Raw genomic sequence first — 57,671 nt, forward strand, 5'->3', positions numbered from 1 at the left:
TCTGGCGCGAAATCGGTCCCTCAAAAGGTGCGAGGCGCGGACGCGCCAGCCGCTGCGGGCGGACACCACCGCCCCGTCCCCTCCCCGCCGCGGGCGCCTGCGGCACGCCCACGGTGCGCGGAGCTCGCCCGCCGCACGCGTCTGCGGCCCGCCGTCCCTGCGTAGCTGCGCAGCTGCAGCGGCACCCCCTAGCGGGGGCGAGCGACACCCGCCCCCGGCCAGCCCCCACCCACGGTGACCCCCAAACCCCCTGTAGCCCCACCCCTACCTCGGCAGATACCGTCATCACATGCCCGACTACCTCGACGACCTGCGTCTCGCCCACGTCCTCGCGGACGCCGCCGACGCCGCGACGATGGACCGGTTCAAGGCCCTCGACCTCAAGGTGGAGACCAAACCGGACATGACGCCGGTGAGCGAAGCGGACAAGGCCGCGGAGGAGCTCATCCGCGGCCACCTCGCCCGCGCCCGCCCCAGAGACGCCGTGCTCGGCGAGGAGTACGGGGTGGAGGGGACGGGGCCCCGGCGCTGGGTCGTCGACCCGATCGACGGGACGAAGAACTACGTGCGAGGCGTCCCCGTGTGGGCCACGCTCATCGCCCTGATGGAAGCCGGTGAGGGCGGCTACCAGCCCGTCGTCGGCGTCGTCTCCGCCCCCGCCCTCGGCCGCCGCTGGTGGGCCGCGAAGGGCAACGGCGCCTTCAGCGGCCGCAGTCTGACCTCCGCCTCCCGGCTGCACGTCTCCCGTGTCTCCAAGCTGACGGACGCGTCGTTCGCGTACTCCTCGCTGAGCGGATGGGAGGAGCAGGGCCGGCTGGACGGCTTCCTCGACCTGACGCGTGAGGTGTGGCGCACGCGGGCGTACGGGGACTTCTGGCCGTACATGATGGTCGCCGAGGGGTCGGTGGACATGTGTGCGGAGCCGGAGCTGTCGCTGTGGGACATGGCCGCCAACGCGATCGTGGTCACCGAGGCCGGCGGTACGTTCACCGGGCTCGACGGACGGCCGGGGCCGCACAGCGGCAACGCGGCGGCGTCGAACGGGCTGCTGCACGACGAGTTGCTGGGGTATCTCAACCAGCGCTACTGAGCACCGAGAGGTGAGCGCGTGCGCCCAGCACGGGCCGCACGCGCCCTCTTGTTGACCCCCGCTTTGCCTGCCACCCTGAGAGTCCCCCCACTTGTGAATTTGTGAAACCGTGAACAAGCGGATCCGGCGTCCGCGACACCGCACGGTTTCCGGTAGGAGGTGGCTCCATCCCATGCTCGTCCGTGACGCCATGAGCACGGTGGTCCTCACCATCGGCCCCGACCACACCCTCCGCCAGGCCGCCGCCCTGATGTCCGCCCGCCGCGTGGGCGCGGCCGTGGTCCTCGACCCCGACGGCATCGGCATCGGCATCCTCACCGAACGAGACGTCCTCAACTCCGTCGGTCTGGGACAGGACCCGGACTCCGAGCGCGCCCACGCCCACACCACCACCGACGTCGTCTTCGCCGCCCCGGCCTGGACCCTGGAGGAGGCCGCGCAGGCCATGGCCCACGGCGGTTTCCGTCATCTGATCGTCTGCGAGAACGGTGAGCCCGTCGGCATCGTCTCGGTGCGCGACATCATCAAGTGCTGGGCACCGGTACGGCAGCAGGTGCCCGCATGACCGCGCCATGAGAACGGGCCGGGGCTCCTCGGTGAGGAGTCCCGGCCCGTCTCCGGCAAACGGTCCAGCGCTGGAGATCAGCCGCGCAGGGCCTGGACCGCGGCCTCCAGCCGCTTGCCGAAGTCCTCGTCCGCCTGACGGAAGTTGTTGATCGCCCGCTCGGCGATCTCGTCGCGCGTGACGCCCGAGATGGCGTTCGCCAGGTTCTTCACCAGGCGCTCCTTCTCGTCCTCCGACATCAGCCGGTAGAGGTTGCCAGCCTGCACGAAGTCGTCGTCCTCGGCGTGGACCGGCGTGACCGTCTCGCCGGTGACACCGGTCACCGGGATCGGCTGCCACAGCGGACGGTCCGTCTGGAACGGGCCGCCGAAGCTGTTCGGCTCGTAGTTCTTCGCGCCCTTGTGCCGGCCGTCGTAGAGGTAGCCGTCACGCGCGTGGGTGCGCGCCTCGGTGGCGTGCGGGCGGTTCACCGGCAGGTGGTCGGCATTGATGCCGACGCGGTAGCGGTGGGCGTCGCCGTAGGCGAAGAGGCGGCCCTGGAGCATCTTGTCCGGGGACGGGCCGATGCCCGGCACGAAGTGGGCGGGGCTGAAGATCGACTGCTCGACCTCGGCGAAGATGTTCTCCGGGTTGCGGTTCAGCTCCAGCTTGCCGAACTCGATCAGCGGGTAGTCCGCGTGCGGCCAGACCTTCGTCAGGTCGAACGGGTTGAAGCGGTACGTCGCCGCGTCCGCCACCGGCATGATCTGGACGTAGGCCGTCCAGGACGGGTACTCGCCGCGCTCGATGGCCTCGCGCAGGTCCCGCTGGTGGGAGTCCGGGTCCTTGCCCGCGAGGATCTCCGCCTCCTCGGCGGTGAGGTTCTTGATGCCCTGGTCGGTCTTGAAGTGGTATTTGACCCAGAAGGCCTCGCCGGCCTCGTTGTTCCACTGGAAGGTGTGCGAGCCGAAGCCGTCCATGTGGCGGTAGGAGGCGGGGATGCCGCGGTCACCGAACAGCCAGGTCACCTGGTGGGTGGACTCCGGGGAGAGGCCCCAGAAGTCGAAGACGTTGTCCGCCTCCTGGGAGCCGGTGTACGGGTCGCGCTTCTGGGTGTGGATGAAGTCCGGGAACTTGATCGCGTCCCGGATGAAGAACACCGGGGTGTTGTTGCCGACGAGGTCGTAGTTGCCCTCCTCGGTGTAGAACTTCACCGCGAAACCGCGCGGGTCGCGCACGGCGTCCGCCGCGCCCAGGTTGCCGGCCACGGTCGAGAAGCGCAGGAAGACCTCGGTCTGCTTGCCGACCTCGGAGAGGAACTTGGCCCGCGTGTACTTCGTGACATCGGCGGTGACCGTGAACGTGCCGTAGGCACCGGCGCCGCGGGCGTGCACCACACGCTCCGGGATGCGCTCACGGTTGAAGTGGGCCAGCTTCTCCAGGAGCAGCTGGTCCTGGACGAGCACCGGGCCGCCGACGCCCGCGGTCTCGCTGTTCTGGTTGTCGGCTACCGGGGCACCGGCCTCCGTGGTGAGCGGTCCCTGCGTCACGTGCGCCTCCTGCGTCATTACTGACCAATCCTGTCCCTTGGCTAAAGCCGGTCTCGATCCTACGATAGACAATGTCTAAGTCAAGTAAGGCTCCAACTTCACACCTGTTCGGGACCTGGTCCCCCTGCTGTTAAGGTGGTCTCATGAGTGACCTTCTGGAACGGCTCCGCGGACGTGGCTGGCGGATGACCGCGCAGCGCCGTGTCGTGGCCGAGGTCCTCGACGGCGAACACGTCCACCTGACGGCCGACGAGGTGCACGCAAGAGCTGTCGCCAAGCTGCCCGAGATCTCCCGGGCGACCGTCTACAACACCCTGGGCGAGCTGGTCTCGCTCGGTGAGGTGCTGGAGGTCGCCACGGACAAGCGGGCCAAGCGCTACGACCCCAACGCGCACCGGCCGCACCACCACCTGGTGTGCGCCCGCTGCGGCGCGATCCGCGACGTCCACCCGACGGGCAATCCGCTGGCCGACCTCCCCGACACGGAGCGTTTCGGCTTCACCGTCTCGGACGTCGAGGTGACGTACCGCGGCCTCTGCCCCAACTGCGCGACCGCATAGGGCACATACGCATACGCGAAAGCCCCGGCACGAGTGGTGCCGGGGCTTCGGGCTGCGCACACGCCACTGGGCTGCGCGCACGCGCGTGCGGTGGGACGCGAACACGCCGAGGGCCGGAACCCTTTCGGATTCCGGCCCTCGGACTTCAGTAGCGGGGACAGGATTTGAACCTGCGACCTCTGGGTTATGAGCCCAGCGAGCTACCGAGCTGCTCCACCCCGCGTCGGTGAATGCAACGTTACGTCAAGGACGCGGACAGAAGCAAATCGCTTTTCCGTGAGGCAGGCGGGCAGGTCTCGGCCGACCGCCGCTCAGGCACTGCGCGGCGTCACGCCGAGAGCTCCTGGCGCAGGGCGTCGCGCAGCCGGGTGGCGCGTTCCGTGACGGCCGGGGGGCCGAGCGCCGCAGCGCGGTCGGCCCAGCGCTGCCCCTCGGCGAGTTCGCCTCGTCGCGCGTAGACCAGGGCCAGGCGCAGTGCGGCACGGCCGTGCCCGGCGTCCGCCGCACGGGTCCACCACACGGCCGCCTCGGGCTCGCTGCCCTCACGGGCCAGCAGCAGGCCGAGGTTGAAGGCGCCGTTGCGGGAGCCGGCCTCGGCCGCCTCGCGGTACCAGCGGGCCGCCTCCACGACGTCGCCGCGGGCCGCGGCCAGCATGCCGACGCGCACCTGGGCCCGGCGGTGCCCCTGGGAGGCGGCGCGCTCGTACCACTCCTCGCACTCGCTGCGCCGGTGCACCGGCTCGCCGAGTTCGTGTGCGGGCCGGGGCGGCCTGCGGGCGTCAAGCACCGCCGCCAGACGGTACGCCGCCTCGGCGCTGCCGCCGCCCGCCGCGCAGCGCAGGAACCGCTCGGCCTCCGCCTCGTCGCCGGCGCGCAGCCGGGCCATGCCGACCTGCAGCGCGGCCTCGGTGTGCCCGGCGGCAGCGGCCCGCTCGTACCAGCGCAGCGCGGCCCGGTCCTCGCCCCGGCCCGCGTGCAGGATGCCGAGGTTGAACGCGGCGTCCACACTGCCCGCCTCCGCGGCCTTGGAGAACCAGGGCTCCGCGCCCGTCTCGTCCCCGGCCCGCAGCAGCAGGATCGCCAGCGCGTTGGCCGCCTCGCGGTGACCGGCGTAGGCGGCCCGGCGGTACCACTGCTCCGCCTGCGTGGTGCGGCCCTGTTCGGCGCAGAGCAGCCCGAGGTTGTACGCGCCGTTGACGTCGCCCGCGTCCATCGCGGCCCGGTACCAGCGTTCGGCGGTCTGGGTCTCGCCCCGCTCGGCGTGCAGCGCGCCCAGCGCGTTGGCCGCGTTGCCGTCACCGTCCTGGGCGGCGCGCAGCCACCACACGGCGGCGTTGTCGGTGTCGCCGGCGTCCCGCAGCAGGAACCCGAGCGCGCAGGCGGCCCGCGCCTCGCCGTCCTTGGCGGACGTCAGATACCAGCGCCCGGCCTCCTTGAGCTCGCCGCGCTTCTCGAGGATCGTCCCGAGGTGCAGGGCGGCCCGGCGGTGACCGCGTGCGGCGGCCTGCCGGTACCACTGCTCGGCCTCCTCCAGCAGCCGGACACCGTTGTCGTCGCCGGGCTTGCGTGCGGCCTTGCGGTCCAGTGCCCGCGCCAGGCGGTACGCCGCCTCGCGGTGACCGCGTTCGGCCGCGGCCCGCATCCAGCGCTCGGTGCCGGCCTCGTCGCCGCGGTGCTCGAGCAGGTCGGCGAGCGCGTAGGCGCCCAGGGTGTGGCCCTGTTCGGCGGACTGGCGCAGCCAGTACTCGGCGGCGGGTTCGTCACCGCGCTCGCGGTGGTGACGGCCCAGCGCGTGCGCCGCCGCGGCACTGCCGGCGACGGCGGCGATGCGCCACCATCCGGCGGCCTCGTCGGCGTAGCCCCGCTGATGCAGCAGGACGCCCAGGTTGTTGGCGGCGGCGCGGTCACCGGCGGCGGTGGCGGTACGCAGATGGGGTTCGGCTCCGTCGAGGTCGCCGCGGCGCAGCAGCATGGCGCCGAGGATGCTCATCGCCTCGACGTCGCCGGCCTCGGCGGCGAGCCGCTGGCGCAGCTCCTCGGCCGCCTCGTCGTCGGCTTCCCCCACCACCACGGGGGGCTCCTGCCCGTCCTCCTGGTGGGGAGGCTGCTCAAATCGCCCTGTCTCGAACAGAGTTGCCTTGTCCCCCATAACGTCCATCGTCGCACCACCTGCAACCTGGGTACACCTGGTATACCGCAGCCAGTGAGGTCACTTCAGCGTTTTGTCGACATGCCCACAGAGAGATAAGTCAAACACAGATCGCTCAACTCCCGTCGTCGGCGCGGCCGTAACCGACCCGGGCACATGCGTTCGCCCATGCCAAAGGCCCGGATTCCTTGTGGAATCCGGGCCTTGGTGTCGCCGACTTCGCGACTTCAGTAGCGGGGACAGGATTTGAACCTGCGACCTCTGGGTTATGAGCCCAGCGAGCTACCGAGCTGCTCCACCCCGCGCCGTTGTGTTTGTAACCGTATCACGGCGCGGGACGGGCGTTGACCAGCCGCTTTGCTAGCTGCTCGGACTGGGTTTCGGACTGGGGCTGTTCTCCCCGCCGCCCGAACCGCCCCGGCCCTCCGCGGCCTGGGCCTCCTCGGCCCTGCGCAACGCGTCCTCGAGGTCCTTCTGCGCCTGGCCGTAGGCCTCCCAGTCGTTCTTCTTCAGGGCTTCCTGGCCGGCCTCGAAGGCCTCCTGGGCGTCGTCGAGCGCCTCGCGGACGGTGGGGTTGTCGGACGTCGGCGGTGGCGTGGTGCCCTCGTCCTCGCCGGTGCCCTCGTCCTCACCCGGTGGTGGCTCGGTGGGCGTGCCCTCGGCGCCGAAGACCTTGTCCAGGGCCTGCTCGAGGGTGTCCTCGAAGGCCGTCTGGCCTCCGTAGGTCACCAGCACCTTCCGCAGCAGCGGGTACTTCAGTCCACCACCGCGTACGTAGACCGGCTCCACGTACAGCAGTCCCCCGTCGAGCGGGACGGCCAGCAGGTTGCCGTACTCGACCTCGGAGTCGCCGCCTCTGAGCAGCCTGATCGACTCGGCGATGTCCTGTTCGGAGTTGAACTGGCTCTGGACCTGTTTGGGTCCGGCGGCCGTCGTGCTCGTCGGCAGTTTCAGCACTCTGATCTTGCCGTAGTCGTCGGTGCCCGCCTCGGCGTTGACCGACATGAACGCGCTGAGGTTGTCACGGCCGTTCGGGGTGAACGTCGTGGTGAGCGAGAAGACCTGTTCCTGCTGGTCCGGCATCTTCATGCTCAGGTAGTAGGGAGGCACCGCGTCGCCCGTCTTGTTGGTCGGGTCGTCCGGCACCTGCCACACCTCGCTGCCCGAGAGGAACGTCGTGGCGTCCTTCACGTGGTAGCGGGTGAGCAGCTCGCGCTGCACCTTGAACAGGTCCTGCGGGTAGCGCAGATGGGCCATCAGCTCGTTCGAGATCTCGCTCTTCGGCTCCACCGTGTCCGGGAAGGCCTTCATCCAGGTCTTCAGGACGGGGTCCTGGGTGTCCCACTGGTAGAGCTTGACCTCGCCGGTGTACGCGTCGACGGTCGCCTTCACCGAGTTGCGGATGTAGTTGACCTGGTTCTGCTGGGCCACCACCGCGCGCTGGTCGTTGGTGGCGGTCAGCGAGTCGGCCGTGGTGTCGCCGAGGGTGGTCCGCGACGAGTACGGGTAGCCGTTGGTGGTCGTGTAGGCATCGACGATCCACTGGATCTTGCCGTTCACGACCGCCGGGTAGGCGTCGCCGTCGATGGTCAGCCACGGGGCGATCGCCTCGACACGCTCCTTGGGCGTGCGGTTGTACAGGATCCGCGAACCCTCGCCGATCGCGCCGGAGTACAGGATCTGCGGCTCGCTGAACGCGACCGCGTAGGCGGCACGGTTGAGCGGGTTGGCGAGGTTGACGCCACTGTCCGCCTGGTAGCTGTACGTCTTCTCACCGCTGTCGTCGGAGTAGTCGATCTCCTTCTGGGGACCGCCGACGATCGAGTACGTGGTCGTCCGCTCGCCGTAGTAGACGCGCTGCTCGTACGTGCCCAGGTCGCCCTTGGAGGGCAGGTCCGACTCGGTGAACTCCGGACGGCCGCCGGCGTCGGCGCTGGTGCCCTCGGCGGCCACCACGCCGTAGCCGTGGGTGTAGCGGAAGTGGTCGTTGATCCAGTTCCGCTTCGGGATGCCGTTGAGGTTCAGCTCGCGCAGACCGATGACGGTGTCCTGGTCCTTGCCGTCCTTGGTGTAGCGGTCGACGTCCAGGTTGGTCGGGAACGCGTAGTAGTTCCTGATCTGCTGGAGCTGCTGGAACGTCGGCGAGACGATGTTCGGGTCCATGATGCGGATGCTCGCCGTGTTGCCGACGTCGTCGCGCAGCTTCGTCTTGTCCTCGGTCTGGCTGGTGCCCGGGTAGTCGGTGACCTTGGAGTCGTCGATGCCGTAGGCCTCACGCGTGGCCTTGAGGTTCTTCTCGACGTACGGGGCTTCCTTGGCCTGCTCGTTCGGCTGGACCTGGAACTTCTGGACGATCGCCGGGTACAGGCCGCCGATCAGGATGGCGGAGAGCACCATCAGGCCGAAGCCGATCACGGGCAGCTGCCAGGTGCGCCGCCACAGGGTGGCGAAGAACAGCAGCGCGCAGATCACGGCGATGCAGAACAGGATCGTCTTGGCCGGCAGATAGGCGTTGGCGTCGACGTACCTCAGGCCGGTCCAGCTGTCGGTGGCCTTGAAGTCGCTGGACTTGACGGCCAGGCCGTACCGGTCGAGCCAGTAGGCGACGGCCTTCAGCGCGACGAAGATGCCGATGAGGACCGACAGATGGCCGGTGGCCGCGGCCGTGGCCCGTGCTCCCGGGCTGGTGATGCGCAGGCCGCCGTACAGATAGTGGGTGAGCGCGGCGGCGATCACCGACAGGATGGCGGCGGCGAATCCGAAGCCGAGCAGGAAGCGGTACCAGGGCAGGTCGAAGGCGTAGAAGGAGACGTCCAGCTTGAACTGGGGGTCCTTCTGGCCGAAGGGCACGCCGTTGACCCACATCAGCCATGTGCGCCACTGGCTCGACGCGGAGGCGCCGGCGATCAGGCCCACCAGCGCGGTGATGCCGAGCAGCAGCCACTTCTTGTACGGGGCGATGCCCATGCGGTACCGGTCGAGGTTCTGCTGCTCCATCGACATGGCGCTCAGCGGCGGGCGCAGCCGGTGGGCCAGCCAGATGTTGAAGCCGACCGCGACGGCCATCAGCAGACCGAAGACGAAGAAGAGTCCGATCTTGGTCCACAGGGTCGTCGTGAACACCGACGAGTAGTTGACCGAGCGGTACCACAGCCAGTCGGTCCAGAACCCCGCGAACATGGTGAACACCATGCCGAGGACGGCCAGGACGCCCAGTGTCATGAGCAGGGTCCGGACCCGCCGGGACGGGCGGCCCACTCTGATCCGTGGCCCCGTCGGGCCTCCGCCGCGGTCCGGCATCTGGAAAGCCAAGGTAGGCACCTCGAAGTTCGCTGTTGATTCGTCAGGCCCGCGTGTTCGTGGACCGTGAGTGGCCCCCTGTGATCGTGGGCCCACACCTATGCAACTTACTCACCCTTTACTCGGTTCCCGATTCCGGCCAGGAACGAGAGAGGATTGTGACCATGTCCAACACACCCATGGCGGCCAGCCCGCTCACCCGGGCCGTGCTCGAGATCGACGAGTACGTCTCCGGCCTCGGCTGGGACCGCCCCGCACGTCTCTTCGCCCTCGTCGACACCGCACGGCTCCGTGCCGAGCAGCCCTCGCTCGCGGACCGGCTCGGTCTGGGCGAGGAGCAGGAGACGGCCGCTCTCACCCCGATCGAGCAGGACGAAATTCCAACGGGCAAGCCGCTCGACGAGTTCCTGGGCACGATCGCCTGGCCCGACGCGGTGACCGGCTGCGCCCTGACCGTGGAGCGGCTGATGCTTCCGCCGTCCGCGGAGGCCCAGGTTCCGAAGGATCTGGACGAGGCCGCGCTGACGAAGTGGGTGGCGCAGCACCCCGAGCGTCAGGAGGTCCGGATGACGGTCGCGGTGCTGCGTGACGGCAGCCGGGAGTCGGCGCTGCGGCTGCGGGAGAAGGACTCGCCCACCGAGGTCCTCACCGGATCCGAGCTGGTGCCGGGCCTCGCGGACGCTTTGGCGGCGACGTTCGAGGACTAGGGCCTGTCGTTTGGATCACGCCGCAGACGCGGGGTCTGGCACGCGCATCTGCCGCGTTGTCGTCGGTCGCCGAAGCACCGCTTCGACTCCTTCCTCCGCCTTGCAGCTGCACGCACCAGACCCCGCTCACCGGCGCTGATCAGGCACCGCCCCTTCCCTGCGACGTGATCCAAACGACAGGCCCTAGCGGTCCTCGGAAGGGTGGCCGCTCCGGTCAGGACGCATCAGGAGGCGTCAGAGGGCGTCAGGACGCCGTGCACGACGGCAGGTCGTCGGTGTCGCCGGAGCGGATGTCCTTCAGGGCGCCGAGGGCGTCGTCGATGGTGTTCACCTTCACGAGGGTGAGGCCCTCGGGGGTGTCCTTGGCCGCGGCCGCGCAGTTGTCGGCGGGCGTCAGGAAGTACTCGGCCCCCTTGCCGCGTGCCCCGACGGTCTTCATCTCGATGCCGCCGATCGGCCCGACCTTGCCGTTGTCGTCGATCGTGCCGGTGCCGGCCACGAACGCGCCGCCGGTGAGGTCGCCCGGGGTGAGCTTGTCGTAGATGCCGAGCGCGAACATCAGACCGGCGCTCGGGCCGCCGACGTCGGCGAGCTTGATGTCGATGGTGAACGGGAAGGTGTGGTCGGTCCCGGCGGAGATGCCGACGATGGCGCGCTTCTCACCGGCGTCGTCGGAGGTCTTCGTGGTGATCGTGATCTTCTCGGTCCTCGTCGCCGTCCGGTTCTCCTTCTCGGCGGCGGCCTGCTCCTCGGCGGGCACGATCGTGAAGACGACGTTCTCCCCGGGCTTGTGCTCGGTCACCAGGTCGGCGACGTCGGCCGGCTCCTTGACCGCCTTGCCGTCGACGGCCTTGATCACGTCACCGGCGTGCAGCTTGCCCTCGGCCGGGGATCCCTTCACGACCGTCGAGACGACCACCCACGACTTCACGGGGACGTCGAGTTCCTTCAGCGCCGCGACCTTGGCGCTCTCCTGGGACTGGCTGAACTCCTCGGCGTTCTCCTGGGTCGACTCCTCCTCCGTCTTCCCGTCGGGGTAGAGGGTGTCGTGCGGCACGATCTTGTTGTCGTGCGCCAGCCAGCCGTAGACCGCCTCGACGAGGTTCATCCGGTAGTCGGCGCTGGTGACCCGCACCGTGGTCATGTTGAGGTGGCCGTCGGCCGGATAGGTCTTGCGCCCGGAGATCTGCAGCACCGGCTCGCCGTCGTGCTCACCGAGGGTGTTCACCGTGGGACCCGGGGACATCTCCGCGTACGGCACGGGGATGAACACTCCCGCGCACAGGAGCGCGATCAGCATCAGGGTGGAGGCGAGCATCGTCGCAGTGCGGCGTGGCATGCCTCGACAGTACGGGACGGTTCTGTCGGCGCACCGTCAGGGCCGCCGGCGGTCAGGTGCCGGTGCGGGACTTCTCCATGGCCTCGCGGAAACGGGCGTATCCATCCAGTTCGGGACCGTCGCTGCGTATCTTGCGGGTCCTGAGGGCCCAGCTTCCCCACAGGCCCGCGACGACAGCAGCCACCAGCGGAATCAGCAACCAGGCGAGCGCCGCCATACCGACCTCCCAACCCCATGAGCGTCCGCGACTGACTGATCAGCAGATTAACCATTCGCAGTGACAACGCTCACGTCGGGGGGCCGGTTACGCAACCGGAAACAACACCGAGGGACGCCTGCCTCAGCAGGCTCCGACCCGCCGTCCCGTCACCCGACCACCCCTCAACGACGGCGCTAGGCGCCGACCCATTCCTCGGTGCCGTCCGAGAAGGTCTGGTGCTTCCAGATGGGCACCTCGTGCTTGAGGTCGTCGATGAGCTTGCGGCAGGCCTCGAACGCCTCGCCCCGGTGCGGGCACGAGACGGCGACGACCACCGCGAGGTCCCCGACTCCCAGGTCGCCCACGCGGTGCACGGCCGCCAGCGCCCGCACGGGGTACTCGGCGGCGACCCTCTCGGCGATGCGCCGCATCTCGGCCTCGGCACTGGGGTGGCACGAATACCCCAGCTTGTCGACGTCGGTGCCCCCGTCGTGGTTGCGCACGGTCCCCACGAACAGCGCCGTCCCGCCGGCCGCCTCGTCGCCGACGGCCTGGAAGACCTCGTCCAGGGACAGGGGCGTGTCCCGGATGCCGATCAGCTTGACCGGATCCTGTGCGGCCTGCTCGCCGGGGTGATCGTGCGTGGTTGCCATGCCCCCATCGTGCCGCACGCCACCGACAACGCGGAATTGCGGTTTCGCCCGGCACGCGCGCGTGGTGGTTCGGAGCCTTCTACAAGTGGCGTGGCTTCGCCTGGGTCAGATCCTCCGCCGGGCCTTGCGCGCCCGCCGCACCACCGCCGCCGCACCCAGCAGCGCCACCGTCGCGCCCGCGGCGCCCGCCGCCGTCGCGTCCTTGCGGCCCAGGCGCCGGCCGGCGACCGTGTGCCGTCCGGAGACCTCCTCCAGCAGCTCCGCGAGCACTTCCTCGTTGGTGTACGCGGGCCGCCACCCGGCGTCGTGCAGCCGGCTGCCGCTCACCACCCAGGGGTACATCGTGTACGCCAGGTCCCCGGCCGGCGACGGCGTGAGCCCGATCCGGTGCAGCCGGGCCGCCGCGCCCAGCGCCACCGCCGACGGCAGCTCCATCCGCCGGATGCCGCTGAGCTCCTCGACCTCCTCCTGTTCGAGCCAGCCGTCGCAGCCGACGGCCAGCTCACCGTCGGCCTTCTCCAGCACCGCGTACTCCAGCGCGCTGCACAGGTCCTCGACGTGGCAGAACTGCCAGGCGGGCCGCGAACCGGCCACCACAAGGAGCCGCGGCGACTCGAAATACCTGGTCAGCGCGGTGTCGGTGCCGCCCACGAGGACGGCGGGGCGCAGCACCGTGACATTGAGCCCGGGGTGCGCGCGGGGCGCCCGGCGCGCGAGGCGCTCGATCTCCAGGAGGTCGCCGACGCCGGTGGCCTCCGCCGTGGCCCGCAGCTCCGCGTCCTCCGACAACGGCAGCTCGTTGTCCGGCAGGGCGCCGTAGACCATCGCCGAGGTGCACAGCACCACGCGGTGCACACCGGCCGCCGCGGCGGCGGTCAGGACGGTCTGCGTCCCCCGGACGTTGTAAGCCGTCCGCGCGGCGGCGTCGGTCTCCAGGTCGAGGTCGAGGGCCAGATGGACCACCACGTCCGCCCCGCGCAGCTTGTCGGCGATCGCCGGATCACGGACGTCCAGGATGTGCCACTGCGCCTCGGCGCACTCGCCGCGCCGCTCGTCGATGGCGATGACCTGCTTGATCTCCTCGGAGGCCGCCAGCCGCTCGGTGAGCAGCGCGCCGACACCGGACGCGGCGCCGGTGACCGCGACGACGGGCCCGCGGGCCGCGGGACTGGTTGACTGGTTTCGCGCTGCGCGAACCTGCGGATCTGGGGAACTCACCGGGCGTCTCCAGCGGTTGTCTTCAGTACGGGCGCATGTGACGCGTACGTACCAGGTGGCATCCATCCTGCCGCAGGCCTTCTGTCGGCGAAGCACCGAGGCCCGAACCGCCTCAGGTGTCTACGCTGGGTGGTGTTGTCGGGCAGCCGTGCCGCCGGAAAGAACCGGCGGCCCTACCAGCCGAGGAATCCCGTGAGTGACACCCCATTCGGATTCGGCCTTCCGCCGGAGGAGCCGGACGACGGCGACGAGGGCAAGAAGAAGGACCCGCAGAGCGGCGGTGGTCAGGGCCCGGCCAACCCGTTCGGTTTCGGCATGCCCGGAGCCGGAGGCTTTGGCGGCCCGGGCGCGGACAATCCGTTCGCCGCGATGTTCGGGTCGCTGAACCCCACCGACCTGGGCGCCGCGTTCCAGCAGCTCGGCCAGATGCTCTCCTACGAGGGCGGGCCGGTGAACTGGGACATGGCCAAGCAGATCGCCCGCCAGACCGTCTCCCAGGGCACGGCCGACGGCACCAAGGACGCGAGCGTCGGGCCCGCCGACCGCAAGGCCGTCGAGGAGGCGGTCCGCCTGGCCGACCTGTGGCTGGACGACGCCACCTCCCTGCCGTCCGGCGCGCACTCCTCCGTGGCGTGGAGCCGCGCGGAGTGGGTCGAGGCGACGCTGCCGGCCTGGCGCGAGCTGGTCGACCCGGTCGCCGAGCGCGTCGGCAACGCCATGGGCGACGTCCTGCCGGAGGAGATGCAGGCCATGGCGGGCCCGCTGATCGGCATGATGCGCTCCATGGGCGGCGCCATGTTCGGCACGCAGATCGGGCAGGCCGTGGGTGTGCTCGCCGGTGAGGTCGTCGGCTCGTCCGACATCGGCCTGCCGCTCGGCCCGGCCGGCAAGGCCGCGCTGCTGCCGGTGAACATCGAGACGTTCGGCAAGGACCTGGGCGTCCCGCGGGACGAGGTGCGGCTGTACCTCGCGCTGCGCGAGGCCGCGCATCAGCGTCTCTTCGCGCACGTGCCGTGGCTGCGCTCGCATCTGTTCGGCGCGGTCGACGGGTACGCGCGCGGGATCAAGGTCGACACCGCGAAGCTCGAGGACGTGGTCGGCCAGTTCGACCCGCAGAATCCGGAGCAGCTGCAGGAGGCGCTTCAGCAGGGCATGTTCCAGCCGGAGGACACGCCCGAGCAGAAGGCCGCCCTGGCCCGCCTGGAGACGGCCCTGGCGCTCGTCGAGGGCTGGGTGGACGCCGTGGTGCACGCGGCGGCCAAGCCCCGGCTGTCGTCCGCCGACGCGCTCCGCGAGACGCTGCGCCGCCGCCGCGCCTCGGGCGGCCCCGCCGAGCAGACGTTCGCCACGCTGATCGGCCTGGAGCTGCGTCCGCGCCGTCTGCGCGACGCCTCACGCCTGTGGGCCTCGCTCACCGACGCACGCGGTGTCGACGGCCGGGACGCCCTGTGGGCCCACCCGGACATGCTGCCCAACGCCACCGACCTGGACGACCCGGACGGCTTCGTGCACCGCGAGCAGATCGACTTCTCCGAGCTGGACAAGATGCTCGGCGAGGCGGCGGGCGGCTCCGCCGGGAAGCCGAATCTGAAGAAGGACGAGGACACCGAGGGCGACGACCCGAAGAAGGACAACGGCACCGAGTGAGCCTCCACGACGACGCGGTCCTCGTGCTGAAGCAGTACGAGGACCAGCCCGAGCTGCGCGATGCCTACCTGGATCATCTGGCGGCCCACCCGGACGGCATGTGGAAGGCCTGCGAGGCCGGGCACGTCACCGCGAGCGCCCTGGTGATCGACCCTTCGCACGGGCGCGTGCTGCTGACCCTGCACAAGAAGCTGCGCATGTGGCTCCAGATGGGCGGCCACTGCGAGCCGCAGGACGCCTCCCTGTCGGCCGCGGCGCTGCGCGAGGCCACCGAGGAGTCGGGCATCGCGGGACTGCGCCTGCTGCCGGGCGGCCCGGTGAGGCTCGACCGGCACCCGATCCCGCCGCCGTGCCACTGCCACTTCGACGTCCAGTACGCGGTGCTCGCACCACCGGACGCGGCCCACGCGGTGAGCGACGAGTCCCTCGACGTCCGCTGGTTCCCGTACGACGAGGTGGCGGAGGTGGCGGACGAGTCCGTCGTACGGCTGCTGGAGGCGACGCGCGCGAGGCTGTGAAGGGGTAAGGGGCGACCACCCTGGTGGTCGCCCCTTACCGATGCGCACGGTGCGTCAACTCCAGACGTTGCCCTGGTTCTGCCCCCGCGCCCCCTGCTGTCCCACGCCGTACTGCGCGGCGAGGCCCGAGCCGATCTGGGCGTTCTGCGGGGGCAGCAGCTCGCTGGGCTGGACGAGCGCGAAGCCGCTGCCCATGAAGCTGAGCTCCCAGCCCTCACCGGTGTTGCCGCGCCGCCGCCACACACCCGAGGAGTGCGTCTGCGCCTGCATCTGCACGCGCAGGCCGGTCGACCACGCGACGATCGCATCGGCGTCGCAGTTGACGTACTTGTCCGGCGTCACCTGCATCAGCAGGGGCATGCCGGAGGTCATCAGGGCGACCTTGCCGCGGCCGGTGATGTTGAGCTGGTACTTCCCCGAGCCGGAGATGCCGTACAGGCTGTCGACGGCGATGACCTCGTGGTGCAGCGAGGAGTCCATCGCGAGCACATAGCTGCTGTCGACCGTCAGCCCGTCCTGGTCCACCTCCATGACGTGGATGTGCTGGGCGAGATTGGCGAGGTAGACCGTGCCCTGCCCGTGGCAGCGCATCAGGTCGAGTCCCTCACCGGTGTGCGCACGCGCGCGTGACTGCTGGTTGCTCTGGAACTCGGCGTCGAACTCGACGAGGCCCTGGTAGGCGACCATCGTGCCCTTGCGGGCCAGGATGTCGTCGTGGCCCTCCAGGGCGACCCGGAGCATCTGCTTGTTCTGCAGGCTCCAGCGCTCCTGGGTCTGCTGGTCGTTGTAGGCGAAAAGCGGGCTCTGCATGATGTGGTTGCTCCCCCTCAGCCCCGGACCCGGAGACGGTCGGTGCTGTCCTCACTGGGCTGGACGACGACGATGCCCTGACCGGAGAAGGCCATCTGGTAGGCCTCGCCGCTGCCGCGGCCGATCAGCGACTGGGCGCGGAAGCTGCGCTTGCCCTTCACCTTGAGGTTCGGGGACCAGGCGACCAGGGCGTCCGGGTCGACGTAGGTCTCGTCGTCACCGCCTCCGCAGTCGACGACGATCGGCTTGCCGCGCGAGGTCAGCGCGACCCAGCCCTGCCCGGAGATCTTGGTGTTCCACAGGCCCTGTCCGGCGAACTTCGCCAGGCCCTTGACCCGCTCCACGCCCCACGTCAGGTGGGCGTCGAAGGCGAGCAGGTTGGTGGCGTTGACGGAGATGCCGTCGCCGTTGAGGTTGATCACCACGACGTTGGCGCCGTAGTCGGCCAGGTAGAGCAGACCGTCACCGGAGCACTTCATCAGGGGCGCGCCCTCGCCGGTGAGCCAGTCCTTGGCGATCTGGCGGACGGCCGGCGGGTTGGGCTCGTACTGGACGAAGCCCTCGTACGCGACCATGGATCCCACGCGCGCGAGGAGGTCGTTCCCCGTCTGCATGGCCACCTTCAGCATGTGGTTGCCGTGGTTCTCCATGCGCGCGGTGACGGGGGCGGGGGCGAAGCCCGCGAGTGGCTGGTTCATGACGGGCTCCTTAGATCTCGTACGGCTGGACGACGATGAAGTTGCCGGGGGCGCCCCGGAACTGGAGGTTGACGCTCTCACCGGTGTCGCCGGGGTAGGAGTTGCGGCGCATGCGCACCTGGCTGGAGACGACCACCTGGGAGGCGGCCGACCAGGCGACGACGGCGTTGCAGTCGGCGAAGGTGGTGGGCGTGACGGGCAGCACGACGGGCACGCCGTGGGTCTTCACGACGATGGTGCCGGTGCCCTGGAACTGCATGGTGAACAGCGCACCGCCGGGGATGCCGTGCCCCTCGATGCGGCGGACCTCGTACTGCAGGCCCTCGTCGAAGGCGAGGACGTTCTCGGCGGAGACGCACACGGCGTCGCCCTGGAGCTCGATGGGGTGCAGCATCGTGGAGTTCTCGGCGAAGAACACCTGGCCCTGGCCGGTGCAGCGCATCAGCTGCATCTCCTGGCCGGTGGCGTTGCCGACGATGCGGCCGGTGAAACCGGCACCCTTGTAGCTGAAGTCGACCTTGCCCTGGTAGAGCACCATGCTGCCCTGGCGGGCCAGCACCGGCTGTCCGCCGACGCCGAGGTCGACGCGGATGAGCTTGCGGTTCTGCGGGGTCCAGCGCTGCCCGGTGGGCGTCTCCTTGAACTGCTGGAGGGCGCCGAGCACGCCCGGACCCTGCGGTGCCCCCTGGGGAGCGCCCTGCGGCGCCCCGTAGGGCGCCTGCTGACCAGGGATCTGGCCGGGCATCTGTCCGGGGATCTGGCCGGGTGGCGGCTGCTGGCCGTAGCCGGGCGGCGGGGTCGGCTGGCCGTAACCGGGCGGCGGCGCGGGCGCCTGGGGTGCCTGCGGACCGGCGCCGTATCCGGGTGGCAGGGGCGCGGTCTGGCCGGGGGCGGGCTGGCCGTACCCCGGAGGGGGCGGCGGCTGCTGGCCCGGCTGGCCGTACGGCGCGGGCGCCGGGGCCGGCGGCGGCACCGGGGAACCGCCGGGCGGGGTGTGCATGGGCGCGACGATGGTCGGCGCGGCGTGCACGTTGGGCGCGGGCGCCGGTGGCGGGGTGGCGCCGGGCGGGGGCGCGAAGCCCTGCGCGGCGGGCTGGGGGGCGGGGGGCGGCGTGGGCGCCGCAGCCGGTGCCGGTGCGCCGCCGGGCGCGCCGAACGCCGGCGGTGCGCCGGTCTGCGCGGGCGGGGCGAAGCCGGGCGCGGCGCCGCCGGCCTGCGGCTGCTGCTGCGGGGCGGCCGGCTCCTCCTCGGCCACCTCGCCGCCGAAGTTCTTCAGCAGCGCGTCGAGACCGCCGTCGAATCCCTGGCCGACGGCGGCGAACCGCCATACGTCCTTGAAGTAGAAGTCGCCCAGCATCACGGCCCGCTCGGTGGTGAACTCCGAGCCGTCGAAGGAGTAGCGGGCGACCTCCTCGCCGCCCGCGACGATGCGGAGGTAGCCGGGGCCGACCTGGGACATCTGCCCGGCGCCGTCGAGCGTCGCCGTGAAGGACAGCCTTCTGATCTGCTGGGGGATCCGATCGAGGGTGACCCGGAACGACTCCGTGTCGCCCGCCTGGGCGCCCAGGAGCTGAATGGACTCCTCCGGGGACTTCGGCTGGTTGTAGAAGATGAAGTACCGGTCGTCCGAGAGCCGTTCGTCGGCATCGAGACCGAAGCAGCTGATGTCGAAGGTCAGCCCGGGGCCGGAGATCTGCACGCCTACGTACAGATCCGTGCCCGCCGTGAGATCACTGATCCTGGCCTTGTGGCCGCGTTGGAATTCCCTGGCCATGCGTACGACCGTCCCCCATCCCGAATGTGAGTGCGTCGCGCCAGGCTAACGGCAAATCCGGACACCGGATGAAGTCGGTACAGACCCGGTACACAACGCTCGTCGGCCTGCCGGCCGCCCGGCGGCAGGGTTCACTCGTCGCGCGCGGCCGGCACGTGCGGCAGCCGCTCGGCCGCGACCACGCCTTCGAGGTACCCGCGGGCCCGCTCGGTCTTCGGATACGCCTCCAGCAGCCGCCAGAAGCGCGGCCCGTGCCCGGGCACCAGCAGATGAGCCAGTTCGTGGCACAGGACGTAGTCGACGACGTACTCGGGCATGCCCTGCAGCCGGTGCGACAGACGGATGCTGCCGTCGGACGGGGTGCACGAGCCCCAGCGGGTGTTCTGGTTGGTCACCCAGCGCACGGAGGCGGGCCGGGCCCGCCCGTCGAAGTACTGTGCGGAGAGGCGCTGCGCCCGCTCGGTCAGCTGCGCGTCACCGAGGGCCCGCCTGCTCTCCTGTGCGGCCAGCTTGTCGAGCATGACGGTGACCCAGCGCTGCTCCTCCGCCTCGGACATCCGGGCGGGGATGAGCACGACGGTGCGATCGCCCTCGCGGTACGCGGAGACCGTTCTGCGTCGGCGGGCGCTCCTGCGGACCTCGATCGCGCTCGCCCGTGAACCGCTCGTCGGCTGGCTCGTCGTGCTGCGCTGTGGCTTTCCGGCGCGGTGCAGTGGGTCGGCGGGCACGCCCCGACCGTACCCGCTGCGCCCGGGGAAGTCCCGGCTCCGGAACCGTTCGATGCCGTTCCTCCCACCTGGGCGTCGGATTTGTACGACGAATCCACTCGCCTGTGGACAACTTTCGGCAGCCGCCCGCGCATCCGGGCATGCTGGCACTCGTCGGGCCCCGAGCGGGCCCGGCCGGAACACGGGGACGACCGAGGGACGACCGAGGCACACGGGGGACTGTGATGCATCCGATGGTGAAGCCCGCGCTCAGGCGCGGGTGGCGCGACCTCAACACGGTGCAGTTCGGGATGACACCGGCGCACGCGCTCACAGTGGGGCCGATGGACACGGCGACGGGCAGCTTCCTCGAACTGCTCGACGGCACGCGTGGCCTGGAACTGCTGCGCCAGGAGGGTCCGCGCATGGATCTTCCCGAAGGCCAGGTCGACCGGCTGGTGAGAAGGCTGGCCCGGGCCGGGCTCCTGGACGACTCACGGGGCGGTGGGCCGGCCGCCGACGCCCTGCGCGAGAAACGGGCGGCCATGGAGCGGCTGGGCCCCGATCTGGCCTCGCTGTCCCTGACCACGTCCGAACCGGGCGAGGCCCTCGGGCGGCTGGCGGCCCGGCGCGACGCACGGGTGCAGGTGCGGGGCGCGGGCCGGGTGGGCTCGGTGCTGGCGGCGCTGCTGTCGGGGGCCGGCGTGGGCGAGGTCGATGTGCGGGACGTCGGACAGGTCGAGCCCTGGGACGTCGCTCCGGGCGGGCTGCCCGCCGAGGCCGTCGGCGAACGCCGGGACGAGGCGGCTCGCCGTGTCGTGCGCCGGGCCGCTCCGGACCGGCCGCCACGCAGGACCGCGCGGTCACGGCTCGCGCAGGAGGACCCCGGCTTCTCCTTGGTGGTCCTCGCCCCGCGGGACGACGTCGCCGTGCACGCGCCCGACCCGCTCTCCGCCGAGGCCCTGCTGTCCTCCGGGACCCCTCATCTCTACGCCGGGGTGGTGGAGGGAACCGGTGTGGTCGGTCCGCTCGTCCTGCCGGGCGAGACGAGCTGCGCGGGCTGTCTTCAGCAGGACCGCACCGACCGGGATCCGGCCTGGCCACGCCTGGTGGCGCAGTGGCGCTCCGGGAGGCAGCGCCGGACGGTGGCCTGCGAACTGACGCTGGCCACTACGGTGGCCGGACTGGCGGCCGCCCACGCGCTCGCCTTTCTGGACGGCCGGGTTCCGTCCAGTGCGGACGCCCGGTGGGAGGTGTCGGTCCCACACCTGACCTGGCATGCGCGGCCGGTCTGGCCGCATCCGGCCTGCCCGTGCGGAGCGGCTGAGAAAGGTAAGGGAGAACACACCTCCGGGGAGGGCCCGTCGCACGAGACAATGGCCATGCACGGGCCGTCGGAGGGTTCGCTCCATGAGGCGGACGCACAGCGGCCGGCAGGGACTTGGAGGGCGCATGTCTGATCTTCCCCGCAAGGCGGTCACCAGGACCGCCAAGCTGGCCGCGCTCCCGCTCGGCTTCGCCGGGCGGGCGACGTGGGGACTCGGCAAGCGGATCGTGGGCGAGTCCGCGGAGATCGTCGGCCGTGAGCTGCAGCAGCGCACCGCGGAGCAGTTGTTCAAGGTGCTCGGCGAGCTCAAGGGCGGGGCGATGAAGTTCGGCCAGGCCCTGTCGGTGTTCGAGTCGGCGCTGCCCGAGGAGGTCGCCGGCCCCTATCGCGCGGCGCTCACCAAGCTGCAGGAGGCGGCCCCGCCGATGCCGACGCGTACCGTGCACGCGGTGCTGGACGAGCGGCTCGGCAAGGACTGGCACGATCTCTTCCTCGAGTTCGAGGACAAACCCGCCGCAGCCGCCTCCATCGGCCAGGTGCACCGGGGCGTCTGGCACGACGGCCGCGAGGTCGCGGTGAAGGTGCAGTACCCGGGCGCGGGCGAGGCCCTGCTGTCCGACCTGAACCAGTTGAGCCGCTTCGCCCGTCTCCTGGGACCGCTGGTGCCGGGCATGGATGTGAAGCCGCTGATCGCGGAACTCAGGGACCGGGTCTCGGAGGAGCTGGACTACGGCCTGGAGGCGCAGGCTCAGCAGGCCCACGCCGACGAGTTCACGGACGATCCGGACGTCGTCGTGCCGCATGTGGTCCACCAGTGCGAGCAGGTGCTGATCACCGAGTGGATGGACGGCATCCCGCTGTCGGAGATCATCTCGGACGGCACCGAGGAACAGCGGGACCGGGCCGGCCAGCTCCTCGCGCGCTTCCTGTTCTCCGGTCCGGCCCGCACGGGCCTGCTGCACGCCGACCCGCACCCGGGCAACTTCCGTCTGCTGCCCGGCGGGCCGGGCGGCGAGGACGACTGGCGTCTGGGCGTCCTGGACTTCGGTACGGTCGACCGCCTCCCGGGCGGGCTGCCCGCCACGATCGGCGAGGCACTGCGCATGACGCTGGACGGCGAGGCCGAGGCCGTCTACGAGATGCTCTGCGCGGAGGGCTTCGTCAAGGAGACCATAGAGCTGGACCCCGACGCGGTCCTCGACTACCTGCTGCCGATCATCGAACCGGCGCAGGTCGAGGAGTTCACCTTCACCCGCGGCTGGATGCGCAGTCAGGCGGCCCGTGTCGCCGACCCCCGCTCCCCCGCCTACCAGTTGGCCAAGCAGCTCAATCTGCCGCCGGCGTATCTGCTGATCCACCGGGTGACGCTGAGCACGATCGGTGTGCTGTGCCAGTTGGGCGCCACGGTGCGGCTGCGTGAGGAGCTTCAGGAGTGGCTGCCGGGATTCCTGCCCGAGGAGCCGGTCGAGGAGGAGGCGGCGGCCGAGGCGTGAGGCGCAGGCAGCGCACCGGCCGCTACCACCACTGGGAGTCCAGGCGGCCTTCGATCGCGCGCAGGTTCTCCCGGGAGCACGTCTCGCAGTAGTGCCGGCGGGCACCGTCCTCCACGGAGAAGGTCCAGGTGGGCTGCGGGCCGTCGGCCCGCGCTCCGCAGCGGGCGCACACCACGGGCTCCGGCTGCGCCGCGGAGCCGTCGTGACGGTCACCCGGGTCACTGCTCATCCGGCGACGATAACGCCGTGACCGGGACAACGCACCGCGGGGACCGCTCCGTTCGGCACGGACCGGCCCCCGCGGGAAAGCTCTCCTCCCGGGCGGGAGGTCACCGCTTCAGGTGGTTTCGGTTACTGCATGACGGCCATGGCGAGCGCACGTCGGGCGCGCCGGGAGGCACGCTCGGCACGGCGCTGCATGCGGCGCGCGGCCACCAGGCGCACGGCCTGGCGCTCCCGCTCCGCCTCGTGCAGTCGCTCGTGCATATGCGCACGGGCCAGGGCTTCTGGGATGAGTTGCATCTCTCGGGTCCTGTTCTGGCGCGAGTCGTTCGCGCCGCTGGTGGTGAAGTCTTCGGTCGCGGAGCCTGCGGGCTCGTGAGTGGACGGCATCATCGGGGCCTGCTTCTGGGGGTCGTGCGTGAGGGGGCGGTCGATCGTTCCTGCGGTGTTCATGCCGTGACCGGGTTCTTCCGCGGGCGACCACGCGGCCGCTTCCGGGCAACGACAACCCCCTGGACGAACAGCTCGCCACCCCAGACGCCCCAGGGCTCACGCCGCTCCTTGGCGCCGGCGAGGCAGGCCTCCATCAGCGGGCAGGTGCGGCAGAGGGACTTGGCGTACTCGACGTCCGCCGGCGACTCGGCGAAGAAGACCTCCGGGTCGTAGGAGCGGCAGGGGACGGGCACGCCGAGGTTCTCGATGGCGTCGTCGAGCGCGGTGAGCGCGGTGAGCGGAGTCAAGGTCGGGTCCTCCGTGGAGCCGGGCTTGGGGATCGTGTCGGAAGGCGGTACGGACGGGGCGTGCGCTTCGAGTTGCACGGTTCGTCTTCCTCGTCTGGTCGTGTCCGGCCGGTTGGCCGGGTTGGCGGCTGGTACCGGGTTCTTTTCTTGTCCCGAGGCCCCTTCGCGCTGTCGTCCACGTCGCTGGACAAACAGAAGGGCCGCGGATCCCGGGTGGGGTTCCGCGGCCCTGAAGGCGCCGGCCTGATCGCATCAGGCTGGATCACTCCAGGGTTCTGGCCCACGGAAGGCCCACATCAGGTGGTGCTGCGTCGTCTGCTTCCGGAATCCGGCACCGGTCGCCGCAAAGGCATAGGCCTGCGCCTGTGCCACTACCGCTTCCAGTGCCTCGGTCGGTCGCTCATTGCGCTCACGGACGACAAGGCCCGCGGGAGCAATGGAGGACGCCAGGCGTGCGGCACGGAGGCCGGACACACCGGTGCCCTGGTTCGAGGCGCCGAGCATGCACAGGGAGACGGCCGAGCGATCGGTCAGTTTGACGTCGGAGCTGATGTTGATGCTGATCACTGGACTCGCCTCCTCTCGGCGCATCGGGGGACTGGGGTGAGCCAGTCCGGCGGATATGCAAGTACAACACGGAATCAGGGCCTCCGAGAAGGCCGCTGCTCTCGTGCCTAAGAACCTATGGGGATTGCTGGGGCATGCGCAAACTATTTTTTCGACGAGTTGGGATCAGTCCGGATCCTGTTCCCCGGTGACCTCTCGGCCTGCGCAGATGGCCAGAACGTCGGCGCCGTAGCGGCCCAGCTTGCGCATCCCCACCCCGGGGATGCGGGCGAGTTCGTGGTCGTCCTCGGGCGCGGACTCGGCGATCGCCATCAGCGTCTTGTCGGTGAAGACGCAGAAGGCGGGCTGCCCGCTGCGCCGCGCCTGCTCGGCACGCCACTCGCGCAGCCGCTCGTAGAGCCCCTCGTCCATGTCGGAGGGGCAGTCCTCGCAACGCATCAGTTTCATGTCGCCGGCGTCGGTCAGCGTGCGCCCGCAGACCCGGCAGCGGGCGGGACTGCGCCGGCGGTGTCTCGGGCCGGCGACGGCCGCGGAGCCGGTCCGCGACGCCGGGACGCCACGCTCCACGCCTCCCGTGCCGCCGGCGGCAGCGCCCCGGCCGCTCGTGCCGGTCGACCCGGGGCGCAGTCCGTCGAGGAAGCGGCTGGGGCGGCGGTTCGGGCGCCCGCCCGGGGAGCGGGACAGGGCCCAGGACAGGTGCAGGCGCTCACGGGCCCGGGTGACACCGACGTAGAGGAGGCGGCGCTCCTCCTCGATCTGCTCGTCCGTCTTTGCGTAGGTGATCGGCATCATGCCTTCGGCGACGCCCACCAGGAAGACGACGTCCCACTCCAGTCCCTTGGCCGAGTGCAGGGAGGCGAGGGTGACGCCCTGGACCGTCGGGGCGTGCTGCGCGCCGGCCCGCTCGTCGAGTTCGACGACGAGATCGGGGAGGGCCGCTCCGGGTCTGGCGGCGGCGAAGTCCTGGGCGAGGTTCACCAGCGCGGCCAGGGACTCCCAGCGCTCGCGCACCGCGCCCGAGCCCGCCGGGGGCTCGGACGTCCAGCCCTCGCCGGAGAGCACCGCGCGCACCTGGGAGGGCAGGTCGACGGCGTCGTCGAGGAGGCGGTCGTTGCCGCCGAAGCGGGCCGCGGCGCGCAGGGCGGCGATCGCCTTGCGCACCTCGGGGCGGTCGAAGAAGCGCTCGGCGCCGCGCAGCTGGTAGGGCACCCCGGCGTCCGCGAGGGCCTGCTCGTAGGTCTCGGACTGGGAATTGGTGCGGAACAGCACGGCGATCTCGCTCGCCGGGACGCCGGAGTCGATCAGTTCCCTGATCCGGTGCGCGGCGCCCTCCGCCTCGGCCGGTTCGTCGGTGTACTCGGTGAAGACCGGCTCGGGTCCCGGGGCGCGCTGGGAGACGAGTTCCAGGCGGTGGTCGGCGGCGCGGCCGCGGGCCTGCGCGAGCAGGCCGTTGGCGAGGTGGACCACCTGGGGGGTGGAGCGGTAGTCACGCACGAGCTTGACGACGGTGGCGCCCGGGTGGCGGGTGCGGAAGTCGAGGAGGTGGTCCGGGGTTGCGCCCGTGAACGAGTAGATCGTCTGGCTGGCGTCGCCGACCACGCACAGGTTCTCCCGGTCGCCGAGCCACAGCTCCAGCAGACGCTGCTGCAGGGGGCTGACGTCCTGGTACTCGTCGACGACGAAGTGCTGGTACTGGGCGCGGACCTGTTCGGCGACGTCGTGCCGGTCCTGCAGGACGGCGACGGTGAGCAGCAGCACGTCCTCGAAGTCGATCACTCCGCGTTCCCGCTTGAGGTCCTCGTACGCGGTGTAGAGCTGGGCGATCTCCGCGGGGTCGCGGGGCGTCTCGCGGCCGGCCTTCGCCGCCGCGGGCGCGTAGTCGGCCGGCACGGTCTGGGTGACCTTGGACCACTCGATCTCGGTGGTGACGTCCCGCAGCTCGCCGCGGTCGAGCCGGATGCGGCAGGCGGCGGCCGCGTCGGCGACGAGCTGGACCTTGCGGTCGACGAGCCGGGGCATGGGCCCACCGATCGCTTTCGGCCAGAAGTACTGCAGCTGCCGCAGGGCGGCCGAGTGGAACGTCCGGGCTTGGACACCGACGGCGCCGAGCTGGCGCAGCCGGCCGCGCATCTCGCCCGCGGCACGGTTGGTGAAGGTGACGGCGAGCACGCTGGACGGCTGGAGGATGCCGGCCCGCACCCCGTAGGCGATCCGGTGGGTGATCGCCCGGGTCTTGCCCGTACCGGCACCGGCCAGCACGCACACCGGGCCGTGCAGCGCGGTGGCGACCTCGCGCTGCTCGGGGTCGAGCCCTTCGAGCACCGCGTCGGCCGAGTCAGGTACCTGCGGGAAGAGGGGGGAGTGCGTTGCTGCTGTCACATGGCCATGCTGCCAGGTCGCGGGAGACGGGTGAGCCGGTTGTCCACAGGCAGGGGCTCGCAGTCGTATTAATGCGGCAGGCGTCACGTCGGCGGATGCGACAGGCGCACGCCGGCCGATGCGGCAGGCGTCACGCAGGGGCGTCGGGGTGCCGCACCGCCCGAGGGAATGGTGGCGCTTTCAAGTACGTTCCCTTCACAGCACCGACTTTCCCGAGCCGCCGAAGGAGCGCGAGAAGACATGCTGGGTACTGTGACGATGTACAGCACCACGTGGTGCGGCTACTGCCGCCGGCTGAAGAGCCAGCTGGACCGCGAAGGCATCGCGTACACCGAGATCAACATCGAGCAGGACCCGGAGTCCGCGGCCTTCGTGGAGAAGGCGAATGGCGGAAACCAGACGGTGCCCACCGTCCTCTTCCCGGACGGCTCGACGCTGACGAACCCGTCGCTGGCGCAGGTGAAGCAGAAGATCGGCGCCTGAGCGCCTGGCACCGAGAGGGGCCGTCCCTGGTCGGGACGGCCCCTCTCGGCGTCCTCAGACGAAGCTCCGGGTCGGCAGCGGCTTGCCGTACCAGCGTTCGATCAGGCGGGCCGCGATCGAGATGCCGTAGGGCGGGAGCACCTCTCCGGACTCGAAGGCGGCGGTCAGCTCGTCGCGGGAGAACCAGCGGGCCTCGTGGATCTCGTCCCCGTCGACGTTGATCTCGGTCGTGGTGGCGCGGGCGACGAAGCCGAGCATGAGGCTGGAGGGGAAGGGCCAGGGCTGGCTGGCGATGTACTCGACCTCGCCGACGCTGATGCCGACCTCCTCGTGCACCTCGCGGCGCACCGACTGCTCGATGGACTCGCCGGGCTCGACGAATCCGGCGAGCGTGGAGAAGCGGCCCTCGGGCCAGTGGACCTGGCGGCCGAGCAGGATGCGGTCGTCCTCGTCGGTGACCGCCATGATCACGGCGGGGTCCGTGCGCGGGTAGTGCTCGGCGCCGCAGGCCGTGCAGCGCCGGATGTGACCGGCCGCGGCGATGACGGTGCGCTCGCCGCAGCGGGAGCAGAAGCGGTGGGTGCGCTGCCAGTTCTCCAGGCCGACGGCGTGCACCATGAGCCCGGCGTCCCGCGGCGACAGCAGCAGGCCCGCCTCGCGCAGGCCGGCCGGGCGAGCGGACTGGTCCATGCGGCCGGGCAGGGAGTCCTTCTGGAGGGCGAAGTAGCTGACGCCGTCCTCGTCGATGCCCAGGAAGTAGCGGTGGGCCTCCGTGAGCGGGGCCTCGAAGGAGGGCGTCATGACGAGTTCGGTGCGCCCGTCGGCCGTCTCGTCGATGAGGACCTGGCCGCCGGAGACCACGAAGCAGCGCGTCGAGGGGTGGCTCCACGCCGCCGCGAGCCATGCCTCGTCGAGCCGGTGGTGTGCGGCGCGGTCGATGCCGCTGGGGGCGGTGAGCGAGATGGGACGGTCGGCTGTGTGGTCGGTCCAGGTGGTCACGGGTGCTTCCAACTCCCCCGGTGGAACGGATTGGGTCGGCGGGCGGTTCGGCGGGACGCGGGACATGGGCGGGAGGCGACCTGTCCGGCGGCGCTCCGGGCTGCGGGGCGGGGTGCTTCCAGTGTGCCCCGCGCGGGCGGCCGGTTCGGACGCCCGGGGGCCGGTCCGACGCCCAGGGGCCGGTCGGACACGCGCGGGGCCGGATCGGCACTCAGGGCGGGTCGGGCGGTCAGGGGTCGTGCCGCCAGTGCTCGGCGAGGTCGCCCCACAGGTGGGCGGAGGTCTCGACGCCCTTGAGGAGCAGATCGAGCTCGACCTTCTCGTTCGGGGCGTGCCAGCCGTCGGACGGGACGGAGATGCCGAGGAAGAGCACGGGTGCGCCGAGGACGTCCTGGAGGTCGGCTGCGGGGCCGGAGCCGCCCTCGCGCGTGAAGCGGACCGGTTTCTCGAAGGCCCGTCCCATCGCGCGGACCACGGACTGCAGGGCCGGGTGGTCCAGTGGCGTCAGGCACGGGCGCGTGGCGGAGCTGAAGGTGATCTCGCAGCGGACGCCGTCGGGCACCTGAGCGGCCGCCCAGTCGCGGACGCACTTCTCGATGTGGCCGGGATCCTGTCCGGCGACCAGCCGGAAGGACAGCTTCACCAGGGCGGAGGACGGGATGATCGTCTTGCTACCCGGGCCCTGGTAGCCGCCGCCGATGCCGTTGACCTCCGCGGTCGGACGGGCCCAGATGCGCTCCAGGGTGCTGTATCCCGCCTCCCCCGCCGTGCCGTGGGACCTGGCGGTGGCCAGCCACTGCCGCTCGTCGAAGGGCAGCTCGGCGAAGAGCTCCCGCTCGCGGTCGGTGAGCTCGACCACACCGTCGTAGAACCCGGGGATCGCCACGCGCGCGTGCTCGTCGTGCAGGGCGGCGACGAGGCGGCCGACGACGGTGGCCGGGTTGGGGACGGCACCGCCGAAGGAACCGGAGTGGATGTCCTGGTCGGGGCCGTACAGCCTGATCTCGCACTCGGCGAGACCGCGCATGCCGGTGCACACGGTGGGGGTGTCCTCGGACCACATACCGGTGTCGGAGACGATCACGGCGTCGGCGGCGAGCCGCTCGGCGTGCTGCTCGACGAGCGCCCGGAAGTGCGGCGAACCGGACTCCTCCTCGCCCTCGATCAGCAGCTTCAGGTGCACCGCCGGGGTGGTGCGGCCGGTGGTCGCGAGGTGGGCCCGGACGCCGAGGGTGTGGAAGAACACCTGCCCCTTGTCGTCGGCCGCCCCGCGCGCGTAGAGGCGGTTTCCCCTGACGACGGGTTCGAAGGGCTCGCTGTCCCAGCCGTCCGCGCGGGCGGCGGGCTGCACGTCGTGGTGGCCGTAGACCAGCACCGTGGGCGCCTCGGGGTCGGCGGAGGGCCACTCGGCGTAGACGGCCGGGGAACCCGGGGTCTGCCAGACCTCGGCGGTAGGGAAGCCGGTCTCCTTGAGCTTGGCGGCGAGCCATTCGGCGCTGCGGTGCACGTCGGCGGCGTGTTCGGGCTGGGCCGACACGGAGGGGATGCGCAGCCATGCGGCGAGGTCGTCGAGGAAGGCGGCGCGGTGCTGATCGATGTACGTACGGACGGCGCTGACGGCACTGTCAACGGGCTGGCTCATGGTCACGAGCCTATCGGCCCGCACCGACGTCCTCGGCGTGCGGTATCTCACCGACCGGCTCCTCGAGCAGCAGCCGCTCCAGCGCCGCGCGGTCCGGCAGCGCCTCGGGCCGTACCACCTCGCCGGTGCGCACGTACAGGAACGCGGCCGTGACGGACTCCGGGGGCACGCCCTGCTGCTCGGCCCAGGCGAGCCGGTAGACGGCGAGCTGGAGGGGGTCGGCGGTGGGTGCGCGGTTGGTCTTCCAGTCGACGATCTCGTACTCCGCCTGCTCGCCCTCACCGGTCTTGTAGACGGCGTCGATGCGGCCGCGGATGACGCGTCCGGCGATGGCCAGCTGGAAGGGCGCCTCCACACGGTACGGCGTGCGGTGGGCGTACTCGGTGCGTTCGAAGGCGTCCTTGAGGGCCTGGAGGTCGCGTTCGTCGGCGATCTCGGCCTCGCTGCCGGGCAGCTCGTCCGGCTCCAGCATGGGCAGGGTCAGTTCCTCGAAGCGGGATTCGACCCAGGCGTGGAAGCGGGTGCCGCGGCGGGCGGCCGGCTGCGGCGGGCGGGGCATGGGGCGGGCCAGCTCCCGTGCGAAGCCGTCCGGGTCGGTGGCCAGGCGCAGCAGCTGGGAGGCGGTGAGCGAGGCGGGCAGCTCGACCTCCGTGACGCTCTCGCGGGCGCGCAGCAGCTCCCCGGTGAGGGCGTCGAGGTCGCGGTCCCAGGAGGCGACCGTGCGGGCTTCCTCCGGGGTGAGGCGGGAGCCCTCGGTGCCGTGAGGAGCGGCCGTTCGGCGCACGGGCTCCGGTGCGGTGGCCTGGTGGGGCACGGTCGGGCGGCCGGGGTCGCGGGACGGGCGGTCGTCCTGGACGGGGGCCGGCAAGGCGTCGCCCTCGTCAGGCACGGGGGCCGGCAAGGCCCCGCCGTCGTCCGGGAAGGGCTCGTCCAGGAACGGGTCGTCCTCCTCCGGGAAGGGGCCGCCCTCCTCGGAGTCGTCGTCCGGTGGCGGGGGCCAGTCGGGGTCGTCGTAGACGTCAGGGTCGTGTACGGCGGTGGGGTGTCCCTCCGTGCGGGTGGCGAGGTCGTCGAGGTGGGCCAGGACGGTCTCGGCCGCGGCACGGCGTCGGGCGAGCGCTGCGGCGTCGAGGGGCAGGGGCCACACCTGGTCGTCGGCGGGCCGGTGCAGGGCGGGGTTCTCCTCGTCCTCGGCGGGTTCGTCCGCCCAGGCCTCGATCTCCCCGTGCCCGGCGGCGCAGTGCTCGTAGAGGGCCTGGAGGAACTCGGAGGGGCCGCGCGGCCTCTTCTGGGAGGGCCCCCACCAGTGGCCGGAGCCGAGCAGCAGGGAGCGGGGCCGGGTGAAGGTGACGTAGCCGAGGCGCAGCTCCTCGGTGTGCTGGTGTTCCTTCATGGCCTCGTGGAAGTCCCTCATGCCCCGGGAGTCCCAGGAGACGACGTCGGGCAGGGTGTCCGCGTCGCCGCGCAGCTCGTGCGGGAGCACCTTGCCCTGGGCGGTCCACTTCTCGCGGCCCTGGCTGCTGGGGAAGGTGCCGGTGACGAGGCCGGGGACGGCCACGACGTCCCATTCCAAGCCCTTGGACTTGTGCGCGGTGAGCACCTTGACGGTGTTCTCACCGCCCGGCAGCGCGTTGTCGAGGCCCTTCTCGTACTGGGCGGCGGTGCGCAGGAAGCCGAGGAAGGCGAGCAGGGTCGCCTCGCTGTCGCCGGCGGCGAAGGAGGCGGCGATGTCGAGGAAGTTGGACAGGGTCTCCCGGCGGCGGGCGGCCAGTGCGTGCGGGGACGCCGACAGCTCGACCTCGAGGCCGGTGACGGCGAGGACGCGGTGCAGGACGTCCATCAGGGGGTCGGCCAGGGAGCGGCGCAGGTCGCGCAGCTCGGCGGCGAGGCGGGCGAAGCGCACGCGCGCGTCCGGCGAGAAGGGCAGCCCGTCGTCGTCGCCGTGGCCGTCCAGCGGGGTCTCCAGGAAGGTGTCGAGGGCGTCGGCGAGGGAGATCACCTCGGCCGGGTCGACTCCTTCGACGGCCTCGGCGAGACGCCGGTCGGGGTCGTCGTCGCCCTCCACGCGCGCGTGCGAGACGAGCAGCCGGGCGCGGCGCCCCAGCAGGGCGAGGTCGCGCGGGCCGATGCGCCAGCGCGGGCCGGTCAGCAGCCGTACCAGGGAGGCGTTGGCGCCGGGGTCCTGGAGCACCTCGCAGACGGCGACCAGGTCGGCGATCTCCGGCAGGTGCAGCAGCCCGGACAGGCCGACGACCTCCACCGGCACGTCCCGGGCGACCAGGGCGGCCTGGATCTCGGCGAAGTCGGTCGCGGTGCGGCACAGCACGGCGATCTCGCCGGGCGCCTTCCCGGTGCGGACGAGGTGGGCGATGGAGTCGGCGATCCAGTCGAGTTCCTCGGCGTGGGTGCGCAGCAGGGCGCAGCGGACCGTGCCGTCGCGTTCGGCGCCGGTGGCCGGGCGGAGGGCCTCCACGCCCGCGTGCAGGGCACGCAGGGGTTCGGCGAGGCCGTTGGCGAGGTCCAGCAGGCGGCCGCCGCTGCGGCGGTTCTCGCTGAGCGACTGGCGGGTTGCCGGCCGGCCGTCGGGGTGCGGGAAGTGCTCGGGGAAGTCGTCGAGGTTGGCCACGGAGGCGCCGCGCCAGCCGTAGATCGCCTGGCACGGGTCGCCGACGGCGGTCACCGGGTGTCCGGTGCCGCCGCCGAACAGTCCGGCGAGCAGGACGCGCTGGGCGACCGAGGTGTCCTGGTACTCGTCGAGCAGCACCACGCGGAACTCCTCGCGCAGGGTGCGGCCGACCTCGGGGATGGCGGCGAGCCGGGCCGACAGGGCGATCTGGTCGCCGAAGTCGAGCAGGTCGCGTTCGCGTTTGGCGGCGCGGTAGCGCAGCACCAGGTCGGCGAGTTCGCGCCGGGCGGCGGCCGCTTCGGGGACCTTGCGCAGATCGGCGTTGGTGAGCTTGAGGTGCTTCAGGGTGGCCAGCAGCTCGGTGTCGTACGCGCGCAGGTCCTCGGGGCGTACGAGGTGCTCGGAGAGCTCGGCGTCGAGGGTGAGCAGGTCGCCGACGAGGTCGGGGAAGGAGCGGGTGAGGGCCGGGTAGGGGCCGGGTGCCTCGCGCAGTACCCGCGCCGCGAGCTGGTAGCGGGTGGCGTCGGCGAGCAGGCGGGAGGTGGGCTCCAGGCCGATGCGCAGGCCGTGGTCGGTCAGCAGGCGGCCCGCGAAGGCGTGGTACGTGGAGATCACCGGCTCGCCCGGCGGGTTGTCCGGGTCGATGGCGTCGGGGTCGGTGACGCCGGCCTTGATCAGCGCCTTGCGGACGCGTTCGGCGAGTTCACCTGCGGCCTTGTTGGTGAAGGTGAGGCCGAGCACCTGTTCGGGGGCGACCTGGCCGGTGCCGACCAGCCAGACCACGCGCGCCGCCATCACCGTGGTCTTGCCCGACCCGGCTCCGGCCACGATCACCTGCGGGGCGGGCGGCGCGGTGATGCAGGCCGTCTGCTCCGGGGTGAACGGGATGCCGAGGAGCTCCTTGAGCTGCTCGGGGTCGGTGATACGTGCGGGCACATCGAGGAAGGCTAGCGGCGGCCACTGACAACGGAGGCCGGGCGGCATCTGCGGGGGTGGAGAACCGCAGGTCGGCACGGGTGGTGCGATGCATCACGCCGGTCGCACGAACGGGTCACGCGAGCCGGTCGCACGAGCGATGACCGCCGGTCACTCGACCACATGCCGCCCTTCGGGCCGGGCGCTGCACGAGGCGCGGAAGGCGCAGTGGGTGCAGTGCTGGCCCGCGCTCGGCGTGAAGCGTTCGTCGAGGACCTTCCCGGCGGCGGTGGCCAGCAGGTCGCCGACCCACTCCCCCTCCAGCGGCTGCTGTGCCTGCACCTTGGGCAGCGTCTCGCCGCCGTCCCGCTTGGCCGCCCCCTGCCGCAGCTGGACCAGCTCGGCGCCGCCCGGCTCGGGGCGTGTCCCGTCGAACACCTCGTCGACCGCGCCTTCGCGGACGGCGAGCTGGTAGACGGCGAGCTGCGGGTGCCGCTCGACCTCCTTGGCGGTGGGTGCCTGTTTGCCGGTCTTGAAGTCGACGACGTAGGCGCGGCCCTCGCCGTCGGCCTCCACGCGGTCCATCTGGCCGCGGATGCGGACCTGGTAGTCGCCCGCCTCCAGGGTGACGTCGAAGTCGTGCTCGCTGGCCACGGGGGTGCGTCCGGTGCGGGCGCCGTTGGAGTCGACGTGCCATTTCAGGAAGCGTTCGAGCGCCACGCGCGCGTTGTCCTTCTCCTGCTCCGACTTCCACGGCGCGTCGAAGGCGAGCGCGTTCCACACGGAGTCGAGGCGCTCCGTGAGCACGTCGAGGTCGGCCGGGGTGCGCCCGGAGGCCACCTCGTCGGCGAGGACGTGCACCACGTTGCCGAAGCCCTGGGCGGCGGTGGCGGGTGCGTCGGCCTTCACCTCGCGGCCGAGGAACCACTGGAGTGCACAGGTGTTGGCGAGCTGGTCGAGGGCGCTGCCGGAGAGCACGACGGGCTGGTCGCGGTCGCGCAGCGGCACCTTGGACTCGGTCGCTTCGAACATGCCCCACCAGCGGTAGGGGTGGGCGGCGGGCACGAGCGGGCGGCCGTCCTCGTCGGCGAGGGCGGCGAGCCGGGCCAGCCGGCGGGCGGCGGCCTCCCTGAGAGCCTCGGAGACACGCGGGTCCACGGTCGTGGCACGCAGCTCGGCCACGAGCGCGGCCACGGACAGCGGGCGGCGCGGGCGGCCGGTGACGTCCTTGGGTTCGACGCCGAGCTCGGTGAGGAACCGGGAGGGCTGGTCGCCGTCGTCGGCCGGGGCCTTCACCGCCGTCACGACGAGCCGCTCACGCGCGCGCGTGGCGGCCACGTAGAACAGGCGGCGCTCCTCGGCGAGCAGGGCGCCCGGGGTGAGGGGTTCGGCGAGTCCGTCGCGCCCGATGCGGTCGGCTTCGAGCAGGGAGCCGCGGCGGCGCAGGTCCGGCCACAGCCCCTCCTGCACGCCGGCCACGACGACCAGGCGCCACTCCAGGCCCTTCGAGCGGTGTGCGGTCATCAGGCGCACCGCGTCGGGGCGGGCGGCGCGCCGCGTGAGGGTGTCGGCGGCGATGTCCTCCGCCTCGATCTCCTCGAGGAAGTTCAGGGCGCCCCGGCCGCCGGTGCGCTCCTCCGCGCGTGCGGCGGTCGCGAACAGGGCGCACACGGCGTCGAGGTCCCGGTCGGCGTTGCGCCCGGCCGCGCCGCCGCGCCGCGCGGAGCGTTCCAGGCGCTGCGGCCAGGGGGTGCCGCTCCAGAGGTCCCACAGGGCCTCCTCGGCGGTGCCGCCGGCCGCCAGGCGTTCGCGTGCGGTGCGCAGCAGGGCCCCGAGACGCTGGGCACCGCGCGCGTACGTGGGGTCGTGCACGGCCAGCCGCTCCGGTTCGGCGAGCGCCCGGGCGAGCAGCTCGTCGGACGGCGGCGGCAGGGGGTTGCCGGCGGTCCGCTCCTCCTCGCGCAGGGCACGGCCGAGGCGGCGCAGATCGGCGGCGTCCATACCGGCGAGGGGCGAGGTCAGCAGCGTGAGCGCTGTCTCGGTGTCGAGCCAGCAGGGCTCGGCGGCCTCGCCCCGACCCGCGTCACTGGACTCGGGCCCCCCCTCCTCGCCCGCGTCACTGGACTCGGGACCCCCCTCCTCGCCCGCGTCACTGGGCTCGGGACCACCCTCCTCGCCCCCGTCACTGGACTCGGGACCACCCTCCTCGCCCGCCTCTCGGGGCTCCGGATCCCCCTCCTCGCCCGCTTCCCGGCGCCGCGCCTCCGCCGTCGCCACCGCGCGCAGGGCCGTCAGCAGCGGAGCCACCGCGGGCTCGTGGCGCAGGGGCACGTCGTTGCCGTCGACGTCCACGGGGACGCCCGCCGAGGTGAGCGCGCGCCGGACCGTGGGGATGGTGCGCGAGCCGGCACGGACGAGGACGGCCATGTCGCTCCACGGCACGCCGTCCTCCAGGTGGGCGCGGCGCAGGATGTCGGCGATGTTGTCCAGCTCCGTGCCGGGCGTCGGGTACGTGTAAGCCTCGACACGGCCGCCGTCCCGCGCGGCGGTGAGGTCCCGGTGGGCCCGGACCTTCTCGGCGGGCAGGCGCGGCAGCGGCATGCGCTGGGTCACCAGCCGGGTGGCGGCCAGCAGCGCCGCGCCGGAGCGGCGGGAGGTGCGCAGTACCTCGACCGGGGCCGGGCGGCCGTCCGCGCGGGGGAACGCGTGGGGGAACTCCAGGATGCCGTTCACGTCGGCGCCCCGGAAGGCGTAGATCGACTGGTCGGGGTCGCCGAAGGCGACGAGGGTGCGGCCGCCGCCGGCCAGCGCGTGCAGCAGCCGTACCTGGGCGGGATCGGTGTCCTGGTACTCGTCGACGTACACCGCGTCGTACTGCTCGGCGAGCCGGGCGGCGACCTCGGGGCGGCCGGCGAGCAGCACCGCCCGGTGGACCAGTTCGGCATAGTCGAGGACGCCCTGGAGGTCGAGGACGTCCAGGTACTCGGCGAGGAAGGCGGAGGCGGCGCGCCAGTCGGGGCGTCCGATGCGACGGGCGAAGTCGTCCAGGGCCTCAGGGCCGAGCCCGAGTTCACGGCTGCGGGCGAGCACCGCGCGGACCTCGTCGGCGAAGCCGCGGGTGGTCAGGCAGGCCCGCAGCTCGTCCGGCCAGCGCACGTGGGCGAGCCCGAGCTTCTCCAGGTCGACCTGTCCGGCGAGCAGCTCGCGGACGGTGACGTCCTGCTCCGGGCCGGACAGCAGCCGCAGCGGTTCCACGAACAGGTCACTGTCCTGGTGGGCGCGGACCAGGGCGTAGCAGAAGGAGTGGAAGGTGGTCGCCTGGGGGGCGCGGGCGGCGCCCGTGCGCAGCGCCATGCGGTCGCGCAGTTCGACGGCGGCCTTGCGGCTGAAGGTGAGCACCAGGATGCGTTCGGGATCCTCGCCGCGGGCAGTACGCGCGGCGACGGACTCGACGAGGGTGGTCGTCTTTCCGGTGCCCGGTCCGGCGAGGACGAGCAGCGGGCCGGTCCTGTGGTCAACCACGGAGCGCTGTGCGGCGTCCAGTCGAGGGGGATTCACGCGAGCCGGCGGGGTACGGACCAGTCGATAAGCGCCACGGTTCCCCCGCCGCACCTGGGGGTGCGACAGGTCGCTGGTGGAGGAAGAGGAGCTCACGTGGTTCGCCGGTCCTGGTGGGTGTGCTGGTTGCCGTTGCACCGCGCGTTGAGGGCGGTGGCCGCGGGGTGAGGGGGACACGTGCAGCCGACGCTACGCCGACGGAAAGTGCGGAAGCAGGGCTTCCGCTTCTTCCCTCCGGGCACATCCGGCACGCATGTCCCTCGCCTCACGAACGTACGTCATGGCACGGAGGTGCCCTTCTTCCCCCGTACGGATCACAGGTCACACAGCGGGGCGTCCGATGGCGGAAGCTGTCAGGTGTGACCCTCCGTGTGTCCGCCGCCGTCCCACCTCGCGCGTCTCACGTCGAGACGCGGGACGTGGCCCTCGGCGGCCCGGCTCCCCTCCCTCAGCGGAGTGCCCTCCGCGCGGTAGTGCGCGAGGGCTCTGAGTTCGTGTCCCGGCAGCAGGACGCCGTCCGCCCGGACGACGCGCCACCAGGGGACGGCACCCCCGTACAGGGCCATCACCCGCCCCACCTGACGCGGGCCGCCCTCCCCCAGCCACTCGGCCACGTCCCCGTACGTCATGACCCGGCCCGGCGGGATCAGCTCGGCCACCTCGAGGACCCGTTCCGCGTACTCGGGCAGGGCGTCCTCGGCGCGGGCGCCCTCGGCGGAAGCGGCTCCGGCGCGGGCGTCCCCGGCGCGCGGACCGGCATCGGACGGAAGGCTCTCCTGGCTCATCGGCCCATCCTGCACCACCCCACCGACAACGCGACGCGCACGCGCGCGTGCGTATGCCTCGCCCCGGGGCGGCGCTTCGGGCAGACTGTGCGGCCCCGCATATGGACCCTGATGCCCCCTTGTCCCGGTACGGCATGCCACCATCATGCGGGCGGTGACTGGTGATACGAGATCAAGAAGAGACGATGAAGCAGCAGGGTGCACACCCCGACGACACGGAGGGCACCACTGAGGCTTCGTCGCGCCCGGACGCCGCGAACACCGACCCGAAGAACACCGACCCGAAGAACACCGGCAAGTCCGGCAATCCCGGCAACTCGAAGAAGCCGGGCAACTCCGAGGACACGGACACGGTGCACATCGACGAGGTCGAGGGCGACGAACCGCTGCTCCCCGCGCGCGTGCACCGCCCGTCCGACCTCATGCGTCTCCTGGTGGGCGTACTCGCCGTCGTCGTGCTGCTGGCGATCGCCGCGTTCGCCCACGGCACCACCTCGGGCCTGGAACAGGACATCAACAAGGGCACCGGGCAGGCGCCCGACCTGCTCATCAAGATCGCGGGCCTGGCGTCCAGCATCGCGATCCTCCTCGTGCCGGTCGCGTTCGCCATCGAACGGCTGATCAAACGCGACGGGCTGCGGATCGCCGACGGCGTGCTCGCCGCCGTCCTCGCGCACGGGGTGACCCTGGCCACCGACCTGTGGGTCGCCCGGGCAGCCCCCGGCTCGATCCAGGAGGCGCTCACCCAGCCCTCCCCCGGCGACATCCACGCCCTAACCGATCCCGTGCACGGCTATCTGGCCCCGGTGATCGCGTACATGACGGCCGTCGGGATGTCCCGCAGACCCAGATGGCGGGCCGTGCTGTGGGTGGTGCTGCTCCTCGACGCCTTCTCGATGCTCGTCACCGGGTACACCACCCCGTTCTCGATCATCCTGACGGTGCTGATCGGCTGGACCGTGGCCTACGGCACGCTCTACGCGGTCGGTTCCCCCAATGTGCGCCCCACCGGACGGACCCTGATGGCAGGTCTGCGGACCGTCGGCTTCCGGCCGGTGACCGCGTCCCGCGTGGAGTCCGCGGAGGCCTCCGAGGCCGGCGACCGGGGCCGCCGCTACGTCGTCACCCTGGAGGACGGCCCGCCGCTGGACGTGACGGTGGTCGACCGTGAGCAGCAGGCGCAGGGATTCTTCTACCGCGCGTGGCGCAATCTCACTCTGCGGGGCTTCGCCACCCGCAGCAGCCTCCCGTCCCTGCGCCAGGCGCTGGAGCAGGAGGCGCTGCTGGCGTACGCGGCGATCGCCGCCGGGGCCAACGCCCCCAAGCTGATCGCGACCTCAGAACTCGGCCCCGACGCGGTGATGCTCGTCTACGAGCACATCGGCGGACGCACCCTCGACTCGCTGCCGGACGAGGAGATCACCGACGAGCTGCTGCGCGACACCTGGCACCAGGTGCGGGCGCTGCAGTCCCGCCGTATCGCGCACCGCAGGCTGGTGGGCGACGCGATTCTGGTGGATCGTTCCGGCACGGTGGTCCTCACCGATCTGCGCGTCGGCGAGATCGCGGCCGGCGATCTGCTGCTGCGCATGGACATCTCCCAGCTGCTGGTGACGCTCGGCCTCCGGGTGGGTGCCGAGCGGGCGGTGGCCTCCGCGGTGAGCGTGCTCGGACCGGACGCCGTGGCGGACTGCCTGCCGATGCTCCAGCCGATCGCGCTGAGCCGCTCCACGCGCGGGACCCTGCGCAGGCTGGCCCGGGAACGCGCGGAACGCGAACGCGAGGCGGTCCTGGAGGCGTCCCGGCAGGCCAAGCTGCTGCGCGCGGAGCAGGCCGCGGACACCACGGAACGGCCCGTGCTCGACAAGCCCGACAAGAAGGCCGCACGCGCGGAGCAGCGGGCCGAGAAGCGGGCCCTGGACGAGGCTCTGGAAGAGGCGCGCGAGGAGGATCTGCTCACCCAGATCCGGCACCAGGTGCTGCGGATCAGGCCACAGGCACCGGTGGAGCCGGCCCGCCTGGAGCGGGTGCGCCCGCGCACGCTGATCAGTTTCATCGCCGGCGCCATCGGCGCGTACTTCCTGCTGACCCAGCTCACCCACATCGAGTTCGGGCCGCTGATCGCCAACGCCGAATGGGGCTGGGTGGCCGCGGCCGTGCTGTTCTCGGCGGCCAGCTACTTCGCGGCGGCCATGGCGCTGCTGGGGTTCGTGCCGGAGCGGGTGCCGTTCCTGCGGACCGTGGCCGCACAGGTCGCCGGGTCGTTCGTGAAGATCGTCGCCCCGGCGGCGGTGGGCGGTGTCGCGCTGAACACCCGGTTCCTCCAGCGGGCCGGGGTGCGGCCGGGGCTCGCGGTGGCGAGCGTCGGCGCGTCGCAGCTGTTCGGGCTGGGCTGTCACATCCTGATGCTGCTGGCCTTCGGCTATCTGACCGGCACCGAGAAGACGCCCTCCCTGTCGCCGTCCCGCACGGTCATCGCGGGTCTGCTGACGGTGGCGGTGCTGATGCTGGTCGTGACGTCGGTGCCGTTCCTGCGGAAATTCGTCGTCACGCGCGTGCGCTCGCTCTTCGCGGGTGTGGTGCCGCGCATGCTCGATGTGCTGCAGCGCCCGCAGAAGCTGATCACCGGTATCGGCGGCATGCTCCTGCTGACCGCCTGCTTCGTCCTGTGCCTGGACGCCTCGGTCCGGGCGTTCGGCGACGAGACGACGTCGATCAGCATCGCCAGCGTCGCGGTCGTCTTCCTCGCGGGCAACGCGCTGGGTTCCGCGGCGCCGACACCGGGCGGCGTGGGCGCGGTCGAGGTGACCCTCACGGTCGGTCTCATCGCCGTGGGACTCCCCCAGGCGGTCGCCACACCGGCCGTGCTGCTGTTCCGGCTGCTGACCCTGTGGCTGCCGGTGCTGCCCGGCTGGCTCGCCTTCAATCACCTCACACGCAAGGAAGCGTTGTAGGAGTTCGGGCAGCCAGGGCGGTGGCGGTGAGACCCGGGACTCCGTCGCTCGTACGGCCGGTGCCCCGCGCGTACCGCTGCGCACGACCGCAGGATGGAGGCATGCCCAAGCCCTTCCGTGTGCGCGCCGCCGCCCTGACCGTCTCCGCCGTGCTGCTGCCCGCGCTGCTGGCCGGCTGCGGCGAGGACGACGACTCGGACGGGGACCTGACACGGCAGGAGCTCAGCTGGAAGGACTGCCCGGCCCCGTCCGAGGCCCAGGGCGGCGGCTCCGCCCCCTCGCCCCTGCCCGGCGGCGCGGCATGGCAGTGCGCCACCATGAAGGCCCCACTGGACTGGGACGACCCCGAGGGCGACACGATCGATCTCGCGCTGATCCGGGCGAGGACGAGCGGCCCGGCGAAGGACCGCATCGGCTCCCTGATCTTCAACTTCGGCGGACCGGGCGGTTCCGGCGTCACCGCGCTGCCCGCGTTCGGCGACGACTACGCGATCCTGCGCACGCGCTACGACCTGGTGAGCTTCGACCCGCGCGGGGTCGGCCGCAGCGCACCCGTGATCTGCCAGGACGACCGGCAGCTCGATGCGTACTTCGAGCAGGACGCCACCCCGGACGACGGCGTCGAACGCACCGAACTCCTGGACAGCACCAAGGAGTTCAACGCGGCCTGCGAGGACAACTCCGGGCGGATCCTGCCGCATGTGCGCACCACGGACACCGCCCGTGACCTGGACCTGATGCGCCAGGTCCTCGGCGACGACAGGCTGCACTACTTCGGCATCTCCTACGGCACCGAACTCGGCGGCGTCTACGCCCACCTGTTCCCGAAACGGGTGGGCCGCGCCGTGTTCGACGCGGTCGTCGACCCGACGCAGAACCCGGAACAGGGCTCGCTCGGGCAGGCGCGGGGTTTCCAGCTCGCCCTCGACAACTACGCCGAGCACTGCGTCTCCCAGATCGAGGAGTGCCCCGTCGGCGACACCGCCCAGAACGTGAAGGACCGTATCGCCAGGCTCCTGAAGGATCTCGACAGCAAGCCGATCCCGGGCATCCTCCCGCGGGAGCTGACCCAGACGGAGGCGACGAACGGGATCGTGCAGGCGCTGTACTCGCAGGAGTTCTGGGAGTTCCTCACCAACGGTCTGGAGCAGGCGTACGACGGCGACGGGACGATTCTGATGGTGCTGTCCGACTCCATGAACGGACGCAGCGAGAACGGCCGGTACAGCAACCTCGTCCCGGCCAACGCCGCCATCAACTGCGCCGACGACAGACCCCGCTACACCACCGAGGACGTGGAGCGCAGCCTGCCCGCCTTCCGCGCCGCCTCCGAGCTCTTCGGCGACTACCTGGCCTGGGGGATGATCAGCTGCACCGACTGGGCGGTGCCCGGGGCCGCCGACCATCCCGACGTGAGCGCGCCAGGCGCCGCCCCCATCCTGGTGATCGGCAACACCGGCGACCCGGCCACACCGTACGAGGGGGCGCGCAAGATGGTGCGGGCGCTCGGTGAGGGCGTCGGTGTCGAGCTGACATACAGGGGGCAGGGGCACGGCGCGTACGACAGCAAGAACAGGTGTGTGCGGAACGCCGTGCACGGCTATCTGCTGGACGGCAAGGTGCCGGCCGCCGGCACCGTCTGCTCCTGACCACCGAGGCTCCGAGGAAACCAGCAGGTCAGAGCGTTATCCACAGGCTGACACGGCGGGAGCGAGATCTGCCTACCATGGCCTGACCGCCCTCCGCGGCACCGTGCGGAGGGCATACGAGGGGGGGATGTGGCACATGACGCGTTTCGTACGGTGGACGGCTCTCGGGGTCGCCGCCGCGCTGCTGACGGCGGGCTGCAGCGGCTCGTCCGACGACGACTCCGGGGACGACGGCAAGAGCGGAGCGACGGCGCTCGACTGGAAACGCTGCGAACCCTCAGGGGACGCGCCCGCGCCGGGCGACGACTGGCAGTGCGCCACGCTCCAGGTGCCGCTCGACTGGTCGAAGCCGGACGGCAGGACGATCGGGCTGGCGCTGATCCGCGCCGAGGCCACCGGCGACGACCGCCTCGGCTCGCTGCTGTTCAACTTCGGCGGCCCCGGCGGCTCGGGCGTGTCCATGATGCCGTCCTACGCCGACACGGTCTCGAAGCTGCGCGAGCGCTACGACCTGGTGAGCTGGGATCCCCGCGGGGTGGCCGCCAGCGAGGGCGTCCGGTGCCGCGCCGACAAGGACATCCAGGCGGCCGAGTCGTCGGTGGACAGCACCCCGGACACCCCGGCCGAGGAGCGGACGTTCCTGGAGGACGCGGCCGACTTCGGCAAGGGCTGCGAGCAGTCCGCCGGGGAGATGATGGGCCATGTGTCGACCACCGACACCGCCCGCGACCTGGACCGCATCCGGCAGGCCCTCGGCGACGACAAGCTGAACTACTTCGGCATCTCCTACGGCACCGAACTCGGCGGCGTCTACGCCCACCTGTTCCCGAAGCGGGTGGGCCGGATGACCCTCGACGCGGTCGTCGACCCGAGTGCCGACATGGTGGGCCACGCCAGGAATCAGACCCTCGGCTTCCAGCGCGCCCTGGACGACTACCTGAAGTCCACCGGCCAGGACCCCGCACAGGGATCGCGTGAGATCGCGGACCTGCTGAAGCGGATCGACGCCGAGCCGCTGCCGACGTCGACACGCGGGCGGGAGCTGACCCAGTCACTGGCGCTCACCGGCATCATCCTGCCGCTCTACAGCAAGGACGGCTGGCCGGCGCTGACCAGTGCCCTGCAGGCCGCCGAGGAGGGTGACGGCTCCGAACTGCTGGCGCTGGCCGACGGATACAACGAACGCGACGCCTCGGGGCGTTACGGCACGACGACCCATTCGCAGCGGGTCATATCGTGCCTGGACGACAAGCAGCGGCCGACTCTGGAAGAGACGAAGAAGCTGCTGCCGGAGTTCGAGAAGATCTCACCCGTGTTCGGCCCCGCCCTCGGCTGGGACATGGCCGGCTGGTGCCACGAGTGGCCGGTGCCCGGACAGCACGACACCCCGGAGGTGAGCGCACCGGGCGCGGCGCCGATCCTGGTGATAGGCAACACCGGCGACCCGGCCACGCCCTACGAGGGCGCCCGCAGGATGGCGGACGAACTGGGCAAGGGCGTCGGTGTCGTCCTCACGTGGAAGGGCGAGGGCCACGGGGCGTACGGCAGCGGCAGCGACTGCGTCGACTCGACGGTGAACACATACCTGATCGACGGAAAGCCCCCGAAGGACGGCAAGGTCTGCTCATGAGAAAGGCGGGGGCTCGGCCACCCACGACACCCCGAGCCCCCGCCTCGACACTGACGCGTTGCGCGGCTTCTCCCGAACCAGTTCAGGGAGACGTCGCAGTGATCCAGTCGGTCGCCCTCGCCAGCGTCGGTCCGCTGACTTCTTCACCACCGGAGACATAGGCCAGCCATCGAAGCTCGTCACAGGCGAAGAACGATTCACCCCACGTGTCCACCCAAATGCGCGCTTCATGATCGCCTGAGCACGTCAGGTCCCACCACGCCCAGCCTCGGAACTCGGAATCGGGATCAAACTGGTAAAGCCATTCCTGCACGTCCCAACGCCCGCCCCCGATCACCGCTTCATAACGCTCCACCCCTCTTTGCGGGAAGTCAGGGAAAGAGGCCCTGCCCGGCTGACTGGCGGCGACGAACCAGTCAGGGATTGCATCGAGCGGGAGATCCTCTCCATCGAACGGCTGTGAAACCGCCAACTGGAGGGCGGGAGCCAACACGGAGCGCACTCGGGTGTCGAACTCTGCGACCGGTCCGCTCGTCTTCACATCAAAAACACACAAGACAGGAGGAGCATCACCCGGTGCGGGCCTGCGCGACAGTCGGAGGCGCTCCTGTTCGATGTCCTCGATTTCATGAATCATTCTGGGAGTTTCTCCGTCAGCCTTCCTGGACTACCCTGCCCGGATACTTCGCCACTTCTCTCCTGAACTCATCGAGCATACCGCTGGGAATTCCGTAGAGGTCGTCTCCCATGGTCGGGTCCGAGATCTCAGGGCAGATCTTCTTGAGTTGCTTCCACTCTTCCTTGGTGAACCCCAGACCCTCCGGCTGCTTCTGGGGAATCGCCGTCCTTCTGATCATCTCCCGGAATTCTGACGATATCTGGAATTCAACGATCTGTCCGCCCTCGCCGCGAAACCGTACCGTATGCCCCATATCCCCGCTCAAGTTCACGTACAGGGCTCCCTTGCCGGTGATGGTCACCTTGCCGTCCTCACCGATGTGGATCCGCCGACTCAGGGGGTGATCGGTCTGCTTGCGATATCCCGGGATGGTCTCCTCACACCCTGGCGCGAGTCCCAGGGGGTCGGTCCACGTGTGCGGATTGTGTACATACGTGGATGGGTTGGGCGCGGGTGCAAGCCCGAGCGGGTCGGGGGTGAGGTAGCGGGCGGTCTCCGGATCGTAGTGCCGGTGGTAGTTGTAGTGGAGTTCTGTCTCCGGGTCGAAGTATTGGCCCGGAAACCGTAGAGGCGTGTACGTGGTGCTGTCCGACGCCCATGACGTGGTGCCCCACAAGGTGCTCCGTGTGCGCCAGGCGATCCCGCCGGTCTCGTCGACGAGTTCCGTCGGAGTACCGACCAGGTCGGTGACGATGGCGAAGAACCGGGCGTCGATCTCGTCCTGTGTCGCGTCGTCGACGTCGATGCGTTCCGTCTGAGCGATCGGGTGCAGGCCTTGGTGGTCCCAGGTGAGGGTTACCGGACGGGGCAGCTCGAAAGACGAGGTGGTCTGCTCGCAGAGGGTGGTGCCGTCCCAGGTGAAGTCGGTTCTTTCGACGACCGTGCTTTCATCAGAGGACAGGCGCATCTTGGCGATCCGTCGCCCGAGTGGGTCATAGAGGTACCGCCACCGGGTACCGTCCGGCGTCGTGACAGAGGTGAGACGGTCCTCGGAGTTCCAGGTGAAGCGCCAGGTGTCCGGTTTGCGGGACAGTCGGGTCTTCTGGCGCACCGTGATGCGGCCGGCCCGGTCGTGCTCGTACCGGACGTTGCCGGCGCTGGTGATGCGTGTGCCGGCGTAGTCGCGCAGGCCATTGGCCTCATGGCCCGGGTGCACTGCGGGCCAGGATGCGTCGATCTGGTTGCCGAGTGCGTCATAGGCGTAGCGCTCGGTCCAGTCCGCGGCGTGGACGCCCGTGACACGGCCGACGGCGTCGAGGTGGAAATGACGGGTGCCGTTGAGTCGATCCGCGATGCGGATGAGCTGCCCGTCCGCCCGGTAGGCGTAGCCCCTTTCTTGGAGGGTCCGGCCTGTGGGATCCAGCAAGGACTGGGTGGCGAGGCGGCCCACTGCGTCGAAGGAGTGACTCAGGACGGCTGTCGTGCCGATGTGACGGCTCACTTCGCGGCCGGCCGCATCGTGCGTGAAGTTGATCGTGTGCCCGGCGGTGTTCAGTGCGGCGGGGTGACCTGCTGCGTCGTAGCTCCAGCGGCTGACCGCCCCGGTGGGGGTGGTGCGCCTCGTGCGGCGACCCAGTGGGTCGTATGCGTAGGTGGTCGTACGGCCGTTGACGGTTTCCGACAGCAAGCGGCCCGCAGGGTCGTAGGCGCGCCAGAGCGTGACGTCTCCGGTGGTGGCCGTGGCGAGCTGGCCTGTCGGGGTGTACGTGTAGGTGGTGATCTGGTCGACGGCCTCCTTGCGCGTGAGCTGTCCCAGGGCGTCCCGCTCGAAACGGGTGGTCTCGCCCAGCGCATCAGTACAGGCGGTGAGGCGGCCCGCTCCGTCGTGAGCGTAGGTGATCGTGCGGCCGTCGAAGTCCGTCTCGGAGACCAGCTGCCCGGAGGCGTCGTAGACATAAACCCAGCGCATGCCGAGGGGGTTGGTGACCTCTCGTAGGCGAAGCTCGGTGTCGTAGGCATAGGTGTGACGCACGCCGTCGGGCCCGGTGCGGGCTGCCAACAGGTCGAAGTGGGTGTACTCGAACCGCGTGACTGCTCCGGTGGCGTCCTCGTGGGTAATGCAGTTGCCTTCAGCGTCGTACGTCCACCTCTCGGTGGTTCCGTCCGCTGCGGTTCGGCAGATGAGCTTGCCCTCTGCTGTCCACTCCTGGCGGGTCGCGTTTCCGAGAGGGTCGGTGATCAGGGTCGGGCGACCGAAGGCGTCACGCGTGTACCGGGTGAGTGCTCCCAGCGGATCGGTGAACTCGATGGGCAGACCTGCCTCGTTGCACCGGACTCGCGTCGTGTTCCCCAGCGCATCCGTGACAGAGGTCAAGCGTCCCTTGGCGTCGAAGGTGAAGCGGGTAGTGGCCCCTACCGGGTCGGTCACGGCGACCCGGTCGCCATGCTCGTTGTACTCCTGGCGCCAGACCGCCCCGTCGGGCCCGGTGATGATCGTGGGCAGGCCGAGGGCGTTGTACTCGGAACACAGTTCCTGGCCGTCCGGCCGCACCACCTGCGTGACGCGGCCGTGTTCGTCATACGCGTATCGCCTGACGGCGCCCAACGGGTCCGTCACCGCGACAAGTTGCAGTTCCTCGTCCCACTCCTGAGTCGTGACGTTGCCGAGCGGGTCGGTTTCACGGATCAGGCGCAGGTTTTCGTTGTGTTCGTAGACGCAGGTGTGGCCCAAGGAGTCGGTGACGCGAGTGATACGGGCTGTGTCGTCGTATTCGAGGGTCGAGGCGAGGGCGTTGCCAGTGCCTCCTGTGGCCACGACTCGGCCTTGGTCGTCGTACACGTACCAGTACGTCATGTCGTTGCGGTCGGTCCACGACGTGATGCGGCCTTCTGCGTCGTAGGCGTAACGCATCGGCAGGCCGGAGGAGTTGATCTCCTCGACCAGATGGCCGTCTTCGTCGTAGCCGAGGGTGAGCAGAGTGGTGCCGAGTGCCTGGGGATCGGTCGGGTCGAGCAGCCGCAGGCCGGTGATGCGGGACAGGGTGGGGTGGTGGTCCAGGGCTAGGTGATAGCCACCGGAGTGGACCACTGCGGTGGGGATGTCGCCGCCGTCGGCGTAGACGATGGTGATGCGGTTGCCGCTGCGGTCCTGGATGTGCTGCAGTGGCAGATCGACCGCTGTGTCGTCAGCCGCGGGGACGGGGCTGTGGAAGACGTGGGTCAGGCCGGTTTCGGGATCCGTGATACGGAGCGCGCCGTCCACCTCGTCGTCCCAGCCCAGGAGAAGGCGGGAGCCGGGAGTCTCCGGGCTGACCTGTTCGTTCGTGTCGGGGTCCGGGAGAGGGAAGCAGATGCGGGCGCCGTCCGCGGTGGCGTAGACGAGGCCCTCGTCGTCGGCCTGCACACGCTGGTCGAGGGTCGAGGCCCAGGTGGGACCGAACCAGCCTCCGAAGCGGTACGACGATATGTGCGTGCGTTCCAGGATCAGCGGCAGGACGCCGGGGAGCGTCACGTCGGTGCGGGTGAGGGCCATGTCGCCGGTGGCCACGTCGATCGGGTCTCGCACGAACTTCTTGACCATGTTGCGGATCGACGCCGGCAGCTTGTTGAAGCCCGGGTTCAGCCTCAGCCGCTCGAAGGTGGCGCAGTTCAGCTTCAGGCCCTTGGTCAGCTCGGCCAGTTGGGCGGGCTTGAGGGCTTTGAGGCCCTTGCCGAGGGCCTTGCCCAGGGCACCGAAGCCAACGCCCAGCAGAGCACCCTCGGTGAGGATCTTGGCCAGCTTGTCCGGGTCGGAGAAGGCGTTCGGGTCTTTCAGCAAGGTGTCGAAGGCGGCGAACTTCGCTCCTTCCTTGCCCATCCGGGCGGCAAAGGCGACGCCCCGGATCTGCTTCAGCGCCTTCAGTGCCCGCTCCACGGCGCGGATGGTCTCCATGACGGTGCGGATCGCGGCGGCGAGGGTCGTGCCCTCCTTCTCGATCCGAGCGACGAGCGCGACGACCTTCGCCGCCCGCTGACCGGCCATGAGAGAGGACACGACCGCGGAGGCACCGCCGGTCAGCACGGACAGCGCCAGGCCGGCGATCTCGAACTCGGCGATCTCCACCAGGAGTACGCCGATCTCGGTGAGCAGCTCGTGTGCCGTGTCGGCGAAGTCGTCCAGCGCCTTGGCGCCCTCGCGCAGCGCGTCCGCCATGTCGGTGGCCTGCTTACGGGCGGCCTTGGAGCGCTTGTGGAACGCCTTGGCGGCCTTGCCCTCCCACTCCACGTCCCGCAGCGCCTTGCCGGCCGCCGCCGCGGCCTCGTCCAGCCCGGTCGCCAGGTGCCGCCACTTCTTGGCGATCTCCCGTATGCCGTCCGGGTCCACGGCCGGGTCGGTGATACCCAGGAACTCCAGACCCTGGGCGACGCTGTCGCCCATCATGTGGTTGAACTTGTTGATGTAGTGCAGGGGGTTGAGGTCGACCACGCCCGGCTCAGCCCTTCTTGGCGCCGACCTGCGCCGCCAGGAGTATGTCGAGCAGATCGAAGGCGTCGGAAACCTCGCCGATCAGCTTGGCCTCTGCCTCCCACTCCTCGTCGAGCTCTTTCGTGAGCTTGGCGAGGGTGGTCATCCCCTCCTGAATCTCGTCCTTGGCACCCAGGAGCGAACCCAGCGCCCCGAGCGCGGACAGGTCATGCGAGGCGGCCTTGAACTCCTGCAACGGCTTCGCCGTATGCAGCCCCACCTTGCGCAGCCCCGAAGCCGCCTTGTGCAGCGACGCAGCTTCCTTGCTCAAGTCCGACACGACACCCAACCCCCGTACTTCGCTCTGTGCACATGCCAACCCAAGGGACCCTAGGCGGGCCGGTTCGAGAGTCGGCAATGCGCGGTTCATCGAAAGGCAAAAACCGCTGGCCCAGCATGCTGTTTCAAGGGTTGGTGGACTGGGTCTCCTGGACGTTCATGGGCTGGGTGGTTTCGAACGTGCCGTCCGGGAGAACACCCGCGCTTGCCGTCGGTGGCGCGGAGGTACCTGATGCCACACGGCGGGGTCTCGTCGGCATCGCCTTGGTGCAGGGGGCTCCCATGGAGCCATCGGCGTTGATCGTGCAGTCGCACGATGCGGGATAGGTCTCGGCGTCGTCCGGGCCTGGCTCCAGATGCAGTGCGACAGGCTTGGTGGTGGTCTCCGCCCACAGGTTGGTGTTCGGGGCACTCCCGCCCAGCCATCCGTAGCCCGGGTCGTCTCCGGGCCACCCGCCGTCGGTCGGCAACGGCAGAAGCCCACGGCGTCTGAACTGGTCAGAGCCGTGGGCTTCGTCAGTCCCGCTGGTCAGCGAGAGCCGTGATCAGTAGACCGGCTTGTGGGGTTCGATCTGGTTGACCCAGCCGATGACGCCGCCGCCGACGTGGACGGCGTCGGAGAAGCCCGCGGACTTCAGGACCGCCAGGACTTCCGCACTGCGGACGCCCGTCTTGCAATTCAAGACGATCTTCTTGTCCTGCGGCAGACCCTCCAGGGCGGTCCCCATGAGGAACTCGTTCTTGGGGATCAGCCGGGCGCCCGGGATGGACACGATCTCGAACTCGTTCGGCTCGCGGACGTCGATGAGCTCGATGTTCTCGCCGTCGTCGATCCACTCCTTGAGCTGCTTGGGAGTGATCGTCGAGTCGGCGGCCGCCGCCTGGGCCTCCTCGGAGACGACGCCGCAGAAGGCCTCGTAGTCGATGAGCTCGGTGACGGTCGGGTTCTCGCCGCAGACCGCGCAGTTCGGGTCCTTGCGGACCTTGACCTGGCGGTACTGCATCTCCAGGGCGTCGTAGATCATCAGGCGGCCGACCAGCGGCTCGCCGATGCCGGCGAGCAGCTTGATGGCCTCGTTGACCTGGATGGAGCCGATGGACGCGCACAGCACGCCGAGCACGCCGCCCTCGGCGCAGGAGGGGACCATGCCGGGGGGCGGGGGCTCCGGGTACAGGCAGCGGTAGCAGGGGCCGTGCTCGGACCAGAAGACGGAGGCCTGGCCGTCGAAGCGGTAGATCGAACCCCAGACGTACGGCTTGTTCAGCAGCACGCAGGCGTCGTTGACCAGGTAGCGGGTCGCGAAGTTGTCCGTGCCGTCGACGATCAGGTCGTACTGGCTGAAGATGTCCATCACGTTGTCGGCCTCGAGCCGCTCCTCGTGAAGGACCACGTTCACGTACGGGTTGATGCCCTTGACGGTGTCACGGGCGGACTCGGCCTTGGGGCGGCCGATGTCGGCCTGGCTGTGGATGACCTGGCGCTGCAGGTTCGACTCGTCGACCTCGTCGAACTCCACGATGCCGAGCGTGCCCACGCCCGCTGCGGCCATGTACATCAGCGCCGGCGAACCCAGGCCGCCGGCGCCCACACAGAGCACCTTGGCGTTCTTCAGCCGCTTCTGCCCGTCCATCCCCACGTCGGGGATGATCAGGTGGCGGGAGTACCTGCGAACCTCGTCTACGGTGAGCTCGGAGGCGGGCTCAACCAGGGGTGGCAGCGACACGGGGACTCCGTTGGTCGGTCAATCAGTACGGTTGTTCTCCCCGTAACAGTGCCACGGCCTTTTTCATTCCGAGACACCCGTTCCGACACGCGAGACGATTTCGTCCCAGTAGCCGGGCAGGGATTCCCAGGGCAGGGACCCCCAGGGGGCGGTGCGGTCCGTGAAGTAGATCGTCGCCGCGCCCTGCCAGCGGGCGATGCGCAGCGCCTCCTCGATGTGCGGGCGTGGCACGCCGTGGACGAAGTGGCAGAAGCGCTCCGGCGGGTGGTCCGCCGTCCACTCGGCGACCTGGGACCAGCGGTAGTCGCTCCACGGGCCGGCAAAGGTGACCAGCTGGTCGGCGAAGCCGGCGTAGCCGGGGTGCGGGTGGGTGCCGTGGCCGAGGACGATGTGGGCATCGTCACGGAGCACACGGAGCGTGGTGACCGTGCGCCGGACCTCGGTGAGCGCGGCAGCGTCGGCGGGGCAGCGGTCCAGGAGGAATCCGTCGACCTGGTACCAGTCGAGGAAGCGGTGGGCGTCCGAGATCAGCTCGCCGAAGCTGCGCGAGCCGTAGGCCGAGTCGAGATGGCCGAGGACGCGGACACCGGCGTTGCGCAGGCGGCCGGCGGCCTCCAGGCAGTGCGGGTCGGGCTGGACGCCGGGGCCGTCGGCGACGTCGAGGACGACCCAGCGGAGGGGGATGCCGGGGGTGGTGAGTTCCGTCCATTCGGCGGCGGCGAGGAGGGGGTGAGCGAGGCCGGGGACGGCGAAGGCGGTCCGGTCGGCGGTCGTCTGTGCTGTCTGCGAGGTTCGGTGGGCGTAATAGCTTGTCTGTTTGGCGCGGCTCAGATACGGCATGCCGCCTCCATCCAGATGTCGGCCAGGGACTCTTCCAGGTTGATCCGGGGGCGCCAGCCGAGCCGGTCGCGTGCCGTGCGGACGTCGGCCTGCTGCCAGCTGCCGCAGCCGTCCGGGTACGGGAACGCGGCGGGGGTCGCGTGGTGCTCGGGGTCGGCGGATCGCGGGTGGCCGATGGTCGGCCTGAGGTGCGGGCTGTGCGTGGCGTGGAGCGCGTGCGGGGCGTGGATGCCGGGGCTGTCGAGTTCGTGGAGGGCGCCGCCGTATCCGGCGACCCGGGCGAGGATCGCGGCGGCGTCGCGCAGCCGGACGGCCCGGCCCGAACCGATGTTGATGACGCCCTGCGCCGCGGAGAGCGAGGCGGCGTGGACCGCACGGGCGACGTCACGTACGTCGATGAAGTCCCGCTGGGCGCCGAGGCCGCCGAGCTTCAGCTCGCCGTCGCCGGACTGCATGGCCCGGCGCATGGCCTCGGCGAGGCGGCCGAGCGGGGAACCGGCGGGGGTGCCGGGGCCCGCGGGTGAGAAGACCCGCAGGACCACCGCGTCCAGGCCGGAGCCGAGGACCAGTTCGGTGGCGGCGAGCTTGCTGACGCCGTACGGGCCGCCGGGGCGGGGGACGGCGTCCTCCGCCGTGGAGGAACCGGGCTGGCTGGGGCCGTACTCCGAGCTGCAGCCGATCTGCACGAGGCGGGCGCCGCAGCCGCTGCGGCGCAGGGCCTCGCAGACGGTGGCGACGGCGACGGTGTTGTGCCGGGTGAGTTCCCGGGCGCCGCCCCGGGTGGCGCCGGCGCAGTTGATCACGACACCGGGGTGGACCGCGTCGAGGAAGCGGGTGAGGGCGCCGGGGCTGCCGGTGGCGAGGTCGAAACGGACGTCGGCGTCGTCGCCGCGGCCGAGGGCGGTGAGCTGGACGGCCGGGTCGGCGAGGAGGCGGTCGGCCACGAAGCGGCCGATGTAGCCGTTGGCTCCGATCAGCAGGACTCTCATCGGGCGGCTCCTTCGGCGTCGTCCGAGGCTGCTGGGCGGGTGATCATGTGGGGTTCTCCTTTGTGCGGGTGTGGGGTCGAGTGCGGTGGGGGGAGTGCGGTTCGGGGTCGAGTGCGGTGTGGGGGCCGGTGGGGGTGCGCGTTGCATGCCTGCGGTGCCAGTGCGGCTTCGGTGGGGGTGCGCGTAGCGCCTACGGGTGGTGGGTGGGACGGGGACGGGGCGGTGGTGTCCGTCCTCCGTTCGACCGGCTTCACGCCGTAGGCGGCTTTCCGTGCGTACGTCATCGGCGGGCCTCCGCGTGGGCCGAGGCGCGGGTGAGCTTGCGCGCTGCGTGGAGCAGCAGGGTGAGGGCCGCCGCGCCGCAGGTGAGGGTGGGAACGGCGGCCGGGGTCCAGGCGGTGAGCAGCGCCTCCACGGGGGTGGCCAGAGCGGCGCAGCCGGGGAGGCGGGCGGCGAAGACGGTGGCCAGGGCTGCTGCCTGCGCGAGAGCCGTGGCGGTGAGGATCACCTTGGGGGCGTGGGTGAAGCCGTGGATGGCGAGGAGGCGGGCCAGGTGGAGGAGGGCGCCCAGGGTGAGGGTCGCGGGCAGGGCGGAGGGTTCGTCGAGGAGGGTGGCGGTGAGGGTGGCCAGGGCTGCCAGGGCGACCAGGTGGAGCGTGACGGTGGCGAGGAGAAGGGGGCGTACCGAGGTGGCGAAGTCCTCCAGGGCGCGGCTCGCGGTGAGTTTGCGGTGCGTGCGGGTGGTGAAGAGGTGGGTCGTCCAGGCTGCGGGGGCGCAGGCGAGGGTGAGGGCCGCGACGGGGGCCGTGGTGAGGGGCCAGTCGGCTGTCGTGGGCGGGGTGTCGGGGCCGCCGGTGAGCGCGGCCTGGAGCAGACCTTCACCCAGGAGGGCGTACGCGATGAGCCAGTAGGTCGGGAGGGTCGTGCCCGGGGCGTGGTGTGCGCGCAGGGGGCCTCGGCGCAGGGCTGCGCGGAGGGTGAGGACGAGCGCCAGGGTGCCCGCGGCAGCGGTCAGGAGGCGGGCTTGGCCGTGGGTGAGGCGGAGCGCCGCGATCGTGGCGAGGCAGAGCAGGCCGGGCAGGAGGGTGAGGACGGCCCAGGCGGTACGGGGCGCGGGGGCGGGTGCGGTGGTGGAGGGTGTGTCGGTGTGGTGGTTGGCGCGGGCGTAGAGCTCCTCGGCTAGGGAGAAGACGTCCCGGTGACGGAAGCGGGCGGCGGTCCGGTCGGTGACGCCGTGGGCCTCCAGGCCGGCCGCGATCTCCAGCGGGTCGACGGCGGTCTCGCACAGTTCGCGGTGACGGTGCAGCAGGGCCTTCACGGGGTCGGCGCCTCGCCGGGGTGCGGGTGTGGCCGGCTCGCGGTCCAGTGCGCTGAGGTCGGTCATCGTGCTGCCTCCGTGGCGGAGACCGCGTCCCGTACCGCCCAGGTGGGGGCGGGGCGGGGCGCGGGGTCGGTCCAGTGGCCGGGGACGTGGGCCTCGGCGGGGCTGGCGAAGGGCAGAGGGTCGCCGGTGTCGTCCAGGAGGACGCGGCGGACCGGGGTCCGCGCGACGATCTCCAGGTAGATGCCGTGGAACGCGGCGATGTTCTGCTCGACGGTGAACAGTTCGAGTGCGCGGGCGCGCGCGGCGGCTCCGAGGCGCTCGCGCCGCTCCGGGGCGCGCAGCAGGGACACGCACGCCTCGGCGAGCGCCCGCGGGTTGCGCGGCGGTACGACGAGGCCGGTGCCGCCGATGACCTCGACGACCGCGCCGACGTCCGTGGAGACCGTCGCCCGGCCGCAGAACATCGCCTCGACCAGTCCGACGGGGAAGCCCTCGACCACGCTGGACAGAACGGTCACGGCGCCGGCGGCGTACGCGTCGGCGGGGGTGGGCAGCTCCGGGCCGCCGATCTCCTCGAAGGACACGGGGTTGTCCCCCACGGCGTGCGGTCCCTCGGCCTCGTCGGGGAAGAGCTGGGCGGCGAGCATCCTGCAGTGGCCCAGGTAGGCGGCGCCTTCGGGGCCGGACGGGCCGCCGATGATCCGCAGCCGGGTTCCCGGCTCCTCCTTGCGGATCTCCGCGAAGGCGTGCAGCAGCGACACCAGGTCCTTCGCGGGTTCCACACGGCCGACCCAGACGAGGGTGTGCGGGTCCGCGCTCTCCGGGGCCTCGCCCACCTCGGCGAAGGGAGCGGCGTCCATGCCGGGGTAGACCGTGCGCAGCTTCGCCCGGTCGGCGCCGCACCGTTCCTGCCAGCGGCGGGCGTGGGTGTTGCCCGGGGTGATGAACGCGGCCTGCCGGTAGGTCTCGGCGGCGAGCCGGCCGTGGAAGGCGGCGAGCATCGACCGGACGGCCGGTGAGGAGTCCGGCCGGGTGAGGTAGTGGGTGCGCAGGCGCACGCCGTACTCGGTCACCAGCAGCGGGATGCCGAAGAAGTGGTGGGCGAGGAGGCCCGTCAGGGCGGCCGTTCCGCCGGATGCGGCGTGGCACAGGTCGACTGCTCCCAGGCCGTCCTCCTCGTACCAGTCGAGGGTGAGGGGGCGCAGAGCGCGCTCAAGATGCGCTGCCACGGCGAGCAGATCGGGTACGCGGGCCTCGCGTGCGGGGCGCCGGGCGCCGGGCGCACGACAGGCGCGCTCCAGGGCGCGCACGGCGGTCTCGGAGCGGAGCGCCGACGCCAGTCCGCCCTCGTCGCGGGCGAGTTCGGCGAGGCCGTACAGGGCGTTGGTGAAACGGTCCGCCTCGGGCGGCACGCGGTGCGCGTCGGCCGTGGCGGGGCGCGTGGCGGTCGGCTCGGGACGTGCACCCGACGACTGCGAGCGCTCGCCGGCGAGGTCGGCGGGATCGGCGGTGCAGAGCGCGGCGGCCAGTTCGCCGTAGTGCTCCGTGAAGCGCCGGCGTGCGCGTCGCCCGTACACCACCCCGTCGTCCTCGGGCGTCCACAGCGGTGCGGTGCGCACGCGGCTGACCTGCGGCGGCAGCGGGACCCAGCCCTCGTCCTCCTGCGCCTGGCTGCGGCTGAACGCGTAGACGTCGAACTCGTGTTGACCGAGCCCGCGCACGAGACGGTCGCACCAGAGCCTGGCGTCACCGCTCACATACGGGTAGCCACCCTCCGTAAGCAGTCCGATGCGCACGTGCACCCCCGATCTCCCGTTTGGGGAGCCGCCGTTGCCCCGGCGGCTCGCAGCGGGACGAACGTATGCGGACAAGGCGGTGGAGCGATGGACGGTTGTCCGTCGCTCCACCAAAAGGGGTGAACGGTCGTAACTTTCCCGTGCGGGGCGCGTTTGGTCGCGCTACGCGCCGGTGCGCTCCGTCAGCTGTTCGGGTACGCCCAGGGGTTGGGGCGGCAGCTGATGCCGTCGTGGTCGAGGAACTTGGTCTGCTGCTGCATGACCGGGGCCAGATCGCCGTCCTTGTCACAGGTGACGTGGTCGTAGCCCAGGCGGTGACCGGTCTCGTGGTTGATCAGCATCTGGCGGTAGGCGTGGAGGTTGTCGCCGTAGGTCTCGGCGCCCTGCGCCCACCGGTAGGCGTTGATCATCACGCGCTCGGTGGCGGCCGAGTCGCAGGAGACGTTGTCGACGGTGGTGTCCAGGCCGGACTTGGCGCACCATTCGGCGGTGGTGCCCGGGCTGGCGAGGGTGATCACGAAGTCGGGCCGGCCGGAGTGGATGCGCTCGAAGGTGCGTGCGCCGTTGTGCGCCCAGCTGCGGTCGTCGTTGAGGGTCTTGTGCACGGCCTGAGCGAAGAGCTCGCCGTCCAGGCCGAGTCCTTTCTCCACGTCCACCCGGTAGGTGATCTTCTGTCCCGTGCCCGGCGCCTTGTCGATGCCGGGGATCGCCTCGAACGTGCCCGAGCCGTCGAGGGTGGCGCTGAGCGGATACCGCTTGCTCATCTTGTGCTCGTACGTCAGCGGCCTCGCGTCGGGCACCCCGGCGGGCGTCTCCCGGTCGTCCCCGCGTGAGGCGGGGTTCCGGACGTCGCGCGCCTGTTCGGGGGCGGACTGTGACTGGACGCCGTCACCGCCGCGGTCGTCGGTGACCTGTCCGGCCACGACGACGGCCAGCACGGTGGTGACGGCCGCCGCCGCGATCCCGGTGAACGCGCGCCCCTTGCCGCCGCGGCTCTGTGCGGGCACACCGGTGGGCGGCGCATCGTCGTCGTCCGGCTCGGCGGGTGCCTGGGCGGCGGGAGCGGCGTCCCAGTCGGTGACGGCGGCGTAGGGGTCCGCGGCCGGGTGAGCAGGGCGGGCGGGCCTGCGCGGGGTGAAGAGGTCGTCGGCCTCGTCGAAGGCGTCGAGGTACTCCTGCCGGGGCCCTCGGCCGGGCGCCTGCCGCTGCCGCGGCACGGGCACGGTCGCGCCGGCCGGCATGCCGTAACCGGCCCCCGCGGCCGTCCGTCCCGTCAACTCGCCCCAGCCGCCCCCGCCTTCCCGCTGCTCGGGGTGCCCACCACGCACCTGAGGCGTGCCGTGGACGGGCGTGCCGTCGGGGAAGCGGGGAACGCCGTGCGCAGGAGTCCCGTCCGGGAGCCGCGGCACCCCATGCGCGGGCGTGCCGTCCGGCAGACGCGGCACCCCGTGAGCAGGAGTCCCGTCCGGCAGACGCGGGACGCCATGCGCGGGCGTCCCGTCCGGCAGACGCGGCACCCCGTGAGCAGGAGTCCCGTCCGGCAGACGCGGGACGCCCCGCGCGGGAGTCCCGTCCGAGATGCGGGGAACGCCACGGGCAGGCGTCCCGTCCGGGAAACGCGGCGAACCGTGGGCAGGCGTCCCGAACCCACTGGGCGCCTCATACGCAGGCGCACCGTGGCCCGGGGTGCCGTGAGCCGGAGTTCCTGACGCCGGAGGGCCGTACGCCGGACTGCCATGGAACGGAGTTCCGTACGCCGAAGCGTCGTAGGCGCCCGGGGTGCCATGCGCAGACGGCTCATGGGCCGCCGAAGCCGCATTCCCCGGCCCCCCGTACCCGGGCGGAGCCTGCTGAGGCCGGGCCCCCTGCGGGCCGGCGGCAGCCCAGCGGCCCGCGCCGCGGCGGGTCTCGCCTCTGCCCGCACGTCCCTCGCGTACCGCGGTCGTCTCCGCGGTGTCGCCCTTGGGGGCGGGTCCACGGCGGCTGTGGCGTCCCACGTCGCGCCTCAGCCCCTCACGTTGTCGGCGGTGACCCCGCCGTCGGCGGTCCCGTCCGCACCGGTTTCGGCGGACGAATCCGGGGCACGCTTCGTGCCCGGCTCCAAAGTATCCCCCTCGACCCCGGAATCCGTTGCATCCGCGAGGAGTTCACGGAACGCGGCGGC

General features: G+C 71.2%; 43 protein-coding genes, 2 tRNA genes and 1 pseudogene (1 of these 46 running past the window's edge). 12 read left to right on the top strand and 34 right to left on the bottom strand.

Features of this window, described 5'->3' with window-relative positions:
- Positions 1-289: 289 nt before the first annotated feature.
- Together hisN and AB0412_RS29460 are read left to right on the top strand one after the other, a co-directional pair.
- Positions 290-1,090 carry a histidinol-phosphatase gene (gene hisN, locus AB0412_RS29455; protein ID WP_366405636.1) on the top strand — a complete coding sequence of 267 codons (801 nt, stop codon included), beginning with the start codon at positions 290-292 and terminating at the stop codon, positions 1,088-1,090.
- Positions 1,091-1,262: 172 nt separating this feature from the next.
- Positions 1,263-1,655, top strand: coding sequence for a CBS domain-containing protein (locus AB0412_RS29460; protein WP_366405637.1), 393 nt, complete (start codon positions 1,263-1,265; stop codon positions 1,653-1,655).
- 77 nt (positions 1,656-1,732) lie between these two features.
- On the opposite strand, the gene AB0412_RS29465 is transcribed toward AB0412_RS29460, so the two are convergent.
- On the bottom strand, positions 1,733-3,184 hold the full coding sequence (locus tag AB0412_RS29465; protein ID WP_366405638.1) for a catalase: 1,452 nt from the start codon (positions 3,182-3,184) through the stop codon (positions 1,733-1,735).
- A gap of 143 nt (positions 3,185-3,327) precedes the next feature.
- On the opposite strand from AB0412_RS29465, the gene AB0412_RS29470 reads away from it, so the two are divergent.
- On the top strand, positions 3,328-3,744 hold the full coding sequence (locus tag AB0412_RS29470; protein WP_366405639.1) for a Fur family transcriptional regulator: 417 nt from the start codon (positions 3,328-3,330) through the stop codon (positions 3,742-3,744).
- Positions 3,745-3,893: 149 nt separating this feature from the next.
- Here AB0412_RS29470 and AB0412_RS29475 read toward each other — a convergent pair.
- The 4 genes from AB0412_RS29475 to AB0412_RS29490 all read right to left on the bottom strand — a co-directional run bounded on the left by AB0412_RS29475 (position 3,894) and on the right by AB0412_RS29490 (position 9,193).
- Positions 3,894-3,967 (bottom strand) — tRNA-Met (locus AB0412_RS29475).
- 105 nt (positions 3,968-4,072) lie between these two features.
- Positions 4,073-5,902 (bottom strand): tetratricopeptide repeat protein, encoded by a 1,830-nt coding sequence (locus tag AB0412_RS29480; protein WP_366405640.1) that lies wholly within the window; start codon positions 5,900-5,902, stop codon positions 4,073-4,075.
- A 222-nt stretch (positions 5,903-6,124) separates the two neighbouring features.
- Positions 6,125-6,198 (bottom strand) — tRNA-Met (locus AB0412_RS29485).
- Positions 6,199-6,253: 55 nt separating this feature from the next.
- Positions 6,254-9,193 (bottom strand): UPF0182 family protein, encoded by a 2,940-nt coding sequence (locus tag AB0412_RS29490; RefSeq protein WP_366405722.1) that lies wholly within the window; start codon positions 9,191-9,193, stop codon positions 6,254-6,256.
- Positions 9,194-9,357: 164 nt separating this feature from the next.
- Here AB0412_RS29490 and AB0412_RS29495 point away from each other — a divergent pair, with 164 nt between their 5' ends.
- The gene (locus AB0412_RS29495; protein ID WP_366405641.1) at positions 9,358-9,900 is read left to right on the top strand and encodes a PPA1309 family protein; all 543 of its coding nucleotides are present in this window, start codon (positions 9,358-9,360) and stop codon (positions 9,898-9,900) included.
- A gap of 244 nt (positions 9,901-10,144) precedes the next feature.
- Here the strand turns inward: AB0412_RS29495 and AB0412_RS29500 are convergent, their stop codons facing one another.
- The 4 genes from AB0412_RS29500 to AB0412_RS29515 form a co-directional block, all read right to left on the bottom strand.
- Positions 10,145-11,239, bottom strand: a complete 1,095-nt coding sequence (locus AB0412_RS29500; RefSeq protein WP_366405642.1) for a PDZ domain-containing protein — start codon at positions 11,237-11,239, stop codon at positions 10,145-10,147.
- Between the two features lie 52 nt (positions 11,240-11,291).
- Positions 11,292-11,456, bottom strand: coding sequence for a hypothetical protein (locus AB0412_RS29505; RefSeq protein WP_260830089.1), 165 nt, complete (start codon positions 11,454-11,456; stop codon positions 11,292-11,294).
- A 176-nt stretch (positions 11,457-11,632) separates the two neighbouring features.
- Entirely contained in the window at positions 11,633-12,091 is a 459-nt protein-coding gene (locus AB0412_RS29510) for a molybdenum cofactor biosynthesis protein MoaE (protein WP_366405643.1), read from the bottom strand.
- Between the two features lie 105 nt (positions 12,092-12,196).
- Complete coding sequence (locus AB0412_RS29515; RefSeq protein WP_366405644.1) at positions 12,197-13,309, bottom strand: SDR family oxidoreductase; 1,113 nt, start codon at positions 13,307-13,309, stop codon at positions 12,197-12,199.
- Positions 13,310-13,501: 192 nt separating this feature from the next.
- On the opposite strand from AB0412_RS29515, the gene AB0412_RS29520 reads away from it, so the two are divergent.
- Together AB0412_RS29520 and AB0412_RS29525 are read left to right on the top strand one after the other, a co-directional pair.
- On the top strand, positions 13,502-14,956 hold the full coding sequence (locus AB0412_RS29520) for a zinc-dependent metalloprotease (RefSeq protein ID WP_366405645.1): 1,455 nt from the start codon (positions 13,502-13,504) through the stop codon (positions 14,954-14,956).
- Positions 14,953-15,474: an NUDIX hydrolase gene (locus tag AB0412_RS29525; RefSeq protein ID WP_366405646.1), complete on the top strand. Its 522-nt coding sequence runs from the start codon at positions 14,953-14,955 to the stop codon at positions 15,472-15,474. Before AB0412_RS29520 ends, AB0412_RS29525 begins: the two co-directional genes overlap by 4 nt.
- Positions 15,475-15,528: 54 nt before the next feature.
- Here the strand turns inward: AB0412_RS29525 and AB0412_RS29530 are convergent, their stop codons facing one another.
- From AB0412_RS29530 to AB0412_RS29545, 4 genes are all read right to left on the bottom strand, one after another.
- Positions 15,529-16,284 carry an AIM24 family protein gene (locus tag AB0412_RS29530; protein ID WP_366405647.1) on the bottom strand — a complete coding sequence of 252 codons (756 nt, stop codon included), beginning with the start codon at positions 16,282-16,284 and terminating at the stop codon, positions 15,529-15,531.
- A gap of 17 nt (positions 16,285-16,301) precedes the next feature.
- Complete coding sequence (locus AB0412_RS29535; protein WP_030219997.1) at positions 16,302-16,982, bottom strand: AIM24 family protein; 681 nt, start codon at positions 16,980-16,982, stop codon at positions 16,302-16,304.
- 10 nt (positions 16,983-16,992) lie between these two features.
- On the bottom strand, positions 16,993-18,756 hold the full coding sequence (locus AB0412_RS29540) for a TerD family protein (RefSeq protein ID WP_366405648.1): 1,764 nt from the start codon (positions 18,754-18,756) through the stop codon (positions 16,993-16,995).
- A gap of 131 nt (positions 18,757-18,887) precedes the next feature.
- On the bottom strand, positions 18,888-19,484 hold the full coding sequence (locus AB0412_RS29545; RefSeq protein ID WP_366405649.1) for a M48 family metallopeptidase: 597 nt from the start codon (positions 19,482-19,484) through the stop codon (positions 18,888-18,890).
- Positions 19,485-19,708: 224 nt separating this feature from the next.
- Between AB0412_RS29545 and AB0412_RS29550 the strand changes: the two genes are divergently transcribed.
- On the top strand, positions 19,709-20,923 hold the full coding sequence (locus AB0412_RS29550) for a TOMM precursor leader peptide-binding protein (RefSeq protein ID WP_366405650.1): 1,215 nt from the start codon (positions 19,709-19,711) through the stop codon (positions 20,921-20,923).
- On the top strand, positions 20,916-22,283 hold the full coding sequence (locus tag AB0412_RS29555) for an AarF/ABC1/UbiB kinase family protein (protein ID WP_366405651.1): 1,368 nt from the start codon (positions 20,916-20,918) through the stop codon (positions 22,281-22,283). The genes AB0412_RS29550 and AB0412_RS29555 overlap by 8 nt, the downstream gene beginning before the upstream one ends.
- A gap of 22 nt (positions 22,284-22,305) precedes the next feature.
- Here the strand turns inward: AB0412_RS29555 and AB0412_RS29560 are convergent, their stop codons facing one another.
- From AB0412_RS29560 to AB0412_RS29580, 5 genes are all read right to left on the bottom strand, one after another.
- A complete protein-coding gene (locus AB0412_RS29560) occupies positions 22,306-22,512 on the bottom strand; it encodes a hypothetical protein (protein ID WP_366405652.1) in 207 nt (68 codons plus the stop codon).
- Between the two features lie 122 nt (positions 22,513-22,634).
- Positions 22,635-22,958 (bottom strand): hypothetical protein, encoded by a 324-nt coding sequence (locus tag AB0412_RS29565; RefSeq protein WP_366405653.1) that lies wholly within the window; start codon positions 22,956-22,958, stop codon positions 22,635-22,637.
- Complete coding sequence (locus AB0412_RS29570; protein ID WP_055573144.1) at positions 22,955-23,323, bottom strand: WhiB family transcriptional regulator; 369 nt, start codon at positions 23,321-23,323, stop codon at positions 22,955-22,957. Before AB0412_RS29570 ends, AB0412_RS29565 begins: the two co-directional genes overlap by 4 nt.
- Before the next feature lie 174 nt (positions 23,324-23,497).
- The gene (locus tag AB0412_RS29575; protein ID WP_366405654.1) at positions 23,498-23,812 is read right to left on the bottom strand and encodes a hypothetical protein; all 315 of its coding nucleotides are present in this window, start codon (positions 23,810-23,812) and stop codon (positions 23,498-23,500) included.
- Between the two features lie 165 nt (positions 23,813-23,977).
- Positions 23,978-26,191: an ATP-dependent DNA helicase UvrD2 gene (locus tag AB0412_RS29580; protein ID WP_366405655.1), complete on the bottom strand. Its 2,214-nt coding sequence runs from the start codon at positions 26,189-26,191 to the stop codon at positions 23,978-23,980.
- A gap of 240 nt (positions 26,192-26,431) precedes the next feature.
- On the opposite strand from AB0412_RS29580, the gene AB0412_RS29585 reads away from it, so the two are divergent.
- A complete protein-coding gene (locus AB0412_RS29585) occupies positions 26,432-26,674 on the top strand; it encodes a mycoredoxin (RefSeq protein ID WP_189942747.1) in 243 nt (80 codons plus the stop codon).
- Positions 26,675-26,728: 54 nt separating this feature from the next.
- Here the strand turns inward: AB0412_RS29585 and nudC are convergent, their stop codons facing one another.
- The 5 genes from nudC to AB0412_RS29610 all read right to left on the bottom strand — a co-directional run bounded on the left by nudC (position 26,729) and on the right by AB0412_RS29610 (position 37,199).
- Positions 26,729-27,685 (bottom strand): NAD(+) diphosphatase, encoded by a 957-nt coding sequence (gene nudC / locus AB0412_RS29590; protein ID WP_366405656.1) that lies wholly within the window; start codon positions 27,683-27,685, stop codon positions 26,729-26,731.
- 217 nt (positions 27,686-27,902) lie between these two features.
- Complete coding sequence (locus AB0412_RS29595) at positions 27,903-29,315, bottom strand: dipeptidase (RefSeq protein WP_366405657.1); 1,413 nt, start codon at positions 29,313-29,315, stop codon at positions 27,903-27,905.
- Between the two features lie 10 nt (positions 29,316-29,325).
- Positions 29,326-32,877, bottom strand: coding sequence for an ATP-dependent DNA helicase (locus AB0412_RS29600; protein WP_366405658.1), 3,552 nt, complete (start codon positions 32,875-32,877; stop codon positions 29,326-29,328).
- 150 nt (positions 32,878-33,027) lie between these two features.
- Positions 33,028-36,510, bottom strand: a complete 3,483-nt coding sequence (locus tag AB0412_RS29605) for a UvrD-helicase domain-containing protein (RefSeq protein ID WP_366405659.1) — start codon at positions 36,508-36,510, stop codon at positions 33,028-33,030.
- Between the two features lie 257 nt (positions 36,511-36,767).
- On the bottom strand, positions 36,768-37,199 hold the full coding sequence (locus AB0412_RS29610; RefSeq protein WP_366405660.1) for an MGMT family protein: 432 nt from the start codon (positions 37,197-37,199) through the stop codon (positions 36,768-36,770).
- Positions 37,200-37,384: 185 nt separating this feature from the next.
- On the opposite strand from AB0412_RS29610, the gene AB0412_RS29615 reads away from it, so the two are divergent.
- From AB0412_RS29615 to AB0412_RS29625, 3 genes are all read left to right on the top strand, one after another.
- Positions 37,385-40,153 (top strand): lysylphosphatidylglycerol synthase transmembrane domain-containing protein, encoded by a 2,769-nt coding sequence (locus tag AB0412_RS29615; protein ID WP_366405661.1) that lies wholly within the window; start codon positions 37,385-37,387, stop codon positions 40,151-40,153.
- A gap of 101 nt (positions 40,154-40,254) precedes the next feature.
- On the top strand, positions 40,255-41,802 hold the full coding sequence (locus AB0412_RS29620) for an alpha/beta fold hydrolase (RefSeq protein WP_366405662.1): 1,548 nt from the start codon (positions 40,255-40,257) through the stop codon (positions 41,800-41,802).
- A 136-nt stretch (positions 41,803-41,938) separates the two neighbouring features.
- Complete coding sequence (locus tag AB0412_RS29625) at positions 41,939-43,432, top strand: alpha/beta hydrolase (protein ID WP_366405663.1); 1,494 nt, start codon at positions 41,939-41,941, stop codon at positions 43,430-43,432.
- 82 nt (positions 43,433-43,514) lie between these two features.
- Here the strand turns inward: AB0412_RS29625 and AB0412_RS29630 are convergent, their stop codons facing one another.
- From AB0412_RS29630 to AB0412_RS29680, 11 genes and pseudogenes are all read right to left on the bottom strand, one after another.
- Positions 43,515-44,069 carry a hypothetical protein gene (locus AB0412_RS29630; protein WP_366405664.1) on the bottom strand — a complete coding sequence of 185 codons (555 nt, stop codon included), beginning with the start codon at positions 44,067-44,069 and terminating at the stop codon, positions 43,515-43,517.
- A 16-nt stretch (positions 44,070-44,085) separates the two neighbouring features.
- Positions 44,086-48,516 (bottom strand): DUF6531 domain-containing protein, encoded by a 4,431-nt coding sequence (locus AB0412_RS29635; RefSeq protein WP_366405665.1) that lies wholly within the window; start codon positions 48,514-48,516, stop codon positions 44,086-44,088.
- Between the two features lie 7 nt (positions 48,517-48,523).
- Positions 48,524-48,835 carry a hypothetical protein gene (locus AB0412_RS29640; protein ID WP_366405666.1) on the bottom strand — a complete coding sequence of 104 codons (312 nt, stop codon included), beginning with the start codon at positions 48,833-48,835 and terminating at the stop codon, positions 48,524-48,526.
- Positions 48,836-48,959: 124 nt separating this feature from the next.
- Positions 48,960-49,241, bottom strand: a pseudogene (locus tag AB0412_RS29645) (hypothetical protein); the annotation flags it as partial.
- Positions 49,242-49,379: 138 nt separating this feature from the next.
- Positions 49,380-50,558 carry an adenylyltransferase/sulfurtransferase MoeZ gene (gene moeZ, locus AB0412_RS29650; RefSeq protein WP_366405667.1) on the bottom strand — a complete coding sequence of 393 codons (1,179 nt, stop codon included), beginning with the start codon at positions 50,556-50,558 and terminating at the stop codon, positions 49,380-49,382.
- A gap of 63 nt (positions 50,559-50,621) precedes the next feature.
- Complete coding sequence (locus tag AB0412_RS29655) at positions 50,622-51,398, bottom strand: spherulation-specific family 4 protein (RefSeq protein WP_366405668.1); 777 nt, start codon at positions 51,396-51,398, stop codon at positions 50,622-50,624.
- The gene (locus tag AB0412_RS29660; RefSeq protein WP_366405669.1) at positions 51,386-52,387 is read right to left on the bottom strand and encodes an NAD-dependent epimerase/dehydratase family protein; all 1,002 of its coding nucleotides are present in this window, start codon (positions 52,385-52,387) and stop codon (positions 51,386-51,388) included. The genes AB0412_RS29655 and AB0412_RS29660 overlap by 13 nt, the downstream gene beginning before the upstream one ends.
- A gap of 280 nt (positions 52,388-52,667) precedes the next feature.
- A complete protein-coding gene (locus tag AB0412_RS29665; protein ID WP_366405670.1) occupies positions 52,668-53,771 on the bottom strand; it encodes a hypothetical protein in 1,104 nt (367 codons plus the stop codon).
- Complete coding sequence (locus tag AB0412_RS29670) at positions 53,768-55,507, bottom strand: DUF3492 domain-containing protein (protein WP_366405723.1); 1,740 nt, start codon at positions 55,505-55,507, stop codon at positions 53,768-53,770. Before AB0412_RS29670 ends, AB0412_RS29665 begins: the two co-directional genes overlap by 4 nt.
- A gap of 182 nt (positions 55,508-55,689) precedes the next feature.
- Positions 55,690-57,024 (bottom strand): DUF3152 domain-containing protein, encoded by a 1,335-nt coding sequence (locus tag AB0412_RS29675; protein ID WP_366405671.1) that lies wholly within the window; start codon positions 57,022-57,024, stop codon positions 55,690-55,692.
- 488 nt (positions 57,025-57,512) lie between these two features.
- Positions 57,513-57,671, bottom strand: partial view of an alpha/beta hydrolase gene (locus tag AB0412_RS29680; RefSeq protein WP_366405672.1) — the 3' end only. The gene runs 915 nt beyond the window's last position; the window shows 159 of its 1,074 coding nt (coding positions 916-1,074); its start codon lies off the right edge, out of view; its stop codon occupies positions 57,513-57,515.

This window comes from Streptomyces sp. NPDC052012, from assembly GCF_040689265.1.
Classification (GTDB): domain Bacteria; phylum Actinomycetota; class Actinomycetes; order Streptomycetales; family Streptomycetaceae; genus Streptomyces.

What these genes read in the sequence shown, in the direction of transcription:
- hisN (WP_366405636.1), top strand. Translation starts at nt 290, where the DNA reads ATGCCCGACTACCTCGACGACCTGCGTCTCGCCCACGTCCTCGCGGAC.
- AB0412_RS29460 (WP_366405637.1), top strand. Translation starts at nt 1,263, where the DNA reads ATGCTCGTCCGTGACGCCATGAGCACGGTGGTCCTCACCATCGGCCCC.
- AB0412_RS29470 (WP_366405639.1), top strand. Translation starts at nt 3,328, where the DNA reads ATGAGTGACCTTCTGGAACGGCTCCGCGGACGTGGCTGGCGGATGACC.
- AB0412_RS29480 (WP_366405640.1), bottom strand. Translation starts at nt 5,902, where the DNA reads ATGGACGTTATGGGGGACAAGGCAACTCTGTTCGAGACAGGGCGATTT.
- AB0412_RS29490 (WP_366405722.1), bottom strand. Translation starts at nt 9,193, where the DNA reads ATGCCGGACCGCGGCGGAGGCCCGACGGGGCCACGGATCAGAGTGGGC.
- AB0412_RS29495 (WP_366405641.1), top strand. Translation starts at nt 9,358, where the DNA reads ATGTCCAACACACCCATGGCGGCCAGCCCGCTCACCCGGGCCGTGCTC.
- AB0412_RS29500 (WP_366405642.1), bottom strand. Translation starts at nt 11,239, where the DNA reads ATGCCACGCCGCACTGCGACGATGCTCGCCTCCACCCTGATGCTGATC.
- AB0412_RS29505 (WP_260830089.1), bottom strand. Translation starts at nt 11,456, where the DNA reads ATGGCGGCGCTCGCCTGGTTGCTGATTCCGCTGGTGGCTGCTGTCGTC.
- AB0412_RS29510 (WP_366405643.1), bottom strand. Translation starts at nt 12,091, where the DNA reads ATGGCAACCACGCACGATCACCCCGGCGAGCAGGCCGCACAGGATCCG.
- AB0412_RS29530 (WP_366405647.1), bottom strand. Translation starts at nt 16,284, where the DNA reads ATGCAGAGCCCGCTTTTCGCCTACAACGACCAGCAGACCCAGGAGCGC.
- AB0412_RS29535 (WP_030219997.1), bottom strand. Translation starts at nt 16,982, where the DNA reads ATGAACCAGCCACTCGCGGGCTTCGCCCCCGCCCCCGTCACCGCGCGC.
- AB0412_RS29540 (WP_366405648.1), bottom strand. Translation starts at nt 18,756, where the DNA reads ATGGCCAGGGAATTCCAACGCGGCCACAAGGCCAGGATCAGTGATCTC.
- AB0412_RS29550 (WP_366405650.1), top strand. Translation starts at nt 19,709, where the DNA reads ATGCATCCGATGGTGAAGCCCGCGCTCAGGCGCGGGTGGCGCGACCTC.
- AB0412_RS29555 (WP_366405651.1), top strand. Translation starts at nt 20,916, where the DNA reads ATGTCTGATCTTCCCCGCAAGGCGGTCACCAGGACCGCCAAGCTGGCC.
- AB0412_RS29560 (WP_366405652.1), bottom strand. Translation starts at nt 22,512, where the DNA reads ATGAGCAGTGACCCGGGTGACCGTCACGACGGCTCCGCGGCGCAGCCG.
- AB0412_RS29565 (WP_366405653.1), bottom strand. Translation starts at nt 22,958, where the DNA reads ATGAACACCGCAGGAACGATCGACCGCCCCCTCACGCACGACCCCCAG.
- AB0412_RS29585 (WP_189942747.1), top strand. Translation starts at nt 26,432, where the DNA reads ATGCTGGGTACTGTGACGATGTACAGCACCACGTGGTGCGGCTACTGC.
- AB0412_RS29595 (WP_366405657.1), bottom strand. Translation starts at nt 29,315, where the DNA reads ATGAGCCAGCCCGTTGACAGTGCCGTCAGCGCCGTCCGTACGTACATC.
- AB0412_RS29610 (WP_366405660.1), bottom strand. Translation starts at nt 37,199, where the DNA reads ATGAGCCAGGAGAGCCTTCCGTCCGATGCCGGTCCGCGCGCCGGGGAC.
- AB0412_RS29615 (WP_366405661.1), top strand. Translation starts at nt 37,385, where the DNA reads ATGAAGCAGCAGGGTGCACACCCCGACGACACGGAGGGCACCACTGAG.
- AB0412_RS29620 (WP_366405662.1), top strand. Translation starts at nt 40,255, where the DNA reads ATGCCCAAGCCCTTCCGTGTGCGCGCCGCCGCCCTGACCGTCTCCGCC.
- AB0412_RS29625 (WP_366405663.1), top strand. Translation starts at nt 41,939, where the DNA reads ATGACGCGTTTCGTACGGTGGACGGCTCTCGGGGTCGCCGCCGCGCTG.
- AB0412_RS29630 (WP_366405664.1), bottom strand. Translation starts at nt 44,069, where the DNA reads ATGATTCATGAAATCGAGGACATCGAACAGGAGCGCCTCCGACTGTCG.
- AB0412_RS29655 (WP_366405668.1), bottom strand. Translation starts at nt 51,398, where the DNA reads ATGCCGTATCTGAGCCGCGCCAAACAGACAAGCTATTACGCCCACCGA.
- AB0412_RS29660 (WP_366405669.1), bottom strand. Translation starts at nt 52,387, where the DNA reads ATGAGAGTCCTGCTGATCGGAGCCAACGGCTACATCGGCCGCTTCGTG.
- AB0412_RS29665 (WP_366405670.1), bottom strand. Translation starts at nt 53,771, where the DNA reads ATGACCGACCTCAGCGCACTGGACCGCGAGCCGGCCACACCCGCACCC.